Below are 57,671 nucleotides of genomic sequence, written 5' to 3' on the forward strand. Positions count from 1 at the left end.
CCGTGCCAAAAATAATAAAGGCACAACGGGATATGACGCTACACCGCTATATCGTTTCAAAGACCAACCGATTGTTGGACATGCCTATCCACATCCACTTGTACGTACCCATCCAGAAAGTGGCCGTAAAGGTCTGTGGTTAAATGAACGATCTGAAGTGGAATTGGTTCACTACGATGATCAGTCAGGCAGTGAATTGATTGCATCCTTACGTGAACATATATTGAAACCTGAGTTTCGATATGAACATCAATGGGAAGAAGGTGACATTGTATTTTGGGATAACCAAGCCACTTTACACTCACGCCGCCCTTTCCCTTCAGACCAACGCCGCTTATTAAAGCGAATTAGCCTAGCAGGAGGACGACCATACTAATGTTGAATGTCATACCAACAATAAAAAATAAATAAAACAGCAAAATCCGTGTTTGAGCAATAACTCCAAATAATTAAAATTTTAAAACAATAAGAACACCGCTCAAATTACGGATGATCTATATCTAAGGCCTTAAAACCTGAAATCAAATGGTCTAACATCGCACGCACACCCGGCAGCATGCCTTGTCGTGTCGCGTAGGCAACATGGATGACCCCTTGCGGCAATTGCCATTCAGGAAATAGCTCTATTAACTCACCACTTTTTAAAGCATCACGTACAAACACTTTGGGCAAAGAAGCGATTCCCACGCCAGAAATAACAGCAGAAATCATGGCACTAAAACTGTCAGTTCTTAAGCGTGGATGAAATTCAATTTGTTGAGTTTCACTTTTTTCACGATGTCGGAAATCCCAAAAATGTTTAGGCCGATCAAAACCAATACACGGAAAATTTTGAATCTCAGCCAATTGCTGTGGTATTTCACGCTCGAAGAAAAGTTGTGGCGATGCCACCAAAACATGATCCCAAGCATCTAAATCTCGAACGATCAAATCACTATCCATTAAAGGCATATTACGAACACGAATTGCTAAATCTACGCCTTCCTCAATGACATCAACCCGATGATTGGTCGCCATCAGGTGCACACTGATGTCTGGATATTGCTGCATAAAATCGGTGACCATTTTTACAACAGGCATTTCCACTAAAGCCAGAGGACAAGAGATTTTAATTTGGCCACAGAGTTGGTCATTCAACGTACTAAGCACAAAGTTTTCCGTTTCGCTGACTTCCTCTAAAATTTTTAAGCAATGCAAATAGAACTGTTGTCCTATTTCAGTTACTGTAAATTTTCGCGTATTACGCTGAATCAGACGTACACCCAAACGGGTCTCTAATTCTGTGATACGGCGTGATAGCTTAGATTTTGTAATACCCAATGCTTCACTGGCTTTGGTATAACCTTGGTATTTCACCACTTGCACGAAGTAGTAATAGTCATTTAAATTTTGCATCATTATTTCATTTTTAGAATAATTTGTTGAGTTTTTCGCCCTGTCATTCCCTCACTATACCTCAATAATAGATCTCAGAAGCAATAAATTGAGGGCTGAATTATGAATTCAATCAAACGTGTTTATCATAGTGATCGTAGGACTTGGGTGGGCGATGGCTTCCCAACAAACTCTATGCTCCCTATGCAAGAAATGGGCAATCAAACCAGTCCATTCCTCGTTATGGGCTATACCGGCCAATATCATTTCTCTCCAAGTCATCATCAACGTGGTGTTGGGTCACATCCACATCGTGGCTTTGAAACAGTAACCATTGTTTATGAAGGAGAATTGGAGCATTTTGACTCTAAAGGAAATCACGGCAGCATTGCCAAAGACGAAGTGCAATGGATGACTGCGGGTCGAGGCATTATGCATGAAGAACATCATTCTAAAGATTTTGCCAAAACAGGCGGAAATTTAGACATGGTACAACTTTGGGTCAATTTACCTCGTCATGCGAAAATGACTGAACCTCGCTATCAAGAACTGACTACAGCCAATATTGCTGAAGTTAAACTTGCACAAAATGCTGGTGTGGTACGCGTCATTGCTGGCCAATTTGAAGACACATTGGGCGCAGCTGAAACTTTTAGCCCGATGAATGTGTTGGATGTGCGCTTGAATGAAAATGCTGAACAGGAATTCTCATTCAACCCACAGTGGAATAACATGATTTTTATATTAAGTGGCGCGATCGAAATCGAAGGTCAACGCTTTGATGCGAAACAGACTTTATATGTCAGTGACCAAGTATCGTCTTTGAAACTTAAATCTTTTGAAGCAACCAAACTGCTTATTTTAAGTGGCGAAGCTTTAAATGAACCCATTGCGGCACATGGACCATTCGTCATGAATACTGAAGATGAAATACGTCAGGCATTTTATGATTTTCAACATGGTCATTTTGCTTAAATATTTCCACGATAAAGTCCCAATAAAAAAACCGCCTTCTGGCGGTTTTTTTATATCTATGTTGGTATGAATTACGCATCACGCTTTCAACAGATTATTGCGTGACTTTTTGATAAAACGCATCTATTGCATTGACCATTTGCTCAAGTCCCGGCTGTTCCAAAGGATAATGTCCTGCATTTTTCAACAGCACGACATCGACTGGAACTTGGTGAATCCGTGCTAAAAATGGCTGACTTAAAGCCAAAGGCGTCCAGCGGTCTTGTTCAGGCTGCGTTAGTAAAATTGGGCAGACATCAAACTGCTCCGGTGGCGTGTCATTTTTATAATATAAATACGAATCTAGAAATTTAACCGATACACTATTCCCAGCTGACGTTTTATCTTTTAAAAAGACCTGCAATGCTGCGTCATTATTCACCAAGCGATGCATTTTACTTACCCACCGCATCGGCATTGGCAATGCTGAAAATGGTGTATGTGCTGTCACATGAGCCAGTGGGCTGCCCACGCGGCTCATAAATTTATTCAAAGAGACTTGATCACGCACAGTTTTATTTGAAGTGTCTAGAAAGGTCATACCGACGATACCTTTCACCTTTTTATTTTTTGCCGCCACGTGATAGGTCAACATACCACCTGCACTAAGCCCATACAAAACGATAGGACGATGATCTTTTTGTAGCTCGGCTTCAATGAGGTCATTACCTGCTTGAACCCAATCATCATAACGAATTTTTGAGCCCTTTTTGACTTGGGTGAGGCCATAACCGGGCATATCAATAGCGATAGTTTCATAGCCACGTTGTGCCAAAGGATGACCCAAAATCATCGACATTTGTCGACCATTTGTTCCCACACCATGAAACAGAATCACCTTCACTTTTGCCTGTGGATTCCGATAAGTATCTAAGTGAACAGTATGACCTTGCCAGTTCCACCACTCTTCTTTGGGTCGCTGCGTTTCGTCTAAATGGTATTCTTTGGGTAGATAGTGCTGAATTTCCTGCCAACTGTTTTGATCTGAATAACTTGCTAATGCTTGTGTAGCCGGTAGCTGATCATCTGCAAATGCCATGATTGAAAGTAACGATGCAACGCCACTCATCAACCACTTCAATAAAGCGCTCAAAATTTCTGATAAGGTGTCTGATTTTGGAGAAGTCATTTTTAGACAATTTTTTATGTGTATGTGCTGATGCTAATCAGCGGCGGAAACCGACGCCATGTGCATGTGGGACAGCACTATGTCACTTCGTCCAATTATCTTTTTCCCTGCTAAGCACTTCAAAATATTTTTGAAGCAGGATTTACATACTCCTGCAATAATCAGCCTTTAAGATCTTTTAACTTTCATAATTTTATCCTTTAGAAATTCATAACCTTACTTTTGATTTTAAATATTGGTAACGCATGAGCCAGTCCAAACCACAACGAAACCTTGTCATCTTTCTCACCTTTTTAAGATTAGGGTGTATTGCATTTGGTGGACCTGCGGCACATTTGGTGTTGTTTTTTCAATATTTTGTGAAACAAGAAAAATGGATAACAGAGCATGAATATGCGCATTTGCTTGCCTTGGCTCAAGTCCTTCCAGGCCCAACAAGTAGCCAGCTCGGCATGGCGATTGGATTTCAACTCAACCGCTATCAAGGTGCTTGTTTTGCATGGTTAGGATTTACTTTACCTTCAGCCCTGCTGATGTATGCCGCGGCCACTTTAAGTATAAAACTCAGTAATCAACTCTCAACTTTATTCTTTCATGTTATTCAGTTAATTGTACTAGCCGTTGTTGCATGGGCATTTTGGCAAATGATGCGAAGCTTCTGTAAAACAAAATTTCAGTATCTAGTCATGCTTTTAGCTGCATTTTTTATTTATTTCTTTCAATTTTCTCTAAATCAAGTTTTGGTGATTTTATGCGCTGCAATTATCGGTTTAGTTTTATCGTCAAATAACTTGCACAACAAAAAGCCAAATATCACCAAAACAGTTCCACCAAAACATGACAATTTTAGCCGGAATGCACATGAAAATACTTGCACCTCTTGGTTATGGCTTCTCGCCTTTATCAGCCCTTTTTTCGTTCTGCCATTCTTCGATATACAACACAGCAGTGTCTTGGCATTTAGCTTAGAAAGCTTCTACCGCACAGCATCCTTCATCTTTGGTGGTGGACATATTATTTTGCCATTTTTACATCAGGACTTTGTCTCTACAGGACTGATCAGTAATGAAAATTTTGACTTAGGCTATGCCCTTGCACAACTCATGCCAGGACCTTTGTTTAGTTTCGCCGCCTATCTCGGCACACTTTTACCCATGACTGATGTGCTGCTCTTAAATGCTGTACTCGCGACGTTAGCGATATTTTTACCATCATTTTTATTATTGTTTGGCTTATTACCGTTTTGGAATAAGTTGATGAAATACCCGATGCTTTTTGGCACCTTAAAAATAATCAATGCAGCTGTCGTCGGTCTATTACTGTGTCTACTATTTCAAATGAGCCAGAAATACATCATTCAATGGACGGACTTTATATTTGTTGCCGTCGTTATTGCTTTACTTCGCAGCAAGCTGCCAGTCTGGTTTAGCTTAATAAGCAGTTTTATCGGCTATTATGCTTTTTTAACTTTTCTACCTTTTTAAACTTAAGCAAAAAAACTATAGCTAAAGGAATAATCTAATCCTCACCGATTAAGCTTGCGCCCTTGACCACGGTCTTCCCCTCGACTTGATCTAGTTGATAATGCTGCACATCACTATACTGTTTGATCATTTCAACCAGTTCATTGGAATGTGTGGTCAACCAAAGCTGCGTATAGCGGCTTGCTTCGGCAATCAGCATCGCCAAGGCAGGTAATAAATCGGGATGTAAGCTATTTTCAGGCTCATTCAGTGCCATGAAATTTGGGGGTCTTGGACTCAATAAAGCCACAGCTAAACACAAAAACCGTAAAGTCCCATCTGAAAATTCTGCACTTTCTAAAGGTCTTAAGATCCCTTGCTTTTGCATCATCATTTGAAAGCGCCCTCCCATTTCCTGCACATAAAATTGGGTCTGCGGAAAGGCTTTTTCTAGTACTTCAAACAAGGTTTCACTGTTGCCCCGCTCACGCAAGGTTTCAAAAGCCGCGGCTAAATTTGTACCATCATGCGCTAAAACTGGCGAACGAATGCCCACCTGTGGGACACGGATCGGTGAATTTCCACTGACTGAAAACTCATGATAAAAGCGCCAGTTTTTCATGGTCTCACGCACTTGTGAAACTTCGGGGTATAAATGTGGATCGGACAATTGTCCAAACACCGACTCTTCAGGTGTTAAAGACATCGGATAAGCAATCCGTTCTTCATCAATATTTTTAAGAAATGCCGCTTGGTTGGTTCTCTCTAACAACTCGCTCATTTTTCGACGTTGATAACCGCTTAACCAAATTCCTTCAACTTTGACCAAAGGATCGAGTGCAAACAAGGTGATGAGCGGTTCAGGAAAACCAATTTCAAGTTGATATTCATAATGCTCCATCTCCACTGCAAGCTTCATGCGCTTAGGGTCTTTCGATCGATCACCCGCACGGTGACCACCTGCCCACATGATTTTTTGAATCCCGCCCTCATTTGCAATAGCTTGGGATAATTGACCATTTGCAGCTTCATGCAAGAGACGTACTGCTTTATATAGATTGGATTTACCACAACCATTCGGACCACTGACGATATTCAGACGCGACAAGGTCAGATTCATATGATGAATAGATCGAAAACCTTGAATGGTCACTGAACGGATCGTCATAAGCTACCTAAAATGAGTTGGAAATGCTGATGATTATAAGTAGATTGAATGTATATTTTGCATACACTTTATCCTAACTATAAAAAAACCCGCAAGCCGAAACTTACGGGTCTTTCATTGTACATTCTAAGTTCAATTTAACCTTAGAATAAACGGTTCATACCATTCAATGTTGCAACACGGTACGCTTCCGCCATAGTCGGATAGTTAAATGTGGTTTCTACGAAATATTTAATCGTATTGTTCGGGCTGTTCATAACAGCCTGACCAATGTGAATAATTTCCGCAGCATTATTACCGAAGCAATGAACACCTAAAATTTCTAAAGTATCACGATGGAACAAGATTTTAAGCTCGCCCACGGTGTCACCTGTAATTTGCGCACGTGCCAAATGACGGAAAGATGCTTGACCTACTTCATACGGAATTTTTTCTTCAGTTAACTGTTGTTCAGTTTTACCAATCGAAGAAATTTCAGGAATCGTATAAATACCTGTCGGAATATCCGTTACAGGTGCAATTCCTTCTTCACCGCTCATGTTAGAACCAGCACAGCGACCTTGGTCATATGCAGCAGATGCAAGTGAAGGCCAACCGATTACATCACCCGCAGCAAAGATATTCTCTACTTCAGTTTGATATTGATCATTCACGGTTAATTGACCACGGCTGTTTGGTTTAATACCTACATTTTCTAGGCCTAAACCATCTGTATTACCAGAACGGCCGTTACACCACAAAATCGCATCTGCTTTAATTTTCTTACCACTTTGCAAGTGAAGAACCACGTGATCATCATGTGTTTCAAGATGATCAATCTGCTCGTTGTGGCGAATCAGTACACCCTGCTCACGTAAACGATATGACAATGCATCTGAAATTTCATCGTCTAAATAACTGAGTAATTTGTGCTGTGTATTGATCAAATCAACTTTGTGGTCTAGACCAATAAAGATAGACGCATATTCACAACCAATCACACCTGCACCATAAATAATGATTTTTTGGATTGAATAATCCAGATCCAAAATTTTGTCTGAATCAAATACGCGAGGATGATTAAAGTCTAAAGCAGCTGGACGGTAAGGACGTGAACCTGTAGCAATCACTAATTGCTGGAATACTAAAGTTTCCGTCATACCTTCATTGCTAAAAATCAAAACAGTGTTTTGATCTTGGATATACGCACGGCCGTGGAAAATATCAATTTTATTACGGTCATAAAAACGTGAATGAGTTTCAACTTGTTGTTGAATCACTTTATGCGCATTACGTAACACCTGTTTCATCGTGAACTGTTTCCATTCACCGACTTTTTGGAACATAGGGTCACGTTGGTAACGTAAAATGCTTGAAACGGTCTGACGCAATGCTTTACTTGGAATTGTTCCTACATGGGTACAGTTACCACCAAGCTGTTCACGCATATCTACAATTGCAACTCGCTTACCTGATTTAGCAAGTTTCATTGCAGCGCCTTCACCCGCAGGGCCAGAACCCAGAACTACCGCATCGTATTTCACGAAAGTTCCACTAACGACCTCTTTCTTACGTGGCATTCAACGCTCCTTTACAAATATTCTTTAATCTAGGCTGTATTATGACGTATATCCTAACTTTTTTGGATATTTAGCTCACATATATTATGTGATAACCACATTTATTATATGAATATCGTTTTCCCCCTATTTAAGCTCAAGTCCGCTATAATGATCGAGCTAATTTTTTGAATATCTCCTCGTCAAAAACAGTGGAAAAGTTGAATATGTCTGAGAACCGTAAACCTGTACAGGGTGTAAAACTTCGTGGCGCAGAAAAAGTCGCTCGCATACCTGTGAAGGTTGTGCCAACGGTTGAAACGCCTCGTAAGCCTGACTGGATTCGGGTCAAAATGGCTGCCCCTGATGAAGTTCAACGTATTAAAACAACTTTGCGCGCACAAAAATTACATACCGTGTGTGAAGAAGCGGCTTGCCCGAACTTACCTGAATGTTTCGGTGGCGGTACTGCAACCTTTATGATTATGGGCGATATCTGTACTCGTCGTTGCCCATTCTGCGACGTTGCGCATGGTCGTCCTAATGCTCTTGACCCAGATGAACCACGTCACATGGCAGAAACCATTGCCAATCTTGGTTTGAAATATGCCGTAATTACGTCGGTCGACCGTGATGACCTAGTTGATGGCGGCGCACAGCACTTTGTTGACTGTATTAAAGAAGCTCGTGACTTGAGTCCAAAAACACTTTTGGAAATTCTAGTTCCTGACTTCCGTGGTCGTATGGATGTTGCCCTTCGTATTATGACGGAGTGTCCACCTGATGTCTTTAACCACAACATTGAAACCGTGCCACGTTTGTATAAAGCAATGCGTCCGGGTTCTGACTACCAACACTCTCTAAACTTATTAAAAATGTTTAAAGAATACTGCCCAGATGTTCCAACCAAATGTGGTTTGATGGTCGGTATTGGTGAAACTGAAGAAGAAGTGATCGCGTTATTAGACGACTTAAAAGCACACGATGTTGACTATGTCACCATTGGTCAGTACTTACAGCCCTCTAAAGAACATGCACCGATCGATCGTTTCGTTACACCTGAAGAGTTTGATCGTTACACAGCACATGGTCAAAAGCTTGGTTTCAAAAACATTTGGGCTGCACCAATGGTCCGTTCAAGCTACTTTGCTGACCGTCAATACTATGGTGAGCCAGTACCTGCGGTACGTCGTAAAACTGATCCTGCAAAGAAAATTGCAGTTCAAACGATTGAAGCTTAATCACGCAAAGATTTAAAACATCGCAAATTAAAGCCCTCATTGATTGAGGGCTTTTTTTGTGGCTTTCACACACTCAGCCTAATTCGTTTCCCAATATAAGATCTTTCGAAAATAGTGCGTTCCTTTAAACGGTATCCAACATATCGAATCATACAAGTTTACGTAATGTGACATTTCTTTGCCCGATAGGGATTGTATTGTGATTATTTATTAATCAATCTATTGAAAACACTTTATTTGCGCTTTCATGATATTCGCGCAATTGTCCAATCATACTCACCAGCCGAGTGATGCCATTTTGACAGTCTCATGCACTTTAAAATCAGAAAGACAAAAGATGAGATCATTTTTAAACGCATGTAGGCTGTTTTAAACGCATAACGCTCTGGCCCTTGTCACTGGAGCCATAACAAATGCTATTTATACTCAGTGCCGTACTCTTTATTTTTGCTCTTTGGGCCGTTTTTTTCTTTGAACTTTCACGAACTGTAGGCGCATTAACACTGATATTCGTTTCAATTGCACTCGCCTTTTTAAGCCCATGGTCATTAATACTTGGCATCCCGCTTATTGCTTTAAGTTTAATTGTGCTGATTGACCCACTGAGGCTCAATCTGCTCACCAAACCTGCCTATAAAACCTTAGCAAATGCGATGCCGAGTATGAGTACTACGGAACGTGAAGCGTTGGATGCAGGAACAAGTTGGTGGGAAAAAGAGCTATTTATGGGCGCGCCTGATTGGAAAAAATTTGAAGCTTATCCCTATCCTCAGCTCAGTGCTGAAGAACAATCGTTCATTGATAATGAAGTCGAGCAACTTTGTGCCATGCTCAACGAGTGGGATATTCACCATAAACATAAAGACCTCCCACCAGAAGCTTGGCAATTCATTAAGGATAATGGTTTCTTAGGACTAGTGATTCCAAAATCTTACGGGGGCCGTGAATTTAGTTCATTTGCACAAAGCCGAGTCATGAGTAAGATTGCATCCCGCTCACTGACTGCCGCAGTCAGTTGTATGGTGCCCAACTCGCTTGGACCGGGGGAATTGCTTCTACACTATGGTACTGAAGCACAAAAAGACCGATACCTCCCAGGCCTTGCCAAAGGTGAAGAAATTCCATGTTTTGGTCTCACTAGCCCTGAAGCCGGCTCAGATGCAGGTGCTATTCCTGATACAGGTGTCGTCTGTTATGGCACCTTTGAGGGACAACAAGTGCTCGGCTTAAACATGAACTTCTCTAAACGCTGGATTACCCTTGCACCGATTGCCACCGTCATTGGTCTGGCATTTAAGTTATACGATCCTGATGGCTTATTGGGAGATAAAAATAAAACGGAATATGGCATCACCTGCGCCCTATTACCGGCGAGTCATGACGGTGTCATTACAGGCCCACGTCATAATCCTGGCTCGCCGTTTATGAATGGGACAGTTGAAGGCAAAGATGTCTTTATTCCCTTAGACTGGATCATTGGTGGGATTGAAAATGCCGGCAAAGGCTGGCGTATGCTGATGGAATGTTTAGCGGTTGGTCGTGGCATTTCACTCCCAGCTTTGTCAACGGCAGCCGGAGAAATGGCATATTTAAATGTTGGTGCATTTGCCAAAGTTCGTCAGCAGTTTAAAATTTCTGTAGGTAATTTTGAAGGTGTACAAGAAGCTTCGAGTGATATCGCATCAGACGCTTATATGCTTGAAGCATTCCGCTATTTGGTGACTTGTGGTTTAAACCAAGGCGGCAAACCTGCTGTAATGACTGCAATGGCCAAATACTATGCCACTGAAACCATGCGGAAAGTGGTGAATCATGGCATGGACATCGTCGGTGGACGTGCCGTGCAAATGGGACCTCGTAATTTTTTAGCTTTGAATTATCAGGCCATTCCTGTGTCAATTACTGTCGAGGGTGCCAATATTCTCAGTCGCTCTTTGATGATTTTTGGACAAGGTTCAATGCGGTGCCATCCATATTTATTTGAAGAGCTACAATTACTTCAAGCTCAAGATAAAAACACTGCACTCAATACATTCAATGAAATGCTCTTTAAGCACTTAGGCTATACCTTTAACCGAACTGCACGCGCATTTGCTTATGCGTTCACAGGTGGCCCATCAGACTCACCAGCTTCAGCAGATGAATTTAGCCGCCCCTACTATAAAAAAATTAATCGCTTCAGCGCCGATTTCGCGCTGACTGCAGATATGTGTCTTGGGCTTTTAGCCGGCGATATTAAACGTAAAGAAATGCTTTCGGGACGTTTGGCGGACATTCACTCTTATTTATTTATCGCGACGGCTATTCTTAAATTTTATGAACAAGGTCAAAGAAGTGAAGCTGAACAATTACATGCGCAACTTGCATTAGATAAAGCTTTGTACAATGTCGAAGAGGCTTTCCATGGTTTATTTGATAACTTCCCGATGCGACTAGCGGCAAGTGTAGTAAAAATCATCTGCTTTCCGTTTGGACGAGTTGTTGCCAAACCTACAGACCATTTAAAACGTGAAGTTGCCACTCAAATGATGCTAGACAATACTTTCCGCCAAGAACTCAAAAAGCATGTGTATTACAGCACTGCAGCAGATGAAGTTTCTGGTCGTATGGAAAATGCCTTTTTACAATTGTTGAAAATTGAACCGCTGTGGAACCAATTTAAAAAAGCTGAATCTAAAGGCCAATTTAAAGGTTTAACTTTTGAAGCACATATAGCCGATGCCATTGCACAAAAAGTCATTACTGCCTCCGAAGCTGAACAGCTCAGCACTTACAACATTCAACGCTATGACAGTATGCTCACAGATGTTTTCGATATGCAACTCATCCACGAACTTGAGCTATCCAATCCACATTTAACCGTTTCACCAGAAGTGAAAAAGCAACAACACACCGATGATGAACCAGAAGCCTTCCTGCGTTATTAATCAGCTTCTGCATCGCTTTTAAGCTTTATTTTTCTCAAAATAAAAGCCATTCCACTGTTAAACAATGGGATGGCTTTTTTATACGACCATCAGCCAATGGTATCGCAGAGTCAAAGGTATAGGCTGTACTGCAAAATTACATCACAGAGGGTTTGCTACATGTCACAACAAGATTATGAAAATGGCTTAAAAGTTCGTACTGAAGTTATGGGTGAAAGTTTCGTCAAACGTGCTCAAGACAATACCGTGCCATTTACTCAACCATTGCAAGATTGGATTAATGAGCATGCATGGGGTTCAACTTGGCAACGTGAAGGCGTATTACCCCGTAAATATCGCTCACTGATTACCATTGCATTTTTAACTGCACAAAAAAGTCCGACAGAACTCAAAGGTCATGTCCGAGGGGCTTTAAATAATGGGGCGACTGTAGAAGAAATTCAGGAAGTGTTACTTCATAGTTTGCCATATTGTGGCGCACCGGCGACTCAAGAAGCCTTTCGTGCGGCACTTGAAGTCATTAATGACTATCAAAAATCTAAATAAGTTACTGCGTTATAAAACGGCTTTAGAAAACTACGCTTATCGTGGTTTTCTAAAGGGTTTCATCTTGTTTTTAACTTAGGACCTTAAATGCAGTGAATCCCGAATCAAATCCAGTAGACATTAAAATTATAGAAGAATTCATTCACTTCAAATCGAACTTGATATCCCAATTCTGTAAGCTCAGCAGATAAACTTCGAATCTCTTCTAAAGCTAAATGCTTGGGTAAAACCGTAAATACGGCGGTATTCCCCTGTTTGGCATTTTCTTCAATCAGCAAAGCCAAACGTGCCTTATATAAGGCGATATCTAAATTGGCTTGACTGGATAAAACTTTGGCATATTCTGCGGGTAAAAAGCTCATATTCTTATACGCTTATCTAATTATTATTGCTTATAAATTAAGCCAAATTCAGCAAAGCGTGCAATGCATTTTTGTAATTGATATTTCAATTTCAAAGCGCATTGTTTGGCCCAAACGATGCACTTAAAAGCGATGTGCAAAAAAGGAACTCAAAAAAAATCCCTCATGAAGAGGGATTTTCTATGCTAGCGGGGTAATGGAATATATTGCGAGTCACTGTTTTGAGTTTGCGGTTTACGCTCTCCCACTTGTACCGGCAATGTCATCGCCTTACCATCTCGCTCAATATCAATTTGCATAGTGCTCAATGGCGCTTGTTGTGCAACGTAGTTGATTAAATGCGAAGTCGAGGTAATCAGCTCATTATTCACTTTCATGATTTTATCACCACGTTTTAAACCTGCTTGTGCTGCAGGCCCATTACGAATGACATCTGCGACAATCACACCATTCACCCGTGGATCTAAAATATTTTCTTGTTTAATTGGAAGTAAACTAATACCTAACCAACCACGAACCACTCGCCCATCTTTTAAAATAGCGTTTAATACTTGTTGACATACTTTTGCAGGAATGGCAAAACCAATCCCCAAAGAGCCACCTGACTGCGAGAAGATCGCGGTATTTACACCAATTAAGTTCCCTGCAACATCAATTAAAGCACCACCAGAGTTGCCGGGGTTGATCGCAGCATCTGTTTGAATAAAGTCTTCGTAAGTGTTGATTCCCAAATCTGAACGACCTGTAGCTGAGATAATCCCTTGCGTAACCGTCTGACCCACGCCAAAAGGGTTACCAATCGCTAGGACGACATCACCGACTTCATTGCCACTTAGCTTAAACGGTAAAACCGGTAATTGACTCATTTCAATCTTAATCACAGCTAGGTCTGTATCTGGGTCTGTACCCACAACTTTCGCTTCAGCACGACGACCATCATGTAAAGCCACAACGATCTGATCGGCCTGTGCGATCACGTGGTTATTCGTCAAAATATAGCCATCTGGACGAACAATTACACCTGAACCTAAACTATTTTCGTTTTGATTAGTTTGATCTGGAAGTTGATTACCAAAAAACTCACGGTAAACCGGATCATTTAATAAAGGATGATCCAATTGTTTCACTTTTTGCGTAGTGAAAATATTGACAACCGCTGGAGCAGCAACTTTTACCGCAGCACTATACGAAACTACACCGCCTGTACGCGACGTATCAATGAGGGGCTCAACCTTTTCTGCAGGCATTTTAACCCCATCTGGGGCAATGGGTGCTTTAGGTTTTTGAACCTGTTGCCATGTAAAGAAACCGATGATCACAAGTATTAATAATACCCAAGGTAACCATGTAAAGGTCCGACGCACGTCTATATCCTCTAAATTTTATAATTCATTGATGGCTAAATAATTTATATCGTATTGTAATGTAATCTTTTCAACAAAATTAAAAATAAATACAGAGATTTGTGATTCTTTAGTTACAATTTAAACAATCGTAAATTTTGATGCATCTCTTTGAGATTTTGGACAGTATATGGCTCAGTTAAGTGAAATTATTCAGTGGTGTGACAGCACACTCAAAGCACATGAATTTAAGGACTATGCTCCCAATGGCTTGCAAATTGAAGGCTCAGCAGAAGTGCATAAAATTTTATGTGCAGTTACCGCATCTCAAACAGCGATTGAAGCCGCAATCGCAGCAAATGCTGATTTGCTATTGGTACATCATGGTTATTTTTGGAAAGGTGAAGCTTACCCAATCACTGGTATGCGCGGCAAACGCATCAAAACCCTGATCAAAAAAGATATTTCACTCGTAGGTTATCACTTACCTTTAGATAGTCACCCTACTTTAGGTAATAATGCAGCGATAGCAGATTTGCTCGAATTAGAGAATATTGAAGCCTTAGATCCTACTGAGCGCAATCCTATTGGTAATGTTGGTTATTTAAAACAAGCCATGACTCCAACAGCGTTTAAAGAATACGTTTCTGAAAAATTAGGATTTGATGCCATTCACCTACCAGCAGATAAACCATCTATTCAAAAAATTGGTTTTTGTACGGGCGGCGCACAGGACTTTATTGGCAAAGCCGCTGCATTAGATTGTGATGCGTACATTTCAGGTGAAGTGAGTGAACGTACTTTTTACGAAGCTGAAGAATTAAATGTGCATTATTATGCATGTGGACATCATGCAACTGAAAGATATGGTGTACAACGACTCGCAAAAGCTATTTCAGAACAGTTCAATATTGAGTATAGTTATTTCGAATTAAACAACCCGATTTAATTTAAATCGTCTTGGTCTTTGACTCAGTCCTTATACGTATATTTTCAGGCTTTATTCTGTATTGTTATTTATAAGCAATGCGCATTTTACTGCAAGAATCTATTACAATAACGGCACTTAATGTCAAAACCCAGCAAAATGCAAGGAATTGAAAACATGACAACGATTACTTTACCAGCGTTACCTTACGGTTACGAAGATCTTGCTCCGCACATCAGCAAAGAAACTTTAGAATACCATCACGACAAACACCACAATACTTATGTGGTTAACCTAAACAAAGCAATTGAAGGTACTGACCTTGCTGGCAAAACTTTAGAAGAAATCATCACTGCTGTTAAAGGCGATGCTTCTAAAGCTGGTATCTTCAACAATGCAGCTCAAGTATGGAACCACACATTCTACTGGAACTGTATGGCTAAAAACGGTGGCGGTAAAGCTACTGGCGCTTTAGCAGCTAAAATCGACGAAGCTTTTGGTTCTTACGAAAAATTCGCTGAAGAATTTGCAAATGCTGCTGCAACTCAGTTCGGTTCAGGTTGGGCTTGGTTAGTTGCTGACGAAGTAAACGGCAACCTTTCTATCCTTAAAACTTCAAATGCTGACACTCCACTTGCTCACGGTAAAGTTGCTGTGTTGACTATCGACGTTTGGGAACACGCTTACTACATCGATTTCCGTAACGCTCGTCCTAAATACATCTCTACTTTCTTAGAAAGCCTAGTGAACTGGGACTATGCAAACGCTAAATATGCAGGTCAAGCTGCTGGCGTTGAAAAATAAGTTTTAAAACTTATTCAAAAGTCAAAAAAATCACCCTTTTAGGGTGATTTTTTATGCTTTAAATATCATACTGCCACAACAATCAATACTATACAAAAGAATGAATCAAGAACCATTACTAATCTTAAAAGCAAAATATACCAAAATATTAGTGATGTTTATCTTTATCACTATAATCCAGTATGTGAGTTACTCTTATGTTCAAGAATCTATTAAATATAGCTTTAATTCAGCACTAATATTGACTGGATTATCAATTATGGAATTCGTCTTAATTTTACTTATCATCAAAAATGGACTGCCACAAATTAGATTTTTCGAAAGTCATTGTATAATTCAACTTTATATAATGAAAATTCAGTTTAACTATGATCAAATAGAAAGCATATCCATTAACAACACAAAAAGTCACTACAAACTATTACCTGTCGGTAATGAATATTTATTAAGGATTGTATTCAAACACAATCAAAATCTTTTTAATCTACTCCAAAACACCATTAAACCTGTTATGTCTTTTTCTAAATTTCATTTAGATACCTTTGCAAACCATCAAATTTTAGAAATATATTTATTATTCCAAATTATAATTCCTTTAGATCAAGAGAAACGTATAACTACGCTTAAAAATTTAAATCTACAAAATTTGACGATAAAGCAAATCAGCAACCTAGATGATATAAAAAACTTCAAAAATAACCGCTATTTAAGAAAAAATTTCTAGACTTGAACAATAAAAAAACATTCAAATGGTCATTTCATCAAATCTGCTTGACCACTTTAAAATTCATCCCTAAAATGCGCATCAGATTCTCCAATAGCTCAGTCGGTAGAGCGACGGACTGTTAATCCGCAGGTCCCTGGTTCGAGCCCAGGTTGGAGAGCCATCTATTCTTCCATAGCTCAGTCGGTAGAGCGACGGACTGTTAATCCGCAGGTCCCTGGTTCGAGCCCAGGTGGAAGAGCCAAATTCTAAAAACCCACTCATTGTGAAGTGGGTTTTTTATTGCCTACTATTTAACAAAACATACCTACTTTTTTGTTTATGCTTTCCTAAAAGTATCCGTATAAGTACTAACTTGTCTGATTCGGCTATTTTTAAAACACTTAATTTGATTTTTAAGTATTTTATTTAAATCAGGCTTGACCACCCTGCCATACATCTTTAGAATCCGTTTCAGATTCTCCAATAGCTCAGTCGGTAGAGCGACGGACTGTTAATCCGCAGGTCCCTGGTTCGAGCCCAGGTTGGAGAGCCAAATTCTAAAAGCCCACGCACTATGTCGTGGGCTTTTTTTACGCTCTGACTTTTCTTTTTAAAATAAGAATAACTTACTCAATAACAAAAACTATTCACCCACCTCTCCATCTACATTAGAAAGAATAGTCAAAGCTTAAGTTTTAAAAACGCTTTATATTAAAGGTGTTTATATTTAATACATTCAGCCTAAATTTCTTTATTTTTTGCAATTCTGACTTGACCTCTCTGCATTTGCCCCATAGAATGCGTGCAGATTCTCCAATAGCTCAGTCGGTAGAGCGACGGACTGTTAATCCGCAGGTCCCTGGTTCGAGCCCAGGTTGGAGAGCCAAATTCTAAAAGCCCACGCATCATGACGTGGGCTTTTTTCATATATGTAGTTTATTCCGTGCCAAATCTCAGTCAGTTCATATTTTTTATTATTGGTTGCTTGGCAACTTTTGCCCTTGTCTGCTTAGTCTTTCCCAGACTGTTTAGAAAAAAACAAAAGTTTTTCCCACGTCGTGTAATCACTGCCTTTGAAAGTAAGATGTTTAATCGTTTAAATGAAGCATTTCCGGACTACCACATTTTAGCACAAGTGGCGTTTAGCGCACTGATCACCACTCAAAATTACAAAATCAGAAATAGATTTAATCGAAAAGTCACTGATTTTGTCATACTTGACCAAACTTATAATGTGCTTGTGATTATCGAACTTGATGACCCCAGTCATATAGGCAAAGAGCAAGAAGATGCTGAACGTGATGCAATGCTTGAAGAAGCTGGCTACCGTGTAATCCGCTACACCAGTATTCCAACAGTTCACACGCTCAGGCATGATGTAAATAAATAGTTTTAAATACCTAAAGCACAATCAAACATTGAATGAATGCGCATTGCATTCACATCCATAATGTAAGCAGAATTTTACTGAGCATTTAACCCTTGAGCAGCCAGCACTTCCGATACTGCTTGGTCAGCCTCAGCAGCCAAAGCCTCATCTTGTGCTTCTTTTGCTTTAATGCGCTCAATCATTTCAGCTTGTTGTTGCTTATATTTTTCTTGGTTTTTGGCATCACTATTGACTGCAAGAAAAGCCATACTGACCAAAAATATAGGAATCAATAGCCCAAGTGCCATCAGAATGATCATCTTTTTGGTATTGGGTTTTGGCTTAACTTCAGACATAACTATTCTTTCATATACATAAATAATTCGACGCCCAATATAGCAAAAAACAAAATTCGCTCAAGTCTTCATAACATTCTTTGCTTGAACTAACTGTGCCCCTCATTTTTAAGGATTGAATGATTTATAATCCAATATGCAAAAAAAGGAGACATGCTCCTTTTTTTATTATTGAAAAAACCTAGCTTGAAGCAGCTACCCCCTTACAATGTGGACTTTGGCTTGCATCTTTTTGCTCATTGGTTAAGACAATACCTGTACCTGCAGACATTTTAGCTTGAATAAATTCGACCGCTTGTGCATTTCTACAGATAATCGCCTGTGTATGACTTGCATTTGGCACAACGTCTAATTGATAACCTTCAGCATAATTTGCATCTGGGAAATACTTCTTCGCTTGTGTTTTCATATTTGCAAATAGCGCTTGCGTAACCACAGGAATAACTGCCTGATCATTTGCACCTTGAATAATATACACAGGCGCTTTAATTACTTTGGCAGCAGTTGCATTTGTCGCTGGCTGATTATCATTTAAAAATTTCTGAACAACAGGATCGGTATCAATTTTATTCAGATCAATTCCATACTGTGAAACTGTATGCGTTGGATCCTTTAAAAACTCAATCACAGCTGCTTTAAACTGTTCTTGCAAACCATTTGCGCCATTTGGATCAGCATAACTTAAACATGAACCGTCATCTCCTGTACGTCCATAGGCTTTTTCTGCAATAACACCAGCATCAGCAGTAAAAATATTTTTTAAATCATAATTTGGCTCATAGGCTTTAATACCCGAACTGGTCAATGCAGCATATGCCAAAAGCTCAGCATAGCCATCTGCAATTTGATCAATTAACGCCTGTGCTTGAACCTCAGAAAGCTGCCCCATACTAAGTGCATAACGCACTTGTGCCAACTGTTCATCCAATCTATTCAATCCATGGGGTTTAGGTTGACCGTTTGCATCAACATTTAGTTTTGGATCTAAATAAATCTTAATAATCGTGCCTAAACTCGACGCAGGTGCGGCTGCTACTGCACCTTTATAGTTAGTATCGGTATTCGCAAATTCCGCCGTGCCTAAGGATGCATGACCACCTTGCGATTGACCAATCGACATCCACTGACCATTGAGTTGCTTACCATAATGTTCTTTTGCCGCTTTAACTGCAGTAAGCGCCGAATTTGCCGCACTTGATAAATTAAGGTATGGATGAACTCCTTTGGTTCCTAAGCCTTCATAGTCTGGCGCCACAATTACATAACCTGCCGCCATAAGCGTGTTAGCTAGAATTTTAAAACGTGGATGAATTACATTTTTACTTGGCGCACACTCATCTCCTGCTCCGACTGTCCCATGCTCCCACACCACAACGCGATACCCATCTTTAGGTTGTGTAGCTTTTGGAAATAACACCAAGGCTGTTGCAGTCGCTGCTTTCCCCTGCACATTGGTCATGTTATAGGTCATGACTTTAATGGACGATGTATTGTCTACTGTATTGAAAGCATAATTTGCTTCAGACACAAATGTTGATTTTTGATTCGAAGATGATGAGTCATTATCATCGTCATTACACGCGGTTAAAGACAGCATAGAAACTGCAACTGTCAAAGCCAATGCTATTTTTGAACGTTTCATAAAATATCCTTTTTAATCATTATTCTTTACACATGAAACTACATGCCTTTTTATTAATGCATAAAAAAAAGCACCCGAATAGGATGCTTTAGTTCATTTTAAAAAGTTTCAGATCAATGACATTAAAGAGCCAATGCCATAAAAATTCCAATAAAAATCATAAACCCTACCCAACGGTTATGGCGAAACGCCCAAAAACATAACTGCGGATCACGGCCTTTGGTTTTAGTCCACTGGTAAATAAAATCGGCAGCCACAGCCAACATTGCAACTAAACCAAATGGCATCAAGAGATCTTCTAAATACAACGCAGAACCAATCAGTACAATGCTTAGCGCCTGTAATAAAGAAATGATTTCTATATCATATTTACCAAATAAAATCGCAGTTGATTTCACGCCAATTTTCAAATCATATTCACGGTCAGTAATGGCATATTGTGTGTCATATGCAACGGTCCACGCCAAATTACCAAAGTACAATAACCAGCAAGTCAAATCAGGTGTTTGCCCCACAGCGGTATAAGCCATAGGAATCGACCATGAAAATGCCGCGCCTAAAAATACTTGTGGCAGATGCGTGTAGCGTTTCATAAAGGGATAAATGAACGCTAAAAACAATGCACCAAAGGACCAATAAAAAGTTTCTATCGGTAAAAAGAACAACATACATGCGCTAGCAAGCACCAAGATCAAGAACACATATATAGCTTCTTTAGCACTAATCACCCCAGTGGCTAAAGGACGATGCTTGGTTCTTTCCACAGCACCATCGACTTTACGGTCAGCAAAGTCATTAATCGCACAACCTGCTGCACGCATAAATATCGTGCCTAAAATCATGGGAATCAAAATACTGAATTGCGGTGTTCCTTGATTGGCAATCCACAGTGCCCACATGGTTGGCCAAAAAACCAGTTCCGTGCCAATTGGCTTATCGAAGCGACATAAATAGTAATAAGCTTCTAAACGCTGCTGCCAAGTAATCTGTTGCACCACGGCCATGACTGTCCTTCATCTGGTAATATTATTTCTGCAAATATTGCTCAAAACTTTCTAAAAAAGTTTCCTGAACAATAAATTTACAACCATGCCAAGTATAACAGCTCTGACGTGTCCAACCATCGTCTAGCCACAGTACACGCCGCTCGCACTTCGGATTGGTCCGTTGAAATAAAAAATGTCCGATCGGTTTTTTACCAATATGCTGAAAAATCCGCGCACGCCCTTGTATACTGAGGATTGGAAATATACTTTTTGCTTTGACCCACGGCTCAGCTTCACAACCATATAAATAACTTTCACGTACCCAAGCTGTATGCTGTATTGGCGTTTGCAGCCACTGTGCATCTTGAAGCGTCATGCGTTGAAATTGCTCAATACTTGGCTCAACCTTAAATACGCCTTGGGCAAAATCTGTTAATTGTTGGGTTAATGAACCCGAAGCATACAACCATGTTTTTAATTCAGGAGGCATTCTTTTATCCCGCATTTCGCATGCTTGACGCTGCATATTTCATTTCCCTTATAAGCATTTGCTGAGTATAGCGAATCCCTAGTGTAACTAACTCAACATCGTTTTTCATGACCAATAGCTTGTTTTCAGTAAAATGAGCAAAACCAAAACAGCTTAAGCACTTCATTACATATGCAATCAACACAAACCTCACATACACAGTATGATGTCGTGGATAACCACTAAATTACACAAGCATAATGTTTCCATTTTACCCGCTACATGTTTTTATTTTTTTCGTTTTACTTTGTGCCAATATCACGGTTCAAGCAAAATCTATTGCACTCAGTTTTGATGATGGATTAAATCCAGCGTTTAACGCACAAGCGGAACAAATCAATGCTCAAATTTTAAAGCATCTGCATGATCAAAAAATCAAAAGTATTGTTTTTCCGAGCCTGATTAAAATTGGTGATTATCAAGGTAAGCAACTAATTCAAGCGTGGGGACAATCCGGCCATCTGATTGGCAATCATAGTGCACTGCACCAAAACCTGAATAAAGAAAATGTCACATTAAAAGATTATCTGCACAGCATTGAACAGGCGGATACAGTGCTAAAAACGCTGCCGAATTACACACGTATTTACCGGTATCCTTTTTTAAAAGAAGGTAATAGCGCTAAAAAGCGTGATGCTGTCTATCTATGGCTAGCACAGCATAAATACCGCATTGGCGGAGTCAGTATAGATGCCAGTGACTGGTTTTATAACCAAAAATATCTCGACTATGCCAAACAGCAAGATCAGGACAAATTAGAACGTCTGAAACAAGCATATATTGCTCACCTGCTTCACCGAGCAGATTATTATGACCAACTTGCCCAGCCCACCATAAATCGTTCGCCACAGCATGTTTTACTTTTACATGTGAATGCTATTAATGCCGCATTTTTAAAGGATGTCATTACTGCTTTTCAGCAGCATGGCTGGACTTTTATTTCAGCAGCAGACGCCCTGCAAGATCCCTTATATACGCAGCACAGCCAAAATATCCCTGCGGGTGAAAGTGTAATTTGGTCCATTGCCAAAACCAAAGGATTAGAAAACTTACGCTACCCCGCCGAAGATGCGCCTTATGAAATCGATAATCTAAAACAGCATGGTTTGCAATGACGGTTGGTGAATTACTGGATATTCAATAAAAATGACCTGTTGTGTTGCAGGTCATTTTTTTCAATTCAATATTATCGTGTTAAATTAAAAGTTATCTGTCTTGGCAATGGCTTCAAACTTGCCTTGCGGCGTTTTTATTAAAACCAGCCCTTCGGTGGTAATATAAAAACTTTCAGGGTATTCAAACTCCAATGCTAGCTCTGGGTTTTTCAGTTCGACAAATTCAGCCTGCTTATAACCTTCAAAGGTCCGCCCCACTTCCAAATAAGTCACTTCTGAGAAGTTGAGTTTAAATCCCTTTGCTTGATCCGCTGGATCAATCCAAGGAAAAAAACCGGTATGTTTTTTACGTGGTTTTGCCATGTTTAGATATTCATTCAACTCTTTGCTTTATCTTAACCCATCTCATAAAAAAACCCGCACAAGGCGGGTCTTTTTACAGTGAAATTCTGTACAGAATTACAAGCTGTAGTACATGTCGAATTCAACTGGGTGAGTAGTCGTGTTAAGACGACGAACTTCTTCAGTTTTAAGTTCGATGTAGGCATCAAGCATTTCTTTAGTGAACACGCCACCTTTAAGAAGGTAATCATGGTCAGCTGCAAGAGCTTCAAGCGCCATATCTAAGCTATGAGCCACTGTAGGGATTTTAGCTTCTTCTTCAGGAGGAAGGTCGTACAAGTTCTTGTCAGCAGCTTCACCTGGGTGGATCTTGTTTTGGATACCGTCAAGACCAGCCATAAGAAGTGCAGCGAAACCTAAGTACGGGTTCATCATTGGATCAGGGAAACGTGCTTCGATACGTTTGCCTTTAGGGCTAGAAACATAAGGAATACGAATAGAAGCTGAACGGTTACGTGCTGAGTAAGCAAGCATAATCGGTGCTTCGAAATGTGGAACTAAACGTTTGTACGAGTTAGTTGATGGGTTTGTGATTGCGTTCAATGAACGAGCGTGTTTGATCACACCACCAATGAAGTACAACGCCATTTCTGAAAGACCAGCGTATTCATCACCAGCAAACAAGTTCTTGCCGTCTTTAGAGATCGACATGTGAACGTGCATACCAGAACCGTTATCGCCAACCATTGGTTTAGGCATAAACGTAGCAGTTTTAGCATATTGGTGAGCAACGTTCCAAACCGCATATTTGAACTGTTGAACTTCGTCCGCTTTACGAACCATAGTGTTGAAGCTTACACCGATTTCAAGCTGGCAAGATGCAACTTCGTGGTGATGTACTTCTACACGACCTGGGCCCATGATGTCTTCGATTTTTGCACACATATCTGCACGCATATCTTGTGAAGAATCAACAGGAGGAACTGGGAAGTAACCACCTTTCACACGTGGACGGTGACCAGAGTTACCCGCTTCGTAATCTTTACCAGTAGACCAAGCAGCTTCTTCAGCGATTAATGTGTGGCGCGCGCCAGACATATCGATGTCCCATTTTACTTCGTCAAATACGAAGAATTCTGGTTCTGGACCAAAATAAGCAGTATCACCGATACCAGTTGATTTTAGGTATTCTTCCGCACGGCGAGCAATAGAGCGTGGGTCACGTTCATAACCTTGACCAGTTGAAGGTTCGATAACATCACAAGTCACAACAACTGTAGCTTCTGCAAAGAACGGGTCGATAAAACAAGTTTCTGCATCTGGACGTAAGATCATGTCAGATGCTTCAATGCCTTTCCAACCAGCAATTGAAGAACCATCAAACATTTTGCCATCTTCAAACGTATCTTCGTCGATTGAATCTGCTGGGTAAGTTACGTGTTGTTCTTTACCCTTAGTATCAGTAAAGCGAAAATCGACCCATTTTGCGCCACTTTCTTGGATGAGTTGAAGGACCTTGTTCGCCATGCTCATTTTGCTCCGATGATTTTTTTGTGCACACTGAAGTGCGTGTTAGTAGTTGGTAGTTATTAAGCAATTACCGTACCAACTTTTAAAAGCCAAGCTAAAATATTGAATTCCTTATCAGAATAGAAGATTTTAGCTCCTAGCTTTTCGACTATTATACTGTGTGTAACAGTAAATGCACCATATTCAGCCACTCTTCATCACTTTTGTTTAAAAACTTCTCGCAGGTGTATCAAAATAGTGCAACTTGGTTTTGCACCAAAATGATTAATCGCTTTCAACGATAAAATCATTGAGATTTTATCAAAGCTTTAAGGTCGAATTTAAATACGATAGAAACTAATGGCTTAGCTAGTTATAAATGGAAAAATACTGGCGTAATAACTGAATTAATGATCGATATCTAGGTTTTTTGAGCCCGTAAAGTACCCATTTTTCGACGTTAATTTAATCATTTTGTTTTAATTTTAATCAATTTACCTTTACATTAATTGTGCTCCATTTTGGTGATTTTGCTTCAAAACGGTTCAAATTTTTCCATCTAGAGCCTGAATTGCTATTTTTAACGACATCAAGCAGATCTTTTTAAAATATCAATTGAACATATTTTACCCACTTAAATTCAGCCTAATGTCTTGTTCAAATTAAATCCCAAATTTATAAGTCGAAAATTTATTGAAATGATTTCAGTTGCGATGAACTTTGGCGAAATTGTTCAGCAGAAATTGAATAATATTTGCTATGATTGGCTGCATTCTAAATATTTCACTATTTTTCTATTTAAAATATCCACACGATATTTGGGTCAATATACAACTATTTAGAATCATTTCGGACTATTCAAAGCACATTTAAGTGCATAAATTTCAAAGGTTAATACGCTCATGCTTTTGATGATCGACAATTATGACTCTTTTACCTACAACATCGTCCAATATTTTGGCGAGTTAAATCAGGAAGTAAAAGTTGTACGTAACGATGCCGTGACATTGGAAGATATCGAGCGATGGCAACCGAAGTATTTAGTCATTGGTCCTGGCCCTTGTTCGCCAAGTGAAGCAGGTATTTCAATTCCTGCGATTCAACACTTTGCGGGAAAAATTCCTTTACTGGGTGTGTGTTTAGGCCACCAAGCCATAGGACAAGCTTTTGGCGGCGATATTATTCGCGCTAAAAAAGTGATGCACGGTCGTTTATCTGACATGTATCACAGCGATCAAGGCATTTTCAGCAACCTCCCTTCTCCATTTGCCGCTACTCGCTATCACTCTTTGGTGATTAATCAAGCGACTTTGCCAGAATGTTTAGAAGTGACCTGCTGGACCAATGAAGAAGATGGCACGATGGAAGAAATCATGGGAGTCAAACATAAGACATTGCCTGTCGAAGGCGTGCAGTTTCACCCTGAATCGATTCTTAGTGAACATGGCCATCAAATCTTTAAAAACTTCTTAGAAATTTACGCATAATCGAGTGCAAAAAATATTATGAATATTCAACAAGCTTTAAATAACATCACGAAAAATATTGAACTCACTCAACCTCAAATGGAAGAAGTGATGCGCACCATCATGCAAGGTGAAGCAACCGATGCTCAAATTGGCGCACTGATGATGGGCTTACGCCAAAAAGGTGAAAGTATTGATGAAATCACTGCCGCAGCACGTGTAATGCGTGAATTTGCGATCAAAATTGATGTCAGTGATCTGCCACATTTGGTGGATATCGTTGGTACAGGTGGTGATGGTCAAAACTTATTTAACGTCTCTACTGCGTCTAGTTTTGTTATTGCAGCAGCAGGTGCAACTATTGCTAAACATGGTGGTCGTGGTGTTTCATCAAAATCAGGCTCTTCTGATCTTTTAGAACAAGCAGGAATTAACCTTGACCTGAACATGCAGCAAACTGAACGTTGTATTCGTGAAATGGGCGTGGGTTTCCTCTTTGCACCTAATCATCATAAAGCCATGAAATATGCTGCTGGTCCACGTAAAGAATTGGGCTTCCGTAGTATTTTCAACCTACTTGGCCCGCTTACGAATCCGGCCGGCGTAAAACGTTTTGTGATTGGAGTTTTCTCTACAGAATTATGTCGTCCTATGGCTGAAGTTTTAAAACAACTCGGTGCAGAACATGTCTTGGTGGTGCATTCAAAAGACGGTTTAGATGAAATTAGCCTTGCATCAAGTACTTATGTTGCTGAACTCAAAGATGGCGAAGTCACTGAATGGGAAATTCAGCCGGAAGCTGTAGATATCGAGTCGCAAACCTTAACGGGTCTATCTGTAGATAGTGCTGCTGAAAGTCTAAAATTGATCAAAGATGCTTTAGGTAAAAACAAATCTGCACTCGGTGATAAAGCCGCGAATATGATTGCCCTAAATGCAGGCGCAGGCATTTATGTTTCAGGCTTAACCAAAAGCTATAAACAAGGTGTTGCATTAGCACATGACATTATCTATGGCGGTCAAGCACTAGAGAAAATGGGCATTTTGTCTGAATTTACTAAAACTTTAAAAGAATACGAAGCTTAAGATTAGGACTCAAATCATGGTAGATATCGCCAATACAATTTTAGGTAAAATTGTTGACCGTAAAAAAGAAGAATTTGCAGCCCGTCTTAAACAACGTAGCTATAAAGATGTCGAAGAGCTAGCTCAAGCAGCTACACCTGTTCGAGGTTTTGCACAAAACCTCGGCTCTAAACGTCCGGGGGTGATTGCTGAAATTAAAAAGGCATCACCATCGAAAGGCATCATTCGTGAAAACTTTAACCCTGCTGAAATTGCGCAGCAGTATCAAGATGCTGGTGCGGCATGTTTGTCTGTTCTCACCGATGTAGATTTTTTCCAAGGTGCCGATGAAAACATTCAGATTGCACGTACGAACTGTGACTTACCTGCGCTTCGTAAAGATTTTTTAATTGACCCTTATGGTGTAATTGAAGCACGCGCTTTACATGCGGACTGTATTTTATTAATCGTGGCTTGTTTGTCTGATCAACAACTCGAAGAAATGTCGAAAACTGCTTTTGAGCACAATCTCGACGTGTTGGTTGAAGTACATGACGAAGAAGAACTTGAGCGTGCAATGCGTCTTTCTGACAACTGTCTACTAGGCGTCAATAACCGTAATTTAAAAACCTTTGATGTTGACCTCAACACATCATTACGTTTGAAGAAGTTACTTGAGCCTTCTCGCCTACTTGTGACAGAAAGCGGTATTGCAACACCTGCGGATGTTGCCATGATGCAAGAACATGACATTCATGCCTTCTTGGTCGGTGAAAGTTTTATGAAGCAGCCACGCCCTGATCAGGCGTTTAAGGAGCTGTTTGGTGTGCCTGATAAAATATAAATGAAATATGTAGGGTGAGTTCGCTCACCCTTTTTCTACTTTGCATCCATATTAAAAAAATTACACATCTTTTTTATAATTTTTATTCAATTGAGAATTAAAAATAATGAAGTCGATTATTTCTTCTACTCTTCTATTCATTTCATTAATCTTGGTTTCACTACACCAGATAAGTTGGGCAAAAAATATAACTCTTTATACTGGCTCACCGTATCATATTGACCAAAATCATATCCTCTACTTTAATATTTCCACTATGCCCGAAGGCATCATTGCTGCGTAGATTGACCTAAATCAAATTTTTCCAAATATAAATACTAACGTGCTAAAGGGCAAAAATTATGATTTCAATAATAATCAAATTGAAATCATTAGTTATCAAGGCTTACCAATAGTCATTAATTACTCAATCAATACTAAAAACAAGAATATTGAAAATTCAACCTATTTTTCTATGTCTAAAGGACATAAAAATTCTTTATCAAAACCAATCAATATTAAATCTCACCCTATTTCCATGGAAAAATTAAATCATTTTGAACAGATTTTTTATAAAGATATCCCTCATTTATTGAAAAAGAATTTAGCTGATGAGCCATATTTAATAAATATATTCATGTTCCATGCAGCAATAAATGATTTTGATGATATGAATGATTTTTTCCAAAATGCTATAAAGAACCTGACACAGAAAAATGATATTGATAATTATGAAAAAGCCAAAAATTTGTATCTTGAATATTTAAATTTTGGTGAAAACAATGAATTTTATGATACCACCTTAATTATGGCGGCTATCGAGCACACAGATATTTCTTTCATTAAAAAAATGAAGCTGAGAAAAATAAATGAACTTGTAGTAGATGAAGTTGAACCACAAACATATTATTTCACTAGATGCTCCCCATTAGGTAAAGCTATCCGCCTAAATCAATATCAGATAATTTCTTATTTACTTGAAAAAGGCGCTTCAACCGAAATCGTGTGTATTTCTAAATTTAATGAAGAACAATCAGCATTAGCTCTTGCAGAACAATATAAAAATAAAAAAGTTATTAAATTAATTAATTCAACTTTGAAGCCCAAATAGGACTTGTAATAAATTAAGAGATCTTCTTTATATAAAGTCTTTCCAGTTCAAATCAGTGCCATTTAAGGCTATAATTGCACTAAATTTTTGTATATTTCCCGTTTTTTCATTATGAGCAAACACGATTCTTCGCTTTCAAAAGATCAGTACAACCTACTGAAATCTTTTAAAAAGCAAATTACGAATCCACATTCCTCAACGATTGCTAAACAGCCTGAGCCAACGCCAAAGACTGTTGAACAAGAGCAGGAAGAAGACTTCGCGCTTTTCCAAAAGCAAATGCAAGGTGTTCAAAAAATGAATGCAGGAAATATTGCAAAAATGGAAAAAGTGGGTCGTAAAAAACCTGATGCGCAAACGTTGGCTAAACGTGCTGCTGCAATTGGTCCTATGGAAACAGATGATGCATTACTTTCTGATACGCAAGCGATGCTCAACCCTGTTGCCAGTCAAGCTGCTTTAAGCTATCGCATTGCAACCTTACAACATAAAGTTTTTGAAGATTTGAAAGCTGGTAATCTACGTTGGTTTGAAGCTGTCGACTTACACGGTTGCACTGTTGAAGAAGCCCGTTCTGCCGTGCTGCAAATTATTCAAATGGCGAAAGATGACAATCAAAACGTCATTAAAATTGTGCATGGCAAAGGTCCAGAAGCAATTTTAAAAACTTATGTAAATAGTTGGTTACGTCAACATCGTGATGTATTGGCATTTGTGAGCGCCCCAGAAAAACAAGGCGGCACAGGTGCTGTCCTGGTTCTGCTTAAACGTGCAGAAAAAAACCCACAGTTTAAACAATAATCGGATTTAACTCCAAAAGAAGGCATTGTAATAGTTTTCTGCTACAATGCCGTCCTTGTTCAATCTCTCAGTGTAAGTGAACACGTCTTATGTCTATGCAGCAATCCTACGCAAATATCCTAACTGCCGTTGGTGAAGATCTGAATCGCCCGGGTCTTAAAGATACGCCTATGCGTGCTGCTAAAGCTTTTTCATATCTTACTTCTGGTTATAGCCAGACACTTGAAGAAGTGACCAACAATGCGGTTTTCCCATCAGATAACCGTGAAATGGTCTTAGTTAAGAATATCGAATTCTATTCTTTGTGTGAGCACCATTTATTACCTTTTTATGGTCGCGTACATATTGCTTATCTCCCAGAAGGCAATGTTTTAGGTTTATCAAAATTCGCACGTATTACAGAAATGTTTGCCCGTCGCTTACAAATTCAGGAAAACCTCACTCAGCAGATTGCTGAAGCAGTGGCTGAAGTGACTGGTGCACGTGGTGTTGCTGTGGTGATTGATTCAGCTCACATGTGCATGATGATGCGTGGTGTAGGTAAACAAGAGTCTACAACACGTACCGTTTCTTTTGTCGGTGACTTTAAAACCAATAAAGAAGAACGTCGTGAATTTTTAAGTGCAGTTCCAGAAAGCTATTAATAGAACATTCAGCGTTAGCACTCATAAAAAAAGCCTCGAGCTCTTGAGGCTTTTTTTATTTGTGTTTTAATGTCGAAAATCGTTTGCTTTGATAGCAAAGCACTATTTTCAGGATGAATCATGTCAGATGTATATATTGCCGGTCAGGGTTTAGCACAAGCCGAACACAGCATAGACTTCCCTCGCCCAGACCGTTTGGTTCAAGGCAATCCTAAACGTGAAACCGCAAGCCTGTATGTACACCCCAATATGGACTGCGGGATCTGGCAATGTGAAGTTGGTGCATGGAATATTGTCTTTGCACCGAACAAACAAGAGTTTTTTACAATCCTTGAAGGTTTAGTACGTATTCATGATCAACAAGGCGGATATATCGAAGTTTCTGCTGGCCATGCGGGCATTATTCCCCCATCGTTTCAGGGCAAGTTTGAAGTTGTCGAAGCCGTCAAAAAATACTATGTGGTTGTAGAAGTTTAATCGCCCAAAATATTTATTTTGAAAAAATATCTTTTAAAAATATTGTTTGTAACCGTGCTGTAAGACTTGTAACTCAAAACTACAGCATAAAATTGATATCAATTACTTAATGTATTTCTGTTCATAAATTAAACATTTCATAACATGATTTCCCCCCCATATTCAAGATTAGTCCGTACATTGAAAACAAGATGAATCCTTTAGATTCATTGCTATTTTCTTTTTTTTACTAACTAAGGGTGATCACTATGGTAGCCGCAAAAAAGACAACTGAAAAAGATGAGAAAAAGACAGCGAAAACTACGGCAAAAACTGCAAAAAAGAATGAGGATAAAGTAAAAAAATCAGCTAAAGCATCGAGTAAAGATTCAAACAAAGCAACAAAGAAAACTGCTGAAAAAAAATCTAAGGACAGCACTTCTAAAAAAGAAGCTGCAACTAAAGATGAAAAAGTAAAAGCTAAAAAATCTGCGTCAACTAAAAGTTCGCCGAAATCTAAAGCTGACAAAAAAGAGGCCCCTAAAAAAGCCAGCACATCAAAAACAAGCACTAAGGTTAAAGAGGAAAAGCCAAAAGCTGAGAAGAAAACAACCAAAAAATCTTCAACAGCAAAGAAAACGGATGCTAAGGCAAGCAAGTCTAAGGGAGAAAAACCCAAGACGACCAAAGCCAAATCCACCAGCAAAAAGACAAAATAAAAAGTAGCCCCAACTGGGGCTACTTTTTTAGCTTAAGCTTGAAATAGAGTAAGGTTGTAATGGAGTGAATATGAATAATAAATCCATCCCCACACCTAAGCGTGTATCACGCGTTCATTCCAATAGTTTTGATTACAGTTTAGATTTTAAAAAGATAAATTTTCGCGAACACCCTGAACTTTATAGAATTGGACGTGGTGAACAAGGTGTATTACTCGTAGAGCCTTATAAATCTGAAATTTTGCCTTATTGGCGATTTGCTAATGAAGAAAAAGCCATCGAAAGCAGTACCAAAATTTGGCAACTTTTTGAAGAGTATTTAGACGCTGAAGATTTTGTCGGTGCAGATATGGCACGTAAATTTTTGCAGATGGGTTTTACACGTGCACGTCGCTATGCCAACCATAAAGGTGGAAAAAAATATGAGGGTCCTCTCCCTAATGATAAAAAGGGATTAAGTGGTGCACATGGACGCGAAGAGCTTCCAAGACAAAAAGAGGATCCCGTCAAAGCTGCTGCTGTACGAGTATTTAAACAAAAATGGGATGAAGCTAAAGTTCATCCCAAGTATGTAGAGCAAAAAGCAAAATTTTTAGATTTTCTACAAAGCAAAATTAAGTGAATATCCATTTAGGATGAAGATGATGTTGTTTGCTGATCAGTTTTAGCAACGTAAATACGGTTACGACCTGTATTCTTGGCAGCATAGAGTGCCATATCGGCAGCATCTAGTAAACGTTGATAGTCAGGATGACCGTTATACTGCACACAACCAACGCTAACAGTTAAACTAAATTGCTGACCTTGTACTGTTCGGATCACTCCGTTTTCAATATATTGGCGAATATTTTCTGCAACTTTCATCGCACGGTTTACATTGGTGTCCACCAAGAGTAACAAGAACTCTTCGCCACCAATACGGAATGCATAATCGCTACCTTGGCTGTAACGCTGCAAAGCTTCGGCAATAAATTTCAGTGCAAGATCACCTGCCGCATGACCAAACTTATCGTTGATCATTTTAAAGTAATCCGCGTCAAAGGCTAGCAAAGACAAAGGCGTTTGATTTTGACGTGCAAAAGTAATTTCACGTGAAATAATAGTACTAAGATAACGACGGTTTAGGAGTTGCGTCAAAGAATCATTGCCTGACTCAATATATTCAGCCACCTGAAATAATTGATCGACTAAATGCTGAATTTCACGATTTAAGTCTCGAATCTGTTGAATCAAATGTTGCAGTTGATCTTTATCCGTTATTTGTGTGGTTTGCTGCGTTAGCTCATCCACTTGATAAATTCGATCAATAATTAATTGAACCTGATCTGAACCCGAAAAAGCATATGCCGCTTTATGAATAAACCACAATCCAAATTCTGATTTTGAAAGTAAGGAATGATAAAAACTGACATTTCCCGAAAAGATTTTAAACATCAATTCATTTTCCCAATTGAGCAATGAACCACGTTGTTTATCTTTATGCACTGCAACATCTTGCATCGCTGAAAATAAGCGATAATTATGCTTGGTTTCTTGCTTTTTTTCCGTATTGATCTCATAAGATCGGCACATAATTTCAGTGCTAAATCCCATAATTTGCACAATATAACTGCAGATATGGAAAATATTTTGAGTTTGGTTTAGCTCTAAAATTTCAAATATTTTACGTTCTATTTCACGTACACCACGCATAATCAACCATGACGGAATGCCGACACGCGCATGCACCATTCCAACTTTTTGCTGCCTTTTAACCGAAATTTCAAAATCATTATTGAGTGCAACATTAAATGTTTCTAATAACCATTTTCTTAAGGTGTCGATGAGTCTTTTTTGAATGATATCGTCTTTAAAAAACTCAGCCGATTCTGGCTCTCTCGACATTTGTTCATAAAAAACAGTAACTAAATGCTCAACATGCTTCTGGATAAATTGCAAAGCTGCAAGATGTTCATTTTCAGTATATTGATCACAAATATCTTTCCAAGTCTGACTTAGACCTGTAATACATTCTTGATTCATTCGGTGACACAAACCACAGCGATTACAAAGCTAGCAATCATACCTTGCTTTACTTACATAAAAAAACAAATTTATTTGATATTTCACATTTTATCTATCTTAAAAATTAATAGAAAAATACATAACTCAATTTCATTTTATTCCAATCTTGATCATCTTGTTGCTGGTATTCGTATCCTAGTCTTAAGGCATGTTGTTGGGTTACGATATATTGTAATTCAGCATCGAGTTTCAGATTCCATTGATGTGTATCTTCCCAATACGGAAGCTCTGCCTGAACCAAACTGTTGAGTTTTTCTGACCAAATATTTTGGCAACCCAGTGTCGGCCCAAGGCCCACTCGCCATCCCTGATCAAGTGACTTACCGCCCTGCACCTGCATTTGAGACTGCACATAACACAAATGTGTACGTTCCTGATTGGCCCAGCTATATCCAGATTGCGCTTTTAATTCAGCTACGCCATGTTGTTTCGTTTCGCTAAATTGACCTGCATCTACAGACACTTGCTGCCAACCAAAATTAAAACCCCAGCTTAGCGGTGTTTTAAATGGCGTGATCGGATTGTAGGAGTTGACCGATAAAAAATCAAAATGATTGAGTTTAAGTTGGTCGTCTCGATATTGGATCGAGCCATCCCAAAACATCAACTGCGTACCAATCCGAAAGCCACCTTGCGGATCGATCAAATCATGATAAGCCTGACGATGACCGAGTTCGATATATTTTTCACCTTGAACTTCGCCTACTGTAGCTGAAAAATTTCGCGCATGATGTCCATTGACTGGGTCTAGACTTGGCTGCTTAGGATCAGTCCGTTGTTTTGGTTGCGAAGATTGACTACGTAAGGCCAAGATTTGACGTAATTTAGGCTGTGTTTCTTCCGCACTCACCTTTCTCCCAATCAGTAATAAATACAGATGGTCATACGCCATTTCTAATATTTTCGCTTGCTCTACTTCATTAAACTGAGCGAGTGCTGTCGACATGTTCTCAGGTTCAATTTCAGCGAGCTTATGCGCTTCGCGTGCTAAACGATATCCATGTTGCTGCGCTTGTGACAAAAGCTGCGTTTCTAATGCAGGACGATAAAACGCTGCTTGAATCAGTTGTTCATCATTGATCGCTTTGATCGTCTCAACGGGAATGGAAGCGACTTTAAATTTCTGGGTTAAATTCAGTGTCGGGCGAACCAAATCCATTAAGCCCAATAATCGATATGCACAGTTATCGCTGGCAAAATAATAGGGAAAACTGACATTTTGCATTTCCCAAATATGTTTAACCAAATAACTGGTTTCTTGCTCGGTCAGTGCTAGCTCATATTCCCACAAATCACGACTTTCAAAATCACCATATTCTTTCACTTTACGGTAGTACGGCATCAATGAATATTCACCAGGATATTGCCCTGTTAAGCCTTTCCATGCATAAGACCAGTTATCTTCACCTGCAACTGTCGCTGCATAGTTAATGGCATAGGACACCAAATTTAGTTCTTTTTGATCTTTCGGATCGAGACGCAATAAGGTATGTCCAAACATAGAACTTGGATTACCCATAAAGTCTGTGGCGTAGATTAATGTTGCTTTATACGGCTTAATTTTTCCAAACCATTCATCAAACTCAGGGCAGCTCACCACAGGTAACTGCTCTGAACGGATGGATAACTCTTGCATCAGCCACTGACTACGCGCAGGGAAACGACAACGAAAGGCTTGATTAGGTTCGGCGGTTTGAAATAGTGCAGCGACATCTGCCTCTAATTCGGCTTGGGCATTTTGACGGCCATTTTCAGCTAGAAAGTAACCTGAAAAAGCAACTTCACTTTGTCCTTTATGATCTGTATATAAAAGTCGTTGCCAACTGATGTGTTCAGACAGTTTTTTTGATTGTGCAAGTTCAATATATCGCTGTAACTCTACGGTTTTAGAAGGAGTAGAATCTACAACTTGCTGAGCATATATGATACTCGGAATCATAAAAGTACAAAATAAAGCAATTGATTTCATTCAGTTATATTCAAATCCATTTTTATATATTTTAGATAATAAAAAACCCTGCCGAGAGACAGGGTTTTGAAAGCATCGATTAAACGTATGCTTTAAGTACTTCGTCTTTTGCCATTACACTTTGTAATGAAGCAAGTACTTGTAGAGAAGACTGGTTTTCAGCTGAATAGATTTCAGCAAAATTTGCTTTAGACACAGCAAAGAAACGTGCTTTATCTGTTGATTGGATGTTTAAAAGCTCAGCCAAAACATTCAGGCTCTCACCTTGACCAACCGCCATATCACGTGCAAGTGATTCAGCATTTTCATTGGTAAATGTTACCGCTTGAGCAGTCACTGTACCTGTACCGCTACAACCTAAAGTACCAAAGGTAATACCAAGTAACTGGTTAGTAAAAATACCGTTGGTAGTCGCAGCTAAAATTTTAGGAATTTTACCTGATTGACCAGCCCAAACTTGAGAACCAACACCACAACCTACGTCACGGTCAGCAAAAGCAGCTGTAGAACCTAGTGCAACGACTGCAACTAAAGCTAATTTTTTTAACATAGCACTTCTCCAGGGAATTTTATTCCATTGTTTTTAATTATTAAAACATGTGTAATTTTGATTACACACCTGTAGATTAACTTGATCTTTCAGATAAGGCAAAACATTTTCATCTAAAACTTTTGGCTAAAAATAATACGTTCTTATTCACTATTTTTTGAGCAACCAAGTACCATTTTCATCACGTTTTCCAAGGATTTTGAGCACTAAAACCAAACTGAGTAATAGCAACAAATACCAAGAACCGAGTTTCCCCCAACCGACCATATGCCATGCATCGACCTGACTTGGATATAACCAAATTTGATAGAAGGTACTGATATTTTCTGCGATCCAAATCAAAAATGCCAAAACCAGCAGCACCGGTAACATAGGCAACTGAATCACATGATTTTGTAATTGAAAACTGAGCTTGGTTTTCCAAAAGATTACCACACTCCAAGCAAACAAAAGCATACGAATATCTGGCACAAAAAATTTGGTCATAAAATTAAGATATGACAAAACGGCTAAGCACAGCATATTGCCAAAACGCGGTAAGTTACTGAACGACACTTGATATAGACGTAGTGAACGTGCAAAGAAACTCCCCACCGCCGAATACATAAAACCTGCAAATAATGGCACTGTCAGCAGTTTAAAAACCGCAGGCTGCGGATATTGCCATGAGGCAATATGTGGATGAGTCAGAAATATTTCCATCCCCATAGCCAGCAGATGAAACAGTGCTATGACTTTAGCTTCCGCCCAAGATTCGAGTTTTAAGTAAAGTAAACACACTTGAATGATCAGTGCATAAAACAATAAATAGTCATAACGGAAAAAGCCAAAATATTCCTGACTTCCCATTGCTGCAGTTAATGCAAAAGCGATCAGCAGTAATATCCCAAATAAGGCAGCCGCAGCTGCCTTATAAGAGAACTCAAAACATGATTTTATCATCTTGACCACGGTTGAATCCTAAACCAATTTCCCTAAAGCCTTATAAATACTTGGCACTATATTCGTGTACCGTATCAATAAAAGCTTTTGGATTGGCTGGATCTACCCACTGGGTAATACCATGACCTAAGTTCGCCACATAACCAGTTTTTTCACCGTTGGCATATGCGTCATCTAACATAGCACGCGTCGCTTTCGCGATTGCTTCAGGCGAACCATATAATGTTGCTGGGTCTAAGTTACCTTGCAAAGCTGCACGGCCTGCGACTGTTTGACGTGCTACATTTAATGGCGTAGTCCAATCTAAACCAAAAGCATCTGCACCCGTTGCAATCATTGGCTCTAACCATTGACCACCACCTTTGGTAAACAAAATCACAGGGACTTTGCGTCCATCTTTTTCACGCTGTAAACCTGCCACGATTTTTTGCATGTAGTTCAGTGAAAATTCAATGTATTCACGGTGTGCTAATGCCCCACCCCAACTATCAAAGATTTGTACGGCTTGCGCACCTGCATCAATCTGCGCATTGAGATATTCAGTCACCGCCACAGCCAAACGGTCTAATAAGGCATGCAGCACTTCAGGTTGTGCATACATCATTTGTTTTGTAAAACGGAAATCTTTGCTTGAACCGCCTTCCACCATATAGGTTGCCAGTGTCCAAGGACTGCCTGAGAAGCCAATCAAAGGAACTTGTCCGCCCAAAGCTGAACGAATTGTAGTCACGGCATTCATGACATAATCTAAGTCAGATTTGGCATTAAATTTAGGTAAATTCAGTACATCTTGTTCGGTACGTACGGTTTTATGAAACTTCGGACCTTCACCTGCTTCAAAATACAGTCCCAAACCCAACGCATCAGGTACAGTCAAAATGTCTGAAAATAAAATAGCTGCGTCTAAGTCATAACGACGCAAAGGTTGTAAAGTAACTTCACAAGCAAATTCTGTATTTTTACAAAGGGATAGGAAATCACCTGCTTTGGCACGTGTTTCACGATACTCTGGTAAATAACGGCCAGCCTGACGCATCATCCAAACCGGAGTTGCATCTACCGGTTCACGTAATAAGGCACGCAAGAAACGATCATTTTTTAAGGTCGTCATTCACTTTCCCAACTTAATTCGATATTGGCATCATCATATCAAAAAGGTTGTAAATATAATAACTTCTCAAGCATTTAAAAACCGATCATGTTGAGTGCCAAAAATGATATTTACACAAAACAACTACTGCATCTCCACTTTTTTTCTGTAATACTTAGCCAGTTTTTAATACACAGTAAATGAATAATTCTTAAGGTTGAATTACATGTTCGTTCGCACCATGCTCGCACTGAGCCTAAGTTGCATATTTGCTGGTACAGCTATTGCCGCATCTACTGCTGAACAACCATTAACGCCAAAAAAAGTGACTAATGTTGCAGTTCAGGATCCCATTGATCCGTTAGCGACTGAAGCTTCATCTGCAACTAGCCAGATTAGCGCTCAAGAACAAGAAGATCTGAACCAAGCATCGCAAACTTTAGACAGCCTGCAACAATCAGAAGATGTTAAAGCCGACATCGGTGCTGCACCTGCTACAGCGACTGCTACAACTCCAACATCAACTTCGCCTGCTGCCAAAGTTGCTTGGGGTTTAAATGACCTAAATAATGCACAGTGGTATGACAACATTGGTAAAGGTCAATTCCCTGTTTATGCACGTGCGCATGTCATGCTCAATAATGCACATGCTTCACCGGGTGCAATTGATGGTACCAGTGGTAAAAATACCCTAAAGGCGATCGCTTCATTCCAACAAATGAATAGGTTGAAACCTACAGGAACGTTAACCAAAGAAACTTGGGATACACTGATTGCGAAACAAGGTTCTAAACCTGCATTCATTGAATACACATTGACTGATGCAGACTTGAAAGGTCCTTATGCAGCATCAATTCCACACGACTATGCATTACAAGCAAAAATGAAAGGCTTGTACTACACACGTGTAACTGAAATGTTGGGTGAAAAATTCCACATGGACGAAGACTTTTTGAAAAAGTTGAATCCAAAAGCGACATTTAAAAAAGTTGGTGAAAAAATCTTAGTAGCGAATATTCGTAACGAAGTTCCTGAAGATATTCACTTAATCGTTGCACATAAAGGCGCGAAACAACTTTACTTGTTTAATAGCCGCAACCAAATGATCGGTTCATTCCCGGCAACGATTGGTAGTTCAGATACACCATCGCCTACAGGTACATATAAAGTAACAGGTGTTGCACCAAACCCTTGGTACAGCTACTCACCGTCTAACTTTGTTCAAGGCAACAACAGAAAACCATTGTCTTTACCACCTGGTCCAAATGGTCCTGTTGGTAATATCTGGATTGGCTTGAGCAAAAAATCATTCGGTATTCATGGTACACCGAACCCATCTGCTATTTCTAAAACTGCGTCACACGGTTGTATTCGTTTGACCAACTGGGATGCAAATGACTTAGGTAAGAAAGTGAAATCTGGTGTGACTGTTAAATTCTTAGAATAATTTTAGTCATATTTAAAAAAGCCTGCTTCTTGCAGGCTTTTTTATAGTTGCCCCTTTATGCATAACAAAAGACTCAATCTTGGCTGAGCGTTGCAAAAATAGGATGAATTGTCGCTAAAAAACTATATATACCGATTTAGTTCAATCTTAAAATAGGCATATGTTCAATAATTAAGATAAGGATGAATGCCATGAATGCTTTTTTACATCCAAGTGAAAACCGTGGTCACGTAAAAATGGGCTGGCTTGAGTCTAAACACAGCTTTTCTTTTGGTAACTGGTATGACCCGAAATACATGGGCGTTAGTGCGCTTCGTGTAATTAATGATGACTTAATTGCAGCCCATGAAGGTTTTGGTCAACACCCACATGACAACATGGAAATTTTAACGTGTGTGTTAAAAGGCACCATTACGCATAAAGACAGCATGGGCAACCATGGTGGGATTTCTGCTGGTGAATGGCAGCTGATGAGCGCGGGAACTGGTGTTCGTCACAGTGAAATGAACCAAGGTGATGAAGATGTTCATTTATTGCAAATTTGGATCATTCCAAACGAACGTGATGCTGAACCGACCTATCAACAAATTAAATGTGATCCACGTGATCAACCCAATCAATGGCATTTAATTGTCGGTCCAAATGACAATGCAGCTATGCATATTCGTCAGCAGGCGGAAGTTAAATCTGCATTTTTGACGAATGGTCAATCTTTAGACATCCATGCAACACAGCATATCAATTATATCCATGTTATTTCAGGTTCAGTTCAAATTGCTGAACATAAAGTTGAAGCTGGTGGTGCAATTGCCTTCTTAGAAGATAGCAAAATTGAAGCGCTTGAAGATGCTCAAGTGATTTGGTTTGATTTACCCGAAGTAAAATAATTAAAAGCCCTCAAATGTGAGGGCTTTTTTATCCAGCTTGGCTAAGGCGTTCACTGCGTTTATATAACCACATCAACACCAAAGTTGGAATGATAAATCCTGCAGCAAGCATGGCTATATGTTTGATTGGAAATGTGCATGGTGACATTTGTAGTGCCAGTAAAGCGAAGAAACTGAGCTGCCAAGTTATGTTTTCACCTTTTTGAGCATGCTTTTTATATTCATAAGCCAATATATGGCAGCAAATCCAATGTCAAAGACCTAAGATCAAGTACCCCATTCCCCCATAAGTCTAAACCAAAGACAATTTTGCAAAAATATAAGTTCATATCTGCATAATACTGAAGGATATCGTCGAAAAATGCAGAAAACATGACAAGACTCTAATTGTCGCAATAAGCTTATCTTTAGCCCCAAATATGTATTTTAAAGAATAAAGCAAATTACCTCCCTCACGAGAGAGTGATCCAAATCTATAAAAGTTAAATTAAAATATAAGTATGGAAATGTTTGAAGATTTGAATTTACTTGTAAAAGGCGAAATTACCCGTTTACCTTATAAAAATTAGTAACACAAAATGCCATTAAATCATCTGACCTTGCGTACCAAAGCCTGAATAAAGTTTTTGCTATAGCCATGCTCTGCAATAGCAGCAAGCCATTATCGAGGAGATTTTGACAATTTTCTAAATTTTGATCTGCTTAGGACATGGTTTAACTAAGATAAACTGAGAGTTAAATGAACAGATGCTCAGTAAATTCATAAACGATTTTTTTTATTTTTAGTAAATCTTAAATTTAATACGCCATAGCCCTGATTTAATTTAAAACAAAGACATAAAATATGAAGATTAAATACATCTGAATGCATCTTAAGTGTTCCAATAAAAAAACCTCGATCAAAGCCATTTTGCTTTAACAGAGGTTTTAGCTTGTTGGATATCGATCAGAAGTTAAAGCCAATATTTAAATTGACGCGATACAGCCATTTATCGCTATTTTCAGATGTTGCTGAAGTAAAGCCTGTGCCATTGGTTGCCCCACCAATAATATTGGCATTTTTGCCCCAAGTATAATCTGCCCACACCATAAATGGTGTAGCGATAAACATTGCACCTGTGGTATTCATTTGCGAAGCTGACCAGTCACTGCGTTCTTTGTCTAAATAACTGTAGTCATTGTAAAAACGAATGGCTTTTAATTTCCCCATATTTTGCACAGGTAAGGTATAGGCAATATTTAAACTTGAAACCGTCCCTTCAGAGGCAATGAAATACGCAGGTGTTAAGCCATTCGCCCCCATTAAGGTCATATCATCATTTACACCTTCTGGGTTTTCAGCATCATATTGATAATGAATCACGGAGGACTGTACATTCCAGCGCTGATAATTACTGTTGCTATGCAAACCAGCTGCATAGTAGCTGCCATTTTTTTGCGTGGTTTTATTGTGTAATTGCGCAGCCGCACCTGAAAGTCCAATTTCATGTTTACCCACTTGATTATTGCCAAATTTACGCACAATACGAGTATTCAACTGATTGTGCTTTTCGTTTTGATAAGCAGCTTGAAAGGGTAAATGATTCTCTGAAAGATCATCATAAGTTGCAGATTCAGGTGAATAGCGTAAATTGGTTTCCAACATACGTGGGTAGTAACCAACTTTCACATCCCATTCAGGATTATTGTAATTCCAGTTAATCCCCGGCGCGATGTTGTTGCCATAGCCCAAAAAGAACGGGATATGATAGGTCCAACCATTTTGCGGATATGGATAAAGCGCAAATGGCTTATAGACAAAACCTGCTTCGATGCTGTTGTTTTTGTCTAGGTTATAACCCACATAGGCTTTTTCAATTGAGGTTTTTTCCTGATCTTGAATTAAATAGCTCGCATTCAAATAGGCATCACCTGATTTGCCTTTTAAGTCGATACGGAAAATATCAAAATCCAGTTTGCCTATGCCGCGTTTATCACTTGGCTCCCACTGTTCATAACGATGATTAAAACGTAAAGCTCCACCCAATTTAAACGATTGTGTGCCATCGTCGCTTTTCCACTCTAATGGATCCTCTTTGGCTTGAACGCTAGCGGCAGCTGCGCTCAAAGACAGCATCATCGCTGTTATCAATATGGTTTTATTCATCTCAAGCACCTGTCCTTATTTTGTTTTGCATGCAAAACTTTGTTTATTTCCATATTTAACTAAAAAAATTTATTTAGCAGTCACTGCGAACTTCATTTGCAATTAAGCAATGTCTTGCAGCGGTGCTTCGAAGTTTCGAACTTCCGAGATTAAATTTTCAAAAGAAAAGACTTCTTTCAATTGCTCTTCCGTCATCAATCCCTGAGACAGCACCACTTCTTGAATGGTTTTGTTTTCAGCAATACATTGTTTACCAATGGCATCACAGCGGTCATGTCCAAGAATTGGATCAAGCAAAGTCACAATGCCAACACTACGCATGACCATGTCATAGGCTTGTTGTTCATTGACTTGAATGCCTGCAAAACATTTTTCATCCAAACTGCTGATGCCATGTTGAAGCAATTCAATCGATTCATTCAGTGACAACGCAATCACAGGTTCCATCACGTTCAACTGTAATTGTCCTGCTTCAGCTGCCATGCTGATGGTTAAATCATTACCCATGACTTTAAAGGCAATTTGATTAACCACTTCAGGAATCACTGGGTTCACTTTGGCGGGCATAATGGATGAACCTGCTTGCAATTCTGGTAAGCGAATTTCGGCCAGCCCAGTACGTGGACCTGAGCTGAGTAAACGCAAGTCGTTACAGATTTTTGATAGTTTGCATGCCAGACGTTTTAGGGTACTTGAAATCAGAATGAATACGCCGCAGTCACTGGTGGCTTCAACATAGTCTTCGGCGCCTTTGACTGGTAATCCAGTGAGTTCAGCTAAACGTGCCGTAATATGCTGCGCATAACCTTCAGGTGTATTCACCCCTGTACCAATTGCCGTTGCACCTAAGTTGATTTCCAATAAAAATTCACGCATTTTCTTAATCAAACGCATATCTTCATTCAGTAAAGTGGCAAAGGCTTGAAACTCTTGTCCCATGGTCATCGGAACCGCATCTTGCAACTGTGTACGGCCCATTTTCAACACATGTTTAAAATCAGCTACCTTCGCACGAATGGTTTGAATCAATTTATCCAGTGCTAAAAGCAGGTCTTCTATACGGTGATATAAACTGATCCGTAGTGCTGTTGGATAAACATCGTTGGTCGATTGGGATTTGTTGACGTGGTCATTCGGATGCAGAATCGAGTAACTCCCCTTTTGCTCCCCCAAGTATTCCAAACCAATATTGGCAATGACTTCATTACAGTTCATATTGACCGATGTACCTGCCCCACCTTGGTAACAGTCAATTGGAAATGACGCTGCCCATTGCTGTGGCTGTTCAATCAATTGATCAGCTGCATATTCAATGGCTTTAAGCTGTTGCTCACTGATTTTTTTATAATTAAAATTACTTTGTGCAGCTGCTTTTTTGACAAAGCCTAAAGCACGAATAAAATGCAGTGACTGTCCAACCGTTAAATGGGAAATTTTAAAATTTTCTAATGCACGTTGGGTATGAATGCCGTAATACGCACTAAATGGCACTTCTTTAGCACCCAGTAAATCATGCTCAATCCTTGTTTGCATATCCACTCACCTTGTTTTGCTCTACCTTAGTCTGCTGAACTCAGGTTTTATGTCCTTTGACTTTACATGTCGTCTGACTGTAACTCAGGTGCAATTCCCCTTCGGGGAAATTACACCGTTCAATTTCATTCACTTTTGTTTGATCAAAAGGGTTTTAGACTTTACTGATCCAATTCGGATGGATTAGTACAATTTCTTCTGTGGTGGACCCGCAAATTTCAATGGACCAATTGCGTTCATATCAAGCTCAATAACCGCTGGACCATTCAAATCAATGGCTTCTTTGATTGCAGTTTTAAACTCTTCCGCGCTCGCTACTTTCCAGCTCTTCACACCCATTGAATCACCAAGCAATTTGTAGTCTGGCGTATGCAGTTCGTTATAGTATTGACGACCGCCAAAGTAGTTATTTTGAATGCCACGCATGACGCCATAACCACCATCATTCATAATCATCAGCACCATATCGGTGTTTTCTTGCGCCATCGTCGCAATTTCACCAATACCCAGCATCAAGCCACCATCACCCACTAAGCCCACAACTTTTTTGTCTGGGTTAGCAATCGATGAACCAATGGCATGTGCAAGACCCAAGCCGATTGCACCAGCCAATGAGTGGATGTTTTTGTTCGGTGTTTGTACTGGGAACAAACGGCTGCCCCAAGTACTGCCTGACATGGTGATGTCACGAACAAAAATACCGTCTTCTGGTAATGCTGCACGTAAGTGATCACAAATTAATGCGTATTGATCCATTTGCGTACGTAGTGCATCTACCGCATGTTCACGCGCAGCCTTAACATCTGCATCATATGCAGCATCAATTTTGCTTAGGCCATTCAATGCGCTAATGACACGTGCAAAAGTATCTTTGGTATCTGCACATACAAATTGTGAAATCTTGTAGTTACGTTGCTGTGCAACTGGATTTGCATCAATTTGGATGATGTTTTCAGGGAATTCAACTGAGTAAGTCTTGGTTTCATTACTGCGTAAACGTGAGCCTGCAACAATCAATAAGTCCGCCTCTTTCATCAGTTTTTCAACGGCTGCAGAGTTATGGAATGCACGTAAGCTACGTGGATGATCATCTGCCAATACACCGCGTGCATGCGTAGATGAAACAACTGGAATACCTAAGTCAGCCAGCGCTTTCACTTCTTCTACTGCATTTAAAGTACCGCCGCCAATCCAAATTAGTGGACGCTTCGCCTTTTTCAATGCATCTGCAATCATGTCAATTTCAGCATCATTCGCTTGCGGCAATAGCATAGCTTTTACTGGGCCAAGATTGGCTGGTAAATCAATTTCAGCGGCTTGTACATCAATTGGAATTTCTACACTTACCGGCCCCATAGGAACAGTAGTCGCAACGCGAATCGCTTCACGAATTACACCTACTGCATTGTCTGGGCTGGTAATACGAAAAGCAGCTTTACTCGATGCTTTTAAGAAGGTTAACTGGTCTTTGGTTTCATGAATAAAGCTTGCATCGCGGTCTAAATATTCACGTTCGACTTGACCGGTTAAATGCAGCACTGGGCTGCCAGCATTCATTGCTTCGATCAGTGAACCCACAGCATTACCTGCACCTGCACCTGTACTTGTCAAAGCCACACCTAAACCTTTAAAACGCGCATGCGCATCTGCCATTGTGACAGAACCAGCTTCACCACGCGCGGCTACAAAACGCATCTTTTCACGGCGGCCAACAGCATCGGCAATAGGTAAGTTATGAATAGAAATCACACCATACATACTGTCTACATTATGCTGTTCTAATACTCGAGCGATTGCTTCGCCTACATTTACACGTTCAGTCATTGTTCTTTCCTTAAATTCTTGAATTTTTGATTACTAATTTTTTGAGTCTGCTAGTCCGACCATGGATTGGCTTGCTCGTTTAAACCTAGATAAATACTTTTTTGCTGCATATAAGACAGGATACCGAGACGGCCTTTTTCACGGCCAATTCCACTGTCTTTAAAACCACCAAAAGGTGCGCTGATGGAGAATTTTTTATAGGTGTTAATCCACACCGTACCGACTTCCAGCAAACGGGCAATTTTCCATGCTTTACGGTAGCTTTCTGTCCAAATCCCTGCCGCTAAACCAAAACAGCTATCGTTGGCTTGCTCGAATAAATCTTTTTCATTGTCGTATGGCATAACGACCAACACAGGGCCAAAAATTTCTTCTTGGCAGGTTTGCGCGCTGTTGCTCAAACCCGTGATGATCGTCGGTTTGTAGAAACTGCCTTTGGCAAATTCACCTTCAGTGATCGCTTCACCACCCGTAACAACCGTACCGCCTTCAGCTTTGGCTAATTCCACATACCGATGCACAGATTCCAAATGCTTTTGGTTAATGAGTGAACCCATATGTACATTTGGCTGTTCAGGATGGCCCACGCGTAAACCTTCAGTGATTTCCACTAATCGCTTTAAAAATTCGTCATAAATGGAAGCGTGAATAAACAAACGCGAACCCGCAATACACGCCTGACCTGCTGAACTGAAAATACCGTAAGCAATACCTTTGGCTGCAATTTCAATATCTGCATCTGGCAGTACAATTGTTGGCGATTTTCCGCCTAACTCTAAAGACGTGGTAATCAGCTTTTCAGCAGCAATATGCGCCAAGTGACGGCCAGTAGATGTACCGCCCGTAAAAGAAATTTTGCGTACTAAAGGATGTTGGGCAATAGCATCACCAATCACCGAGCCGCGTCCAACCAACACACTCAAAATGCCTTTTGGTAAGCCTGCTTCTTCAAAGATTTTTGCCAACTCCAAAGCAATTAATGATGTCGCTTCGGCTGGTTTTAAAATCACTGCGTTGCCTGCAGCAATGGCTGGCGCCAATTTTTGCACTTCACTGGCAATTGGCGAATTCCAAGGGGTAATCGCTGCCACTACACCCACAGGCTCATGCACGCTCATGGTCAAAAAGTCAGATGCACGCTGCGTGGTCAATTCTTCATTATATGTTTCGCAAGCTGCGGCATTAAAGCGCGCCGTTGCTGCTGCACTCATCACCAAAGCACGTGTTTCGGCTAAAGGCTTCCCGTTGTCACGAGTTTGCAATTTAGATAATTCATCTGCGCGGGCTTCAATAATATCGGCGACACGGTACAAAATTTTTGCGCGCTCGTGCGGCAAAGAATTGCGCCACGCTGGCTTACGCCAAGCTTGATCAGCCTTTGTAATCGCTTCTTCAACATCGTCCAACGTTGCGGTAGAAATTTCCGCATTGACTGAATTGTCTGCTGGAAAAACACTTTGAATCACGTTGCCGCGGCCTAAACGCCATTCACCTGCAATATAAATTTCTTTAACCATGGCACTCACCAAATTCCTTTTAAATCTGAATCGCATCTACGCTGTTGCGGCATGCACGGATCACGCTCAATGCTGCCAATGTTGATGTTTTGGGATTGCTCTCCAAAGGCACACCAATCATTTCAATACTCATTTGACCAAACCGCCCTTGGGCAATAATGGTATGTTTGTTTTGGTTAATATGTGGATCGACCGTTAGCTCAACCATGGTTTCATCCATGCCGATACCCGCCAATGCAATGGTGGCAGCCACGTTGGCATTGGCTGGAAAATGCAATGCCGCTTCACGCGCAGTACCGGTATAAAAAACGGTGGCTTCAGTCACTTGATCTAAATCAATGAGCTTTTCTGCATAACTGCCACGCCAACTGTTTGGACTTTTGCAGCCTTTATAAGTGACCTTTTCCAATCCACCTTCTTTGGCCGCTGAAATGCCGTCAATTCCTGCAATCGCACCTGCCAGTAAATGAATGTGTGCACCCGAATGTTCAGCGGTATTTTGCAACTCTTCAAAGAAAGCGCTGTCAGCCAAAGTGCCCACAGAGATCAGGCCAATGTTCCAGCCTTTTGCTAAAACTTTCGTGGCATGTTCTTTCACCGCAGCTTGGCCTGCCACTTCAATCACATAGTCGGGCGTGCCATCACAATCGTCGATATCGGAAATGACCTGCACATCTGCGGCAAGCGCGTCCTGTACACTGGCAATACTGCGCTCTGGTACCACCACCCATTTCAATTTAAGGTCTTTGGGCAAATGGCTGCGAACCTCATTGGCCATTGCGCCAAAACCAATCATCATCAGCTGTTTCATATGCCCACCTTATAAATGCTTGTTAAAGCCGCCAGAAACATCGATTGCGGAACCTGTGGTATATGACGCCATTGGCGATGCCAAGAAAACCAAAGCGCGCGCGGGCTCTTCAGGTTTGCCTAATCTCTCCATTGGAATACCTCGTTTTTTAGCGATATTGCCAATCCATTCTTCCCACGTTTGATTTTGATCAGAACGGGCTGCAAAACGGCGTTTCCACTGTGCAGATTCCACCATGCCCAATAGGATTGAGTTGACACGAATACCGTATTGAGAAAATTCATGCGCCAATGAATGGGTTAAATTCAACAATGCTGCACGTGCAGATGAGGTCGCTATCATGTGCGGTTCAGGCTGCAACGCTAGTAATGAATTGACATTGGTAATCGATGCACACTCTGACTGCTGCAATGCCGGAAAAAATGCGCGGATAGGATGCAGCACACTGAAATATTTCAATTCAACTTCTTTCAGCCAATCTTCATCCGCAGTATTTTCGAAGTTTGAAACACGACCTTGGCCTGCGTTATTAATTAAAATATCCACGCCACCAAATTCTTTTTGAACTTGATCTGCAAATTTTTTCACATCAACTTTATCTAAAACGTTGCAAGTTGAGGTAAAGACTTTAGCATTTGGGTACCGTGATAAAACCTGTTCTTTTGACTCATTCAAACGCTGTTCGTCACGACTACACCAAGCAACTTGTGCGCCTTCGGCTACCAAAAGCTCAACCGTTGCCAAGCCAATACCAGACGAGCCACCGGTGACTACTGCTTTTTTGCCTTCTAATTGGAAGCTCATTTTCCTATCTCACATCCGTGCGTCATGTAGCGACAATAAAATTTGGTTAAATTGCGCTGCTTGATCCAAATAACTCAAGTGGCCTGCAGCGGCAATTTCGTAGCATGGATTCAACTGAAACTGATCCGCCAATGCTTGAATATCCTGTGGAGGCGTTATGCCATCCGCCATGCCTTTAATCACATGAATATTGTACTGTTCTGGGTTTAAATAACTTTGAATCGCGTCATAGGCCAAAAGATACGATGCATCAGTAAAGCCTTCTAATTGAATGTTTTGCATCACTGTTTCAATCAGCGCTAATGCCTCTGCTGAAGCATTAGCAACCAAATGCGGCCCACGTGATTGCGCCATGCCTGATGCGCCTAAGGTCTGCAGCATTTTTGGACGCTTTTCAAAGACATCCTGCTGCTTTTGTGCATCACTACCTTTATAACCCTGCGCTGCATTGGCAAGGACCACTGCATCTACCATGTCTGGATAGCGTGCATTAAAGGCTGCTGCCTGCATTGCACCTAAAGAATGACCGACCAAAATCATTTTGTTTTGATCCGGAGCTGATCCTAAGTTCAGGCCTAATGCAGTCAACATGCCTTTTAAACGCTGTGCATAATCTTCTGCATTCGGCTGTTCTGCAGCTAAAGGATCTGACTGGCCATAACCCGGTGCATCCCATGCAATCACATGAAAATGATGACTCAAATCTTGCAACTGCTTGACCCATGAACCTGAACCCGAACTGATGCCATGCAGCAAGATCAGAACTTTGCCTGCGCCTGCCTCACGGTAAGATTGCTGTACACCGTCAAACTGAACGGTTTTTAATTCAAACTGTGCCAATTGCTCAACTAAAGTCATCTCTTTTCTTCCTAAAATTAACGCTTGATTTGAGACAGAGGGTGTTCAGGCGGATAGTTCGGAATCGTCGGCTTGCCAGTACCTAGCATTACGCACATTAGGGCATCTTCACTTCCTGGGTTAAATAAGCCGCGGTAAATCCCCGGTGGAATTGAAATCAAGTCACGTTCTTTTAAGCGGGTTGAAAACTTCTCGCCTTCATGTTCGATAAAAAGATCAATTTCACCACGCAGCATAAAGAACACTTCTTCTACATCGTGATGAATATGCAACGGACCTTCGCACTGCGGTGGCAAGACCATAGTTGAAAAGGTAAAGTTTTCTGCAGGCACCGTATTTCCATCATTTGCTACACCTGTTGCACCTGTCCCCATATAACGCATTTGCGCACGACGGTATTTCGGGTCGTAATCTGCTTGAAATTTGAGTGCATCATAATCGTATTGACGCGTTTCAAAGCGAGCGATGCGTCCGCCAATCCATTCTTCTAATGTTTGACCTTCAGGCTGTTTCCAAGATTCAAATTGCTGTACAGACATGATTCTCTCCTTATTTCAGCTCACTGCGATTTCATAAAAGTGGAGCTGGATCTGATCTAAATTGTTCTTACCGTCAGCACCAGTTGCTTTAAGCGTCATGACGGTCATGTATATCGGTTAAATAAAAGTAAGGGCTGATTTCTTGGCTTTAACTTTGGCTCAAGCCTTAATAACGTTTCAGCAATGGCGCGAGGAAGAAGGAACCGATCACGGCGACTGCTGCCAAGAAGGTAATGCCAATATTGAAACTACCGGTTTGCATTACGATCGCACCAATTAATACCGGTGCCGCTGCACTGGCAAAGTTACCAAGACCATTGAAAATACCGCCTGCTGTTGCGCCTACGTCTGCTGTAGTAATACGTGCTAACAGTGCAAATACTGCTGCTACACCGAAGCCCCATGCCATAGCACTTAGAGACATCGCTAGAATCACCATCACAGGATCAGTTGCAATCACCATGGCATACATGAATATCCCTGCAATCAGTAAGCCACCGCTCACTTGAATCGCACGTTTGCCCATTTTGTCCGAAAGGAATGCACCAGCGACTTCACCCACTAACATCGCAATGAATGGAAGACTTGAGTAGGCACCGAATTCTTTTAAGTTAAAGCCTTTGTCTTGAATTAAGTAAGAAGGCACCCAGCTGTTTAAACCCCAGAGGTAAGTCATCAATGCAATGTTAAAGATGCACAGTAACCAGAATGAACCGTTGCTTAGCAAAGTTTTGGTATGCGCCACATGGGTACGGAAATTTACGCGTTTACCAACACCTTCCAAATCCACTGTGCGTTTCAACTGTAAGTTACCTAGGCCATACACAATCAGTATCAATACAATGAAGGTCAATGCCCCCATAACAAAGAACGTGGTGTGCCAGTCATAGTGCGCCAAAACAAATGCAGTAATCGGAAAGCCTAGGAATGCGCCAATTGGAGTTCCGAGGAGGAACATTGTCGAAGCACGCGCTTGCTGACGGTCGGTATAGGTTTGTTTCACAATGGTATAAGCCAAAGCAAACAATGGGCCTTCAGCTAAACCGAGCAGAACGCGCAGCGTCATCATCGTAGAATAATCTGTGGTGAAACCCATCAAAAACATCAATAGGCCCCAAGACGTCACACTCCAAAACAGCATTTTTTTAGGACAAAAAATATCGCCTAAAAAGCTCAGAAACATTGACGAAAAACCGTAAGCTAGCAAAAAGCTTGTCATCAGCCAGCCTAGTTTTGCCTTGTCCTGTGCAATGCCCATCGCATCTTGAAACGTTGCATCTGAAAACAAGACAGCAATACTAATTTTGTCAAAGAAAGCCAGTACCACGCAGATCATTAAAATGATCGCTGGGGTCCAATGCTTTAATCCTGTTTTTGCATCATTATCCATGGGTAAATCCTTTCATTCATGGGCTAATATTTTTTAAACGCTTATTTCAATTTCATTAAATTAAAGTCTGGATCTTGCAATTGAGCTGGATCCAATTCGCGCTGGCTGGCCATCCATCGTTTTGCCAGTTTGATTAATTTTGAATCATTCACTGCGATCATATTCAGCAGCTGTTGATTTGGATCTAAATAGAAAAAACTAATTTGCGTTTCTGTAGTTTTACGAATCACCACCTGATGAGTTTTTTCAGGCTGATAAGTCCCTAAAATCTGAATGTTGCATTGATACTGATCTGACCATAACCACGGAATATCCTGATAGGCTGTCATCTCACCCAACATTGATTTTGCTGCAGAAATAGCCTAATTTTGCGCATTCGCCCAAGACTGAATGCAGTAACCGAGTGATGGATGAATCGCCACATCACCTGCAGCATAGATATCTACATCTGAGGTTTGTCCATATTCATTTACCACAATGCCGTCTTTAACTTCGAGTTCAGCTAAAGTAGCCAATTCTTTTGCAATTTCTGCACCTGCGCCGACCACCACACAATCAAACTGTTTTAATTTAATGTCTGCATCAAATACTTCAACATGATGATCTGCAGTTTCAATCAAATGCAATTTGGTCGCATTTAAATGAATCGCTGTACCATTGCTTTCATGCAAGTGCTTGAGAAAATCAGAGACTTCTGGGCTGACACTGCGTGCGCAAAGGCGTGAACCGTATTCAAAAATTTCGACCTGCTTGCCCTGCTTACGCGCAGTCGCAGCAATTTCTAGACCAATCCAGCCACCGCCAATCACGGCAATATGTTCTGCAGCTTTAAATTTTTCTGTCAGCTTTTGGCAGTCTTGAATATCACGCATGGTGTATACATTCTGCATGCTCGACCAAGCTGAAACAGGAATACGCGCTCGGCTTCCTGTCGCAATCAGCAATTTGTCATAAGGCAAAACTTTGCCGCTTTCCAAATGCACGGTTTTATCCGCTTTATCTAGTTTGACCGCATGATCTGGCTTGTGCCAAGTCACTGAAAAATCATTCACCTGCTCCTGAGAAAACAGATTCAAGCTTTCTACTTCTGCTTCTTGTGACAGCACTTGCTTTGACAATGGTGGACGTTCATAGAACACCTGCTCTTCATTTGAAACTACGTGAATTTCACCGTCAAAGCCTTGACCACGTAAAGTATGTACTGCCCATCCTGCAGCTTGGCCTGCACCGACAATCACTATTCTGTTCATGCTGATCTCCTTATCACCATTTACCTTAGGCAGGCTTTACTTGACGACGGGTTTCATGGTCCAAACCACCTTCAATTGCCCATTCGGTAAATAATTCCAAGCTGTGCTCTTCTACACGCGGCTGCCATGCTTCAGTTAGGTAATCATCATTGGTATAGTACTCAAAAGCACCGCCCAATGGTGAGTTCACATACCAAAAGTAAGCCGATGATATTGGGTGACGACCCGGACCAATAAAGGTTGACCAGTCTTGACGATTCATACTTAAACCGCCGCCAATGACTTCATGAATATCACGGACCACAAATGCGACATGGTTCAAGCCCGCTGGTTTATTCGGCACGGACAATAAGAACAAATCATGATGGAAACCTTCGCCGCGGCAGCGTAAGAATGCACCGCGCTTACGGTAAGCATCGGATAAATGGAAGCCAACTTTCTCAATATAAAATGCTTGTGTCGTTTCCAAATCTGGTGTGAAAAACACTACGTGGCCAATGGCTACCGGTTCTGCTTTTTCATACACAGGACTAGCTGCATTCACACGCTGTATATTGCCAAATTGGTTAATGCCTTCTGTTTTTGCTTCTGGCAATGCATGCGTTATGCTTTTTTCAAACACAATGGTCATGCCGTTAGGATCGCGGCACTGCACATGCGATGCTGAACTTGCAAAACCCGGCTCATTGGCTAAATTTGCTTTTAAACTGTCAAAATCTTGATCATTTTCAACACCCCATGTTACTTCACGTAGTGTTGAACCGGCTTCAATGGCTGGCGGTAAACGTGCATCAGAGGTATCAAAAAGATACAGTTTGCTGCCATTTTGCGTTTGATATAAATCTGTACCATCAATATCTGTTGCCACCGACTTTAAGCCAAAATCAGCTAAAAATGTCTTTGCCTCTTGGCGGTTTTCGACACCAAATTTAAGGACTTCAATTCCTGTAATCATGTCTTGCTCCTTAATTAAATACGAAACCGCCATTCACAGGAATATTCTGTCCGGTCACAAAAGATGATAAATCTGAAAGCAGATAAATCGCTGTGCCGTTCACATCCTGCGGAAGTTGTTGACGCTGTATTGCTCTTCCATTCACATACAAATCATGGCGTGATTGCGGGACATATTCTGTGGCTTCGACCAGTGTTAAACCTGGGCTGATGGTATTCACACAGATATTATCTGCGCCTAACTCACTTGCCATTGAACGGGTCATCGAAATAATGGCGCCTTTACTTGCAACATAAGCCATCAGCTTTGGTGCGCCCCACAGCGCTGTATCGGAAGCAATATTGATAATTTTACCCTGCCCTGACGCTTTTAAATGTGGTACGCAAGCTTGAGAAACCAACCAAGTGCCTTTAACATTGACAGTCATCACACGGTCCCAAAGCGCTTCGTCATAGCTCATCATATCTACACCGCCCACCCCGGTCGCCAAAGCAGCACAGTTGATCAAGCCATCCAATCCACCTAAAACACCTACGGCAATTTGTACGGCATTTTGAATCGAATTTTTATCGCTCAAATCAATCATGACAGATGAGACTTTTAAGCCATTTTTCGCCAAGCTTTGCGCTTCATCATGCACTTGATCTGCCAAGATATCAGCCATCACTACCGCAGCGCCTGCTTCAGCAGCCGCTTGGGCGAAATCAAGTCCTAGGCCGCGCGCAGCTCCGGTGACCAAGATGCGCTTGCCGGCTAAAATCTGCACATTAGCCATTTGACGCTTCCTTCATTTCAATGCGATTTTCATCTTTCACTTCACGGAGCGCTAAGATTTTTTTGATTTGCTTTTCCGCCTCTTTTTTCATGAGGCGGCGTAAGCGCGATAAGCCCACATCATGCTGATAAAGGAATTCGTGTTGACGCGCATTGGGCGCCATGTTTTCTAAGATAATGCGGTCTTGTTCCAGTACATCCCAGTGCAATTGCTCAAGATGGTTACGGTACAAGAAACGCCAAACATTACGTTGCCAACCTGACACTTTACGGCAGCGCCAGAAGAATACGCGAGTGTTGTCGGCATCAATCGGGGTAGCAAAACCGACAATCCAAAACTCACCACCCGGACCAAAAGACTTACGGTAAGGAATCGATAAACGTAACCATGCCGCCCCCGTTTGACCATATTCAACCCAGTCAAAGTTCACACCAGTTTGACCTTCTTTTTCAAAGACGAAACCATCTTGGGTTGCGCGGTGCTTCATTTCAGCTGTACGTTCACCTTCCGCCATCGAGTGCGATGTACAATGCAGGTATGTGCCGTGCATCGGGTCCATCACGTTATCAATGGCATATTGATGATTCACTTTCCAATCTGCCATACATAGGAATGAGCTCCACTCATCACTTGACAGCTGATCGGGTAAGTTAAGTTCTGCAGGCGCTTCACTAGCATCAAGACCAAACCAAATGAAGATCGCATCATTCATTTCTTTGACTTGATATGATTTTACACAGTCGCTGCCTTTGAGCGGGCAATCATTTACTGCTGGCACATCTTCCACCACGCCGTCATGACGTACTTCTACACCGTGATACCAACAAGCAACGCGGTTACCCAAATTCCAGCCAAGCGATAAACGTGCGCCTCGGTGCGGACAGCGGTCTTCTAGTGCATGTACAGCGCCTAGCTCATCGCGCCATACCACAATATTTTCGCCTAAACGGGTAATCCCAACAGGATTTGAACCTACTTCCCAGCTTGCCAAGACTGGATACCATTGATCACGCAGACCAAGATCCAAATATTGTTCTAAATTAATTTCTGCAGTCATGATGAAATCCTTTTCTTAATAGCCTAGACGCTGCATTTCTTTCGAGAAGCTCTCAGTGGTCCAAACCTCTCCTGCTACTGTTCTAAACCCTTGCTGATTCAGTGCATCGGTTAATGCATCCAGTTCTGTCACATCGTTATTGAAGGCTTGAATTAAATGCTGCACAAAATCCAATTCATATTGGCTCGGCGCGCGGCTGCGGTTTTGCCAAACCAAATGTTCAACCTGACCCGGAATTTGAATATTGTTAATGCCTGCGTCATTCGAAGGCGTTGCGTTAATCCATTTAGCTAGCTTTTCGTTAAATGCTTTCATGTGAATATTTCCTTTTCTTCCTTCAGCCTTAGAGTTGAATTTGAACTTCACCGTTTTCAACGCGTACTGGGTAAGTACATAAATCTCTGCAACCAGGGCCACTTTCCAAAGCCCCTGTTTCCAAGTTGAAAATCGCTTCATGCAGCGGGCATTCAACTGTCAGTCCTTCAATGAAGCCTTCTGTCAGTAACGCAAATGCATGCGGGCAGACGTTTTCAACCGCGAAATAATTTTCTTCGATAAGAAAGACACCGATCTTTTTGTCTTCGACTTCAACCGCTTTTGGCTCTTCATCAGCGACTTCATTCACTTTGCAAACAGATATCCAGTTCATATGCTCATCTTCCATGTTTTATATGCAAAACAATATTTAATATTTGAAACATTATGAATAGAATAATGCGTGAGCAATTTAATTGTCAATTTTTATAAATTTATATATTTCATCAAGATAGTTAAAAAACACATTTTGCAATGTTTTATTTACAAATAAATGTTTTATATATAAACATTGCGATCTCATTTTTAGGCCGCTAAAATAGCCCCAATAGGTTATTTATTTTTATATAAACTTGATCAAAGATGAGCTTGGCAAATGAATTCAATTAATAACGATGCCTCTTTAGAGAAAGAAACTGAATCTTCCAATGACGAGCGCTATTTAGTCCCAGGCTTAATTCGTGGCTTGGCCATTTTAAAATTATTCGATCAACATCATCAGGAAATGACCATTTCTGAAATCGCGGAAAAAATAGATGTAAACCGTTCCAGCGCTTTTCGTTTAATTCACACCTTAGAGCACTGCGGCTACCTGCGAAAAATGTCGCAAAAAACCTATGCGCTCAACAGCAATGTGATGGAACTGGGCTTTAACAGCTTATCTAAATCATCACTGACCGATTTGGCTGCGCCGATCATGCGCGAACTGCGTGACCGAATTAAAATTGCGGTGCATTTATCGGTTTTAGAAGGCACAGATATTGTTTTCGTCAGCAATGTTCAGTCCAATGGTCCATTTACCAGTACCGTGCATATCGGCACACGCTGGCCTGCACATGCAACGGTGATTGGTCAATTGATTTTGTCGCAACTTTCGGAAGCTGAAGTCATCAAGCGTTATGAAAATATTCAAGATTGGAAAATATTTTCGGAACGTACACCGCGTAATATTGAGGCTTTATTAGAACGACTACGTGAAGTACGCAATCAGCCATTTATGGTGAGCTGGGGACATTTCAATACAGATATGGCCGCTTGTGCTGCGCCTATATATAGTCAGGCAAGTGGGAAAATGAGCGCTATTTTGTCGGTCAGTTGCCCTTTGAGCACCTATACAGAAGCTCAATTCCGTGGAGAAGTTGCCAATACCGTCATAGAATGTGCCGATAAAATTTCAAAATTCATTTACGTCTAAATAGATGGAATCACTTTAAACATCTCGAAATCAAGCATTTTGAGATGTTTTTAAATGA

Annotated in this window: 55 protein-coding genes, 4 tRNA genes and 1 pseudogene (1 of these 60 only partly in view); 27 read left to right on the top strand and 33 right to left on the bottom strand. The window is 40.5% G+C overall.

Features of this window, described 5'->3' with window-relative positions; all coding sequences use genetic code 11:
• Positions 1-376 carry the final stretch of a TauD/TfdA family dioxygenase gene (locus FTU02_RS03935; protein ID WP_180155960.1) on the top strand. The gene continues 581 nt to the left of window position 1, outside the view, so the window shows 376 of its 957 coding nt (coding positions 582-957); its start codon lies off the left edge, out of view; it ends in the stop codon at positions 374-376.
• Positions 377-483: 107 nt separating this feature from the next.
• Here FTU02_RS03935 and FTU02_RS03940 read toward each other — a convergent pair whose 3' ends face one another.
• A complete protein-coding gene (locus FTU02_RS03940; RefSeq protein ID WP_180155962.1) occupies positions 484-1,395 on the bottom strand; it encodes a LysR substrate-binding domain-containing protein in 912 nt (303 codons plus the stop codon).
• A 102-nt stretch (positions 1,396-1,497) separates the two neighbouring features.
• On the opposite strand from FTU02_RS03940, the gene FTU02_RS03945 reads away from it, so the two are divergent.
• Positions 1,498-2,349, top strand: coding sequence for a pirin family protein (locus FTU02_RS03945; RefSeq protein WP_180155964.1), 852 nt, complete (start codon positions 1,498-1,500; stop codon positions 2,347-2,349).
• Between the two features lie 94 nt (positions 2,350-2,443).
• Here the strand turns inward: FTU02_RS03945 and FTU02_RS03950 are convergent, their stop codons facing one another.
• Entirely contained in the window at positions 2,444-3,427 is a 984-nt protein-coding gene (locus tag FTU02_RS03950) for an alpha/beta hydrolase (RefSeq protein ID WP_257231748.1), read from the bottom strand.
• A gap of 335 nt (positions 3,428-3,762) precedes the next feature.
• Here FTU02_RS03950 and chrA point away from each other — a divergent pair, with 335 nt between their 5' ends.
• Positions 3,763-5,001 (top strand): chromate efflux transporter, encoded by a 1,239-nt coding sequence (gene chrA, locus FTU02_RS03955; RefSeq protein WP_180155968.1) that lies wholly within the window; start codon positions 3,763-3,765, stop codon positions 4,999-5,001.
• Between the two features lie 34 nt (positions 5,002-5,035).
• On the opposite strand, the gene FTU02_RS03960 is transcribed toward chrA, so the two are convergent.
• A complete protein-coding gene (locus FTU02_RS03960; RefSeq protein WP_180155971.1) occupies positions 5,036-6,148 on the bottom strand; it encodes an AAA family ATPase in 1,113 nt (370 codons plus the stop codon).
• 143 nt (positions 6,149-6,291) lie between these two features.
• Complete coding sequence (gene sthA, locus FTU02_RS03965) at positions 6,292-7,707, bottom strand: Si-specific NAD(P)(+) transhydrogenase (protein WP_078190237.1); 1,416 nt, start codon at positions 7,705-7,707, stop codon at positions 6,292-6,294.
• A 206-nt stretch (positions 7,708-7,913) separates the two neighbouring features.
• Between sthA and lipA the strand changes: the two genes are divergently transcribed.
• The 3 genes from lipA (at position 7,914) to FTU02_RS03980 (ending at position 12,400) form a co-directional block, all read left to right on the top strand.
• The gene (lipA, locus tag FTU02_RS03970) at positions 7,914-8,927 is read left to right on the top strand and encodes a lipoyl synthase (protein ID WP_180004941.1); all 1,014 of its coding nucleotides are present in this window, start codon (positions 7,914-7,916) and stop codon (positions 8,925-8,927) included.
• A 413-nt stretch (positions 8,928-9,340) separates the two neighbouring features.
• Complete coding sequence (locus FTU02_RS03975; RefSeq protein WP_180155973.1) at positions 9,341-11,854, top strand: acyl-CoA dehydrogenase; 2,514 nt, start codon at positions 9,341-9,343, stop codon at positions 11,852-11,854.
• Between the two features lie 159 nt (positions 11,855-12,013).
• Entirely contained in the window at positions 12,014-12,400 is a 387-nt protein-coding gene (locus FTU02_RS03980) for a carboxymuconolactone decarboxylase family protein (RefSeq protein WP_168379173.1), read from the top strand.
• A 104-nt stretch (positions 12,401-12,504) separates the two neighbouring features.
• Here FTU02_RS03980 and FTU02_RS03985 read toward each other — a convergent pair whose 3' ends face one another.
• Both FTU02_RS03985 and FTU02_RS03990 read right to left on the bottom strand, forming a co-directional pair.
• A complete protein-coding gene (locus FTU02_RS03985) occupies positions 12,505-12,762 on the bottom strand; it encodes a hypothetical protein (protein WP_180155976.1) in 258 nt (85 codons plus the stop codon).
• Between the two features lie 185 nt (positions 12,763-12,947).
• Positions 12,948-14,126, bottom strand: coding sequence for a S1C family serine protease (locus FTU02_RS03990; RefSeq protein WP_078191894.1), 1,179 nt, complete (start codon positions 14,124-14,126; stop codon positions 12,948-12,950).
• A gap of 169 nt (positions 14,127-14,295) precedes the next feature.
• On the opposite strand from FTU02_RS03990, the gene FTU02_RS03995 reads away from it, so the two are divergent.
• The 8 genes from FTU02_RS03995 (at position 14,296) to FTU02_RS04030 (ending at position 17,933) form a co-directional block, all read left to right on the top strand.
• Positions 14,296-15,054, top strand: a complete 759-nt coding sequence (locus tag FTU02_RS03995) for a Nif3-like dinuclear metal center hexameric protein (RefSeq protein ID WP_180063393.1) — start codon at positions 14,296-14,298, stop codon at positions 15,052-15,054.
• Positions 15,055-15,210: 156 nt separating this feature from the next.
• Entirely contained in the window at positions 15,211-15,837 is a 627-nt protein-coding gene (locus FTU02_RS04000) for a superoxide dismutase (RefSeq protein ID WP_078192384.1), read from the top strand.
• Between the two features lie 259 nt (positions 15,838-16,096).
• A complete protein-coding gene (locus FTU02_RS04005; protein WP_180155978.1) occupies positions 16,097-16,561 on the top strand; it encodes a hypothetical protein in 465 nt (154 codons plus the stop codon).
• 87 nt (positions 16,562-16,648) lie between these two features.
• Positions 16,649-16,724 (top strand) — tRNA-Asn (locus FTU02_RS04010).
• 5 nt (positions 16,725-16,729) lie between these two features.
• A tRNA-Asn gene (locus tag FTU02_RS04015) sits at positions 16,730-16,805 on the top strand.
• A gap of 215 nt (positions 16,806-17,020) precedes the next feature.
• Positions 17,021-17,096, top strand: a tRNA-Asn gene (locus FTU02_RS04020).
• A 257-nt stretch (positions 17,097-17,353) separates the two neighbouring features.
• Positions 17,354-17,429: transfer RNA gene (locus FTU02_RS04025), tRNA-Asn, on the top strand.
• 21 nt (positions 17,430-17,450) lie between these two features.
• Positions 17,451-17,933, top strand: a complete 483-nt coding sequence (locus FTU02_RS04030; RefSeq protein ID WP_218956160.1) for a DUF2726 domain-containing protein — start codon at positions 17,451-17,453, stop codon at positions 17,931-17,933.
• A 74-nt stretch (positions 17,934-18,007) separates the two neighbouring features.
• On the opposite strand, the gene FTU02_RS04035 is transcribed toward FTU02_RS04030, so the two are convergent.
• From FTU02_RS04035 to FTU02_RS04050, 4 genes are all read right to left on the bottom strand, one after another.
• Positions 18,008-18,268 carry a hypothetical protein gene (locus FTU02_RS04035; RefSeq protein ID WP_180155980.1) on the bottom strand — a complete coding sequence of 87 codons (261 nt, stop codon included), beginning with the start codon at positions 18,266-18,268 and terminating at the stop codon, positions 18,008-18,010.
• A gap of 181 nt (positions 18,269-18,449) precedes the next feature.
• The gene (locus FTU02_RS04040; RefSeq protein ID WP_180155982.1) at positions 18,450-19,910 is read right to left on the bottom strand and encodes a S9 family peptidase; all 1,461 of its coding nucleotides are present in this window, start codon (positions 19,908-19,910) and stop codon (positions 18,450-18,452) included.
• A gap of 122 nt (positions 19,911-20,032) precedes the next feature.
• Complete coding sequence (gene ubiA, locus FTU02_RS04045; protein WP_078191899.1) at positions 20,033-20,914, bottom strand: 4-hydroxybenzoate octaprenyltransferase; 882 nt, start codon at positions 20,912-20,914, stop codon at positions 20,033-20,035.
• A gap of 22 nt (positions 20,915-20,936) precedes the next feature.
• Positions 20,937-21,422 carry a chorismate lyase gene (locus tag FTU02_RS04050; RefSeq protein WP_180155984.1) on the bottom strand — a complete coding sequence of 162 codons (486 nt, stop codon included), beginning with the start codon at positions 21,420-21,422 and terminating at the stop codon, positions 20,937-20,939.
• 203 nt (positions 21,423-21,625) lie between these two features.
• On the opposite strand from FTU02_RS04050, the gene FTU02_RS04055 reads away from it, so the two are divergent.
• Positions 21,626-22,540 carry a polysaccharide deacetylase family protein gene (locus FTU02_RS04055; RefSeq protein WP_180155986.1) on the top strand — a complete coding sequence of 305 codons (915 nt, stop codon included), beginning with the start codon at positions 21,626-21,628 and terminating at the stop codon, positions 22,538-22,540.
• An 84-nt stretch (positions 22,541-22,624) separates the two neighbouring features.
• Here the strand turns inward: FTU02_RS04055 and FTU02_RS04060 are convergent, their stop codons facing one another.
• Positions 22,625-22,903, bottom strand: a complete 279-nt coding sequence (locus FTU02_RS04060) for a hypothetical protein (protein WP_180155988.1) — start codon at positions 22,901-22,903, stop codon at positions 22,625-22,627.
• Positions 22,904-22,999: 96 nt separating this feature from the next.
• Positions 23,000-24,415, bottom strand: coding sequence for a type I glutamate--ammonia ligase (gene glnA, locus FTU02_RS04065; protein WP_171263711.1), 1,416 nt, complete (start codon positions 24,413-24,415; stop codon positions 23,000-23,002).
• Positions 24,416-25,293: 878 nt separating this feature from the next.
• Between glnA and FTU02_RS04070 the strand changes: the two genes are divergently transcribed.
• The 9 genes from FTU02_RS04070 (at position 25,294) to FTU02_RS04110 (ending at position 32,098) form a co-directional block, all read left to right on the top strand.
• The gene (locus FTU02_RS04070) at positions 25,294-25,878 is read left to right on the top strand and encodes an aminodeoxychorismate/anthranilate synthase component II (RefSeq protein WP_078191967.1); all 585 of its coding nucleotides are present in this window, start codon (positions 25,294-25,296) and stop codon (positions 25,876-25,878) included.
• An 18-nt stretch (positions 25,879-25,896) separates the two neighbouring features.
• Positions 25,897-26,943, top strand: a complete 1,047-nt coding sequence (trpD, locus tag FTU02_RS04075) for an anthranilate phosphoribosyltransferase (protein WP_168379163.1) — start codon at positions 25,897-25,899, stop codon at positions 26,941-26,943.
• Positions 26,944-26,959: 16 nt separating this feature from the next.
• Positions 26,960-27,766, top strand: a complete 807-nt coding sequence (trpC, locus tag FTU02_RS04080; protein WP_180128894.1) for an indole-3-glycerol phosphate synthase TrpC — start codon at positions 26,960-26,962, stop codon at positions 27,764-27,766.
• A gap of 322 nt (positions 27,767-28,088) precedes the next feature.
• Complete coding sequence (locus tag FTU02_RS04085) at positions 28,089-28,856, top strand: hypothetical protein (protein WP_257232756.1); 768 nt, start codon at positions 28,089-28,091, stop codon at positions 28,854-28,856.
• A gap of 111 nt (positions 28,857-28,967) precedes the next feature.
• A complete protein-coding gene (locus tag FTU02_RS04090) occupies positions 28,968-29,657 on the top strand; it encodes a Smr/MutS family protein (RefSeq protein ID WP_078191970.1) in 690 nt (229 codons plus the stop codon).
• Between the two features lie 95 nt (positions 29,658-29,752).
• Entirely contained in the window at positions 29,753-30,301 is a 549-nt protein-coding gene (gene folE / locus FTU02_RS04095) for a GTP cyclohydrolase I FolE (RefSeq protein WP_171262632.1), read from the top strand.
• Between the two features lie 120 nt (positions 30,302-30,421).
• Positions 30,422-30,778: a cupin domain-containing protein gene (locus FTU02_RS04100; protein WP_180035550.1), complete on the top strand. Its 357-nt coding sequence runs from the start codon at positions 30,422-30,424 to the stop codon at positions 30,776-30,778.
• Between the two features lie 248 nt (positions 30,779-31,026).
• Entirely contained in the window at positions 31,027-31,476 is a 450-nt protein-coding gene (locus FTU02_RS04105; RefSeq protein WP_180076861.1) for a hypothetical protein, read from the top strand.
• A 70-nt stretch (positions 31,477-31,546) separates the two neighbouring features.
• A complete protein-coding gene (locus FTU02_RS04110) occupies positions 31,547-32,098 on the top strand; it encodes a DUF4385 domain-containing protein (RefSeq protein ID WP_180155990.1) in 552 nt (183 codons plus the stop codon).
• A gap of 8 nt (positions 32,099-32,106) precedes the next feature.
• On the opposite strand, the gene FTU02_RS04115 is transcribed toward FTU02_RS04110, so the two are convergent.
• The 5 genes from FTU02_RS04115 to hemE form a co-directional block, all read right to left on the bottom strand.
• Positions 32,107-33,498 (bottom strand): diguanylate cyclase, encoded by a 1,392-nt coding sequence (locus FTU02_RS04115; protein WP_180155992.1) that lies wholly within the window; start codon positions 33,496-33,498, stop codon positions 32,107-32,109.
• Between the two features lie 106 nt (positions 33,499-33,604).
• Positions 33,605-35,509, bottom strand: coding sequence for a DUF4105 domain-containing protein (locus tag FTU02_RS04120; RefSeq protein WP_180076858.1), 1,905 nt, complete (start codon positions 35,507-35,509; stop codon positions 33,605-33,607).
• Between the two features lie 79 nt (positions 35,510-35,588).
• Positions 35,589-36,059 (bottom strand): DUF3015 family protein, encoded by a 471-nt coding sequence (locus FTU02_RS04125; protein WP_078190276.1) that lies wholly within the window; start codon positions 36,057-36,059, stop codon positions 35,589-35,591.
• 150 nt (positions 36,060-36,209) lie between these two features.
• Positions 36,210-37,001 carry a DUF817 family protein gene (locus FTU02_RS04130; RefSeq protein WP_180077050.1) on the bottom strand — a complete coding sequence of 264 codons (792 nt, stop codon included), beginning with the start codon at positions 36,999-37,001 and terminating at the stop codon, positions 36,210-36,212.
• 40 nt (positions 37,002-37,041) lie between these two features.
• Positions 37,042-38,112: a uroporphyrinogen decarboxylase gene (gene hemE / locus FTU02_RS04135; protein WP_078191978.1), complete on the bottom strand. Its 1,071-nt coding sequence runs from the start codon at positions 38,110-38,112 to the stop codon at positions 37,042-37,044.
• Between the two features lie 205 nt (positions 38,113-38,317).
• On the opposite strand from hemE, the gene FTU02_RS04140 reads away from it, so the two are divergent.
• Together FTU02_RS04140 and FTU02_RS04145 are read left to right on the top strand one after the other, a co-directional pair.
• The gene (locus FTU02_RS04140; protein WP_180155994.1) at positions 38,318-39,538 is read left to right on the top strand and encodes a L,D-transpeptidase; all 1,221 of its coding nucleotides are present in this window, start codon (positions 38,318-38,320) and stop codon (positions 39,536-39,538) included.
• Positions 39,539-39,729: 191 nt separating this feature from the next.
• On the top strand, positions 39,730-40,425 hold the full coding sequence (locus FTU02_RS04145) for a pirin-like bicupin family protein (protein WP_180035541.1): 696 nt from the start codon (positions 39,730-39,732) through the stop codon (positions 40,423-40,425).
• Positions 40,426-40,453: 28 nt separating this feature from the next.
• Here FTU02_RS04145 and FTU02_RS04150 read toward each other — a convergent pair whose 3' ends face one another.
• The 16 genes and pseudogenes from FTU02_RS04150 to FTU02_RS04225 form a co-directional block, all read right to left on the bottom strand.
• The gene (locus FTU02_RS04150; RefSeq protein ID WP_180155996.1) at positions 40,454-40,657 is read right to left on the bottom strand and encodes a hypothetical protein; all 204 of its coding nucleotides are present in this window, start codon (positions 40,655-40,657) and stop codon (positions 40,454-40,456) included.
• A 714-nt stretch (positions 40,658-41,371) separates the two neighbouring features.
• Positions 41,372-42,571: a hypothetical protein gene (locus tag FTU02_RS04155; protein ID WP_218956161.1), complete on the bottom strand. Its 1,200-nt coding sequence runs from the start codon at positions 42,569-42,571 to the stop codon at positions 41,372-41,374.
• Between the two features lie 102 nt (positions 42,572-42,673).
• On the bottom strand, positions 42,674-44,104 hold the full coding sequence (locus tag FTU02_RS04160; RefSeq protein ID WP_180083997.1) for an aspartate ammonia-lyase: 1,431 nt from the start codon (positions 44,102-44,104) through the stop codon (positions 42,674-42,676).
• 183 nt (positions 44,105-44,287) lie between these two features.
• The gene (locus tag FTU02_RS04165; protein ID WP_180155998.1) at positions 44,288-45,928 is read right to left on the bottom strand and encodes a thiamine pyrophosphate-binding protein; all 1,641 of its coding nucleotides are present in this window, start codon (positions 45,926-45,928) and stop codon (positions 44,288-44,290) included.
• Between the two features lie 50 nt (positions 45,929-45,978).
• The gene (locus FTU02_RS04170; RefSeq protein WP_180156000.1) at positions 45,979-47,445 is read right to left on the bottom strand and encodes an aldehyde dehydrogenase; all 1,467 of its coding nucleotides are present in this window, start codon (positions 47,443-47,445) and stop codon (positions 45,979-45,981) included.
• Between the two features lie 19 nt (positions 47,446-47,464).
• On the bottom strand, positions 47,465-48,256 hold the full coding sequence (locus FTU02_RS04175) for an aspartate dehydrogenase (RefSeq protein WP_180076850.1): 792 nt from the start codon (positions 48,254-48,256) through the stop codon (positions 47,465-47,467).
• Positions 48,257-48,265: 9 nt separating this feature from the next.
• A complete protein-coding gene (locus FTU02_RS04180; protein WP_180156002.1) occupies positions 48,266-49,060 on the bottom strand; it encodes an SDR family oxidoreductase in 795 nt (264 codons plus the stop codon).
• A gap of 9 nt (positions 49,061-49,069) precedes the next feature.
• Entirely contained in the window at positions 49,070-49,918 is an 849-nt protein-coding gene (locus FTU02_RS04185) for an alpha/beta fold hydrolase (RefSeq protein WP_180156004.1), read from the bottom strand.
• Positions 49,919-49,935: 17 nt separating this feature from the next.
• A complete protein-coding gene (locus FTU02_RS04190; RefSeq protein WP_180076847.1) occupies positions 49,936-50,457 on the bottom strand; it encodes a cupin domain-containing protein in 522 nt (173 codons plus the stop codon).
• 166 nt (positions 50,458-50,623) lie between these two features.
• Positions 50,624-51,847, bottom strand: coding sequence for an MFS transporter (locus tag FTU02_RS04195; RefSeq protein ID WP_180101931.1), 1,224 nt, complete (start codon positions 51,845-51,847; stop codon positions 50,624-50,626).
• A 41-nt stretch (positions 51,848-51,888) separates the two neighbouring features.
• Positions 51,889-53,097: pseudogene (locus tag FTU02_RS04200) on the bottom strand (NAD(P)/FAD-dependent oxidoreductase).
• Between the two features lie 25 nt (positions 53,098-53,122).
• Complete coding sequence (locus FTU02_RS04205; protein WP_180076844.1) at positions 53,123-54,052, bottom strand: VOC family protein; 930 nt, start codon at positions 54,050-54,052, stop codon at positions 53,123-53,125.
• Between the two features lie 10 nt (positions 54,053-54,062).
• Positions 54,063-54,827 carry an SDR family oxidoreductase gene (locus FTU02_RS04210; RefSeq protein WP_180076843.1) on the bottom strand — a complete coding sequence of 255 codons (765 nt, stop codon included), beginning with the start codon at positions 54,825-54,827 and terminating at the stop codon, positions 54,063-54,065.
• Positions 54,820-55,884 (bottom strand): aromatic ring-hydroxylating dioxygenase subunit alpha, encoded by a 1,065-nt coding sequence (locus FTU02_RS04215; RefSeq protein WP_180083981.1) that lies wholly within the window; start codon positions 55,882-55,884, stop codon positions 54,820-54,822. The genes FTU02_RS04210 and FTU02_RS04215 overlap by 8 nt, the downstream gene beginning before the upstream one ends.
• Before the next feature lie 15 nt (positions 55,885-55,899).
• The gene (locus tag FTU02_RS04220; protein ID WP_180076841.1) at positions 55,900-56,199 is read right to left on the bottom strand and encodes a recombinase-like helix-turn-helix domain-containing protein; all 300 of its coding nucleotides are present in this window, start codon (positions 56,197-56,199) and stop codon (positions 55,900-55,902) included.
• 28 nt (positions 56,200-56,227) lie between these two features.
• Positions 56,228-56,533 carry a non-heme iron oxygenase ferredoxin subunit gene (locus FTU02_RS04225; protein ID WP_078190446.1) on the bottom strand — a complete coding sequence of 102 codons (306 nt, stop codon included), beginning with the start codon at positions 56,531-56,533 and terminating at the stop codon, positions 56,228-56,230.
• Between the two features lie 261 nt (positions 56,534-56,794).
• On the opposite strand from FTU02_RS04225, the gene FTU02_RS04230 reads away from it, so the two are divergent.
• Positions 56,795-57,613 (top strand): IclR family transcriptional regulator, encoded by an 819-nt coding sequence (locus tag FTU02_RS04230; protein ID WP_180076840.1) that lies wholly within the window; start codon positions 56,795-56,797, stop codon positions 57,611-57,613.
• The last annotated feature ends 58 nt before the right edge of the window (positions 57,614-57,671 follow it).

It is taken from the genome of Acinetobacter sp. YH12045, assembly GCF_013419925.1.
Classification (GTDB): domain Bacteria; phylum Pseudomonadota; class Gammaproteobacteria; order Pseudomonadales; family Moraxellaceae; genus Acinetobacter; species Acinetobacter amyesii.

Coding starts and splice junctions, on each gene's coding strand:
- FTU02_RS03995 (WP_180063393.1), top strand. CDS start 14,296: ATGGCTCAGTTAAGTGAAATTATTCAGTGGTGTGACAGCACACTCAAA.
- FTU02_RS04160 (WP_180083997.1), bottom strand. CDS start 44,104: ATGCAAACAAGGATTGAGCATGATTTACTGGGTGCTAAAGAAGTGCCA.
- FTU02_RS04190 (WP_180076847.1), bottom strand. CDS start 50,457: ATGTCTGTACAGCAATTTGAATCTTGGAAACAGCCTGAAGGTCAAACA.
- FTU02_RS03945 (WP_180155964.1), top strand. CDS start 1,498: ATGAATTCAATCAAACGTGTTTATCATAGTGATCGTAGGACTTGGGTG.
- FTU02_RS04170 (WP_180156000.1), bottom strand. CDS start 47,445: ATGGTTAAAGAAATTTATATTGCAGGTGAATGGCGTTTAGGCCGCGGC.
- FTU02_RS04185 (WP_180156004.1), bottom strand. CDS start 49,918: ATGACTTTAGTTGAGCAATTGGCACAGTTTGAATTAAAAACCGTTCAG.
- chrA (WP_180155968.1), top strand. CDS start 3,763: ATGAGCCAGTCCAAACCACAACGAAACCTTGTCATCTTTCTCACCTTT.
- FTU02_RS04220 (WP_180076841.1), bottom strand. CDS start 56,199: ATGAAAGCATTTAACGAAAAGCTAGCTAAATGGATTAACGCAACGCCT.
- FTU02_RS04180 (WP_180156002.1), bottom strand. CDS start 49,060: ATGAGCTTCCAATTAGAAGGCAAAAAAGCAGTAGTCACCGGTGGCTCG.
- FTU02_RS04125 (WP_078190276.1), bottom strand. CDS start 36,059: ATGTTAAAAAAATTAGCTTTAGTTGCAGTCGTTGCACTAGGTTCTACA.
- FTU02_RS04155 (WP_218956161.1), bottom strand. CDS start 42,571: ATGAATAAAACCATATTGATAACAGCGATGATGCTGTCTTTGAGCGCA.
- FTU02_RS04145 (WP_180035541.1), top strand. CDS start 39,730: ATGAATGCTTTTTTACATCCAAGTGAAAACCGTGGTCACGTAAAAATG.
- FTU02_RS04090 (WP_078191970.1), top strand. CDS start 28,968: ATGAGCAAACACGATTCTTCGCTTTCAAAAGATCAGTACAACCTACTG.
- FTU02_RS04230 (WP_180076840.1), top strand. CDS start 56,795: ATGAATTCAATTAATAACGATGCCTCTTTAGAGAAAGAAACTGAATCT.
- FTU02_RS04225 (WP_078190446.1), bottom strand. CDS start 56,533: ATGAACTGGATATCTGTTTGCAAAGTGAATGAAGTCGCTGATGAAGAG.
- sthA (WP_078190237.1), bottom strand. CDS start 7,707: ATGCCACGTAAGAAAGAGGTCGTTAGTGGAACTTTCGTGAAATACGAT.
- FTU02_RS04030 (WP_218956160.1), top strand. CDS start 17,451: ATGACGTGGGCTTTTTTCATATATGTAGTTTATTCCGTGCCAAATCTC.
- FTU02_RS03975 (WP_180155973.1), top strand. CDS start 9,341: ATGCTATTTATACTCAGTGCCGTACTCTTTATTTTTGCTCTTTGGGCC.
- FTU02_RS04035 (WP_180155980.1), bottom strand. CDS start 18,268: ATGTCTGAAGTTAAGCCAAAACCCAATACCAAAAAGATGATCATTCTG.
- FTU02_RS03985 (WP_180155976.1), bottom strand. CDS start 12,762: ATGAGCTTTTTACCCGCAGAATATGCCAAAGTTTTATCCAGTCAAGCC.
- trpC (WP_180128894.1), top strand. CDS start 26,960: ATGGTAGATATCGCCAATACAATTTTAGGTAAAATTGTTGACCGTAAA.
- ubiA (WP_078191899.1), bottom strand. CDS start 20,914: ATGGCCGTGGTGCAACAGATTACTTGGCAGCAGCGTTTAGAAGCTTAT.
- FTU02_RS04040 (WP_180155982.1), bottom strand. CDS start 19,910: ATGAAACGTTCAAAAATAGCATTGGCTTTGACAGTTGCAGTTTCTATG.
- FTU02_RS04070 (WP_078191967.1), top strand. CDS start 25,294: ATGCTTTTGATGATCGACAATTATGACTCTTTTACCTACAACATCGTC.
- lipA (WP_180004941.1), top strand. CDS start 7,914: ATGTCTGAGAACCGTAAACCTGTACAGGGTGTAAAACTTCGTGGCGCA.
- FTU02_RS04205 (WP_180076844.1), bottom strand. CDS start 54,052: ATGATTACAGGAATTGAAGTCCTTAAATTTGGTGTCGAAAACCGCCAA.
- FTU02_RS03950 (WP_257231748.1), bottom strand. CDS start 3,427: ATGGCATTTGCAGATGATCAGCTACCGGCTACACAAGCATTAGCAAGT.
- FTU02_RS03980 (WP_168379173.1), top strand. CDS start 12,014: ATGTCACAACAAGATTATGAAAATGGCTTAAAAGTTCGTACTGAAGTT.
- trpD (WP_168379163.1), top strand. CDS start 25,897: ATGAATATTCAACAAGCTTTAAATAACATCACGAAAAATATTGAACTC.
- glnA (WP_171263711.1), bottom strand. CDS start 24,415: ATGAGCATGGCGAACAAGGTCCTTCAACTCATCCAAGAAAGTGGCGCA.
- folE (WP_171262632.1), top strand. CDS start 29,753: ATGCAGCAATCCTACGCAAATATCCTAACTGCCGTTGGTGAAGATCTG.
- FTU02_RS04005 (WP_180155978.1), top strand. CDS start 16,097: ATGGAATTCGTCTTAATTTTACTTATCATCAAAAATGGACTGCCACAA.
- FTU02_RS03940 (WP_180155962.1), bottom strand. CDS start 1,395: ATGCAAAATTTAAATGACTATTACTACTTCGTGCAAGTGGTGAAATAC.
- FTU02_RS04060 (WP_180155988.1), bottom strand. CDS start 22,903: ATGGCAAAACCACGTAAAAAACATACCGGTTTTTTTCCTTGGATTGAT.
- hemE (WP_078191978.1), bottom strand. CDS start 38,112: ATGACGACCTTAAAAAATGATCGTTTCTTGCGTGCCTTATTACGTGAA.
- FTU02_RS04110 (WP_180155990.1), top strand. CDS start 31,547: ATGAATAATAAATCCATCCCCACACCTAAGCGTGTATCACGCGTTCAT.
- FTU02_RS04215 (WP_180083981.1), bottom strand. CDS start 55,884: ATGACTGCAGAAATTAATTTAGAACAATATTTGGATCTTGGTCTGCGT.
- FTU02_RS04140 (WP_180155994.1), top strand. CDS start 38,318: ATGTTCGTTCGCACCATGCTCGCACTGAGCCTAAGTTGCATATTTGCT.
- FTU02_RS04050 (WP_180155984.1), bottom strand. CDS start 21,422: ATGCAGCGTCAAGCATGCGAAATGCGGGATAAAAGAATGCCTCCTGAA.
- FTU02_RS04130 (WP_180077050.1), bottom strand. CDS start 37,001: ATGATAAAATCATGTTTTGAGTTCTCTTATAAGGCAGCTGCGGCTGCC.
- FTU02_RS04055 (WP_180155986.1), top strand. CDS start 21,626: ATGTTTCCATTTTACCCGCTACATGTTTTTATTTTTTTCGTTTTACTT.
- FTU02_RS04120 (WP_180076858.1), bottom strand. CDS start 35,509: ATGAAATCAATTGCTTTATTTTGTACTTTTATGATTCCGAGTATCATA.
- FTU02_RS04165 (WP_180155998.1), bottom strand. CDS start 45,928: ATGACTGAACGTGTAAATGTAGGCGAAGCAATCGCTCGAGTATTAGAA.
- FTU02_RS04115 (WP_180155992.1), bottom strand. CDS start 33,498: ATGAATCAAGAATGTATTACAGGTCTAAGTCAGACTTGGAAAGATATT.
- FTU02_RS04000 (WP_078192384.1), top strand. CDS start 15,211: ATGACAACGATTACTTTACCAGCGTTACCTTACGGTTACGAAGATCTT.
- FTU02_RS04105 (WP_180076861.1), top strand. CDS start 31,027: ATGGTAGCCGCAAAAAAGACAACTGAAAAAGATGAGAAAAAGACAGCG.
- FTU02_RS04210 (WP_180076843.1), bottom strand. CDS start 54,827: ATGGCTAATGTGCAGATTTTAGCCGGCAAGCGCATCTTGGTCACCGGA.
- FTU02_RS04100 (WP_180035550.1), top strand. CDS start 30,422: ATGTCAGATGTATATATTGCCGGTCAGGGTTTAGCACAAGCCGAACAC.
- FTU02_RS04175 (WP_180076850.1), bottom strand. CDS start 48,256: ATGAAACAGCTGATGATGATTGGTTTTGGCGCAATGGCCAATGAGGTT.
- FTU02_RS04195 (WP_180101931.1), bottom strand. CDS start 51,847: ATGGATAATGATGCAAAAACAGGATTAAAGCATTGGACCCCAGCGATC.
- FTU02_RS03960 (WP_180155971.1), bottom strand. CDS start 6,148: ATGACGATCCGTTCAGTGACCATTCAAGGTTTTCGATCTATTCATCAT.